Here is a 57,671-nt window from a genome sequence, read left to right on the forward strand (position 1 = left end):
CCGGTCTTGCTGGCCGAGGTGCCCGGTCTCGCTGGGCGAGGTGCCCGGTCTTGCGGCCGGCGCCTCACGATTCCCCGGCCGCCCGGTGGATCAGTGGGTGGTCAGGCGTTTCGATGCCTGACCACCCACTGATGTCCCTGACAGGTCCCGAGGTAGGACGCGAGCAGGCCGCGATTCGGGGCACCTCGGCGCGCAACTCGGGGCACCTCGGCCAGCAATTCGGGGCACGTCGGGCAGGCGTTTCGCACGGCTCGGGCCGTTATCTCGGACGGTTCGGCGTCAGGCGGGGAGGGGCTGGTCGTCGTCGCGAGGGCCGAACACCGGCACCCCGTCGAGCTGCTCGGCGGTGAGGGCGGGGCTGCCCCACGCCTGCATCTGGGCACGGGAACGGCGGGAGAACAGCGCCCGGAACAGCTCGTACGGCGTGACCACGGCCTCGGCGTCACCGCTCCCCCACACCTCGTCCCCGCAGCGGACCCGGGCGGGCGCCCCGGCGAGCCGGTAGGGGCCCACGGCCGCGAGCACCGGCTGCCACAGTGCCGCGTCGAGGACCGGCAGTCCGAGCGCCTCGTGCACGTCGGCCAGGTGGACGCTGATGTTCCAGACGATCGCGGGCCGCGGGTTGCCCTCGGTGGACGCGGCGACCGCGGCCTGCGTGGAGCGCAGTGAGGCGGCCAGCTCGCCCGGCGACCGGCCCTCGAGCTCGGCGACGTGCCGGGCGGTCCACTCCGACCCGGGCGCCCCGTCCATGCGGCCGGTGCTGGCGTCGGCAGCGCTTCCGGCCAGGTGGGCGATCACCTGGTGCACGGTCCACGCCGGTGTCGCCGGCACCACGCTCGCGAGCTGCTCGGGGGTGAGAGTCGCCGCCAGCCGGTCCACCTCGTCCAGGCACGCGTCGTACAGGTCGGCCATCTCGGTCATCGCGGCACCTCCCGCCAGGACGCTAGCTCTGTCCCCGTCCCCGCGGAACCGGGGAGGGCGGATCGGGGCACGCCGGCGCCCCTAGTACATTGCTGCGCATGCGCCGGAGCCTCGCGAGACGCCTTGCCCGTCTCACGGGTCGTGACATCCAGCCGATCGGGGCCGGCTGGTGGGTCCAGCCTTCCGCGAGGCGGCACATCCCTCGCGTCCAGGGCGCCCTGGCGCGCCACGGCGACGACGCGACTCCGGGGCAGGCACGTGCCCGGGGCTAGGCGGCGCGGGGACCGTCCCCTGGTGTGCACGGTCAGCACCGTCAAGGACTCGGCCGCGAACATCAAGGCGTTCGTGGAGGGCAACCTCGCTGCCGGCGCCGACCACCTGTTCGTGTTCCTGGAGGGGGCCGCGGAGGAGGTCGCCGAGGCGCACCAGTACCTCAAGGAGCACGAGTCCGTCACCGTCGTGCGCACGGGATCCCGGTACTGGAACCCGCGGCGGCCGGGTGACCTCAACAAGCGGCAGATGACCAACGCCACCCTGGTCAGCTGCGCCCTCGCGATCCTGCCGGCGGTGCACTGGGTCTTCCACATCGACGGTGACGAGCGGCTGGACATCGACAAGGAGCGCCTGCTCGCCCTTCCCCCGGACGTCCCGTGCGTGTCCCTCCGGACGCGCGAGGCGGTGAGCCGGCCGCACTGGGACGGTGAGGTCGACATCTTCAAGGAGCTCCTGGACGAGGACACCTTGTGCCTGCTCACGATGCTCGGGGTGATCGCCGAGCCCGCGAACACGGCGTACTTCAACGGCCACACGCACGGCAAGCCCGGGATGCGCCCGGCCCTCGACCGCTACCTGCGGATCCACCGGGTGCTCGACACCGACAAGCAGGAAGTGCCCGCCCACTCCTCCGACGACTTCCACGTCCTCCACTACGAGTCTTTCTCGGCGGAGGAGTTCATCCGGAAGTGGCAGAACCACACCACGAGCGGGACCCGGGCCAAGTTCTCGGGACGCCGGGACCAGCTCCGGGGAGCCATCAGCGCCGTCGTCACGAACCCGGCGCTGACCGACGCGGACAAGCGTGAGCTGCTCACCACGATCTACCGCCGCGAGGTCGAGGACGACCTGCCGACGCTGCAACGGCTGGGCCTGCTGGTCACACCCGACGCGTCCCACCATGCCTACGGACCTGCGGCCTTCGGCGCGGAGGATGCCGCGGCGCTGGCCCAGGTCATGGCCCGGCTCCGGACGGTCGACAAGCGCCACTTCGACCACAACGACCTGGGTCTGCACCCTCGCGACCTCTTCGCGCAGATGCGAAGCGAGCTCCGGCCCGACGAGGCCGCTCTCGCGGCCCGGCTGGACGCCTACTTCCGCACGGACCCCGGGCTCGGCAGCCGGTAGGACGCCCGCGTGGTCCGGGGCGTTGCGCAGGTCCGTGACCTCGATCGCCCCAGGGCGGGCAACCTACCGGGGTGCCTGCAGAGGCCAGGGATGCGCCGCTTCGAGCTGCGCGGCCAGCGAGAGCAGGGTGGTCTCGTCGTCGGTCCTCCCGACCAGCTGGACGGCGGTCGGCAGGCCGTCGGCGGCGATCCCACAGGGCACGGACGCGGCCGGGTTGCCGGTGACGTTCCAGAGCGCGGCGTAGCCGATCGCCGGCAGCGAGGCCAGCGACGAGCGCACGGTGCCCTTCCCCGTGATCACCCCGATCTTCGGGGGCCGGTGCGCGATCGTCGGAATGAGGAGCACGTCGCACTCGTCGAAGACCCGGTTCGCCTTCGCCGCCACCTTCTCCCCCTGCTTCAACGCCCACGACAGCACGCCGGGCCGCACCCAGGCGCCCATCCGGTAGCTCTGACGGGTCCGCCGCTCCAGCCGCTCGTAGTGCTCCATCGCGTCCGCCTCGGCCCGGATGCCAGCGAAGAACTGCGGCACGAACGCGAACGTGGTGTCCGGGTAGTGCGGGTCCACCTCGACGACCTCGTGGCCGAGGTCGGCGAGCCGGGTGGCCGCCTCCTGCAGGGTCGCGACGTGCACCGGGTCCGGCCGCACCCCGCGGGTCGGGCAGGTCGCGGACCAGCCGATCCGCAGCCGTCCGGGATCGCGCCCGGCGGCCTCGACGAACGACCCGGTCGGGCCGGCCCGGAACAGGTCGGTCTCCACGTTCCCGCGGATCACGTCGTAGACCATCGCGCTGTCCAGCACGCTGCGGGCCAGCGGCCCGGCGGTGCCCAGGGCCCACCAGAGGTGCTCGGTCGGTGCGGTGGTCACCCGGCCCCGCTGCGGCTTCAGCCCGAACAGGCCGCAGCACGCGGACGGGACCCGGATCGAGCCGCCGCCGTCACCTCCGAGCCCGACCGGGACCATGCCGGTGGCCACCGCGACCGCGGTGCCGCCGCTGGAGCCGCCGGGCGAGCGGCTCCGGTCCCAGGGGTTGTGGGTGAACCCGCGGGCCACCGACTCGGTGTACGGGAACGCGCCGAACTCCGGCATCGTGGTCTTGCCGACGACCACCGCGCCGGCCGCGCGGAGCCGGCGTACGACCTCGGCGTCGGCGGCCACCGGGGTGCTGTTCGCGACGCCGCCGTACGTCGTGACGCAGCCGGCGACGTCGATCTCCTCCTTGATCGCCACCGGTACGCCGTGCAAGGGCCCGGGCGTCTCGCCCGCGGCCAGCGCCCGGTCCCGGTCGGCGGCCTCGGCCAGCGCGGCGTCCCCGAGCACCACCGAGAACGCGTTGAGCTGCGCGTCGATCGCGGCGATCCGGGCCAGCGACGCCTCGACCGCGGCGACCGCGGTCAGCTCCCCGGTCGTGGTGAGCCGGACGGTGTCGGCGACCCCGAGCAGGGTGGGGTCGATCGTGTCAGCCATGACGGGAGGCTAGCGGTGAGCCGGCTGCGTCAGGAGAGCAGCCCGCGCACCACCCGCAGCCCGACCGACATCCGCGCCAGGTCGGCGTCGTCGTCCGCACAGATCTCCTCCAGGGTCTGAGCCGCACGGGTGACCACGACCTCGTCGCCGACCTCCCACGTGGCGATCCTGACCGGCGCCGGGTCCTCGGACGACGTGGCGGCCAGCACCTGCGAGGAGAGCGCGGTGTGCACGCCGTGCAGGTCGTCGCGCAACGCGGCCCGGGCCATGGTCTGCCAGCGGTCGTCGCGCGGCAGCGCCAGGATCCTGGACACCAGCAGCGGCAGCCCGAGCCGCTCGCCGAGCGCGAAGTGCACCCGGGCCACCTCGAGGGCGTCGAGGCCGTCGCGGGCCGCGGTCTCCACGATCCCGAGCACCATGTACGCCGGCGGCAGCACCGCCACCCGGGTCGCGAGGTCCTCCGGCACCGACTGCGCCACCAGCGCGTCGCGCCGCTCCTCGAACGCGAGCAGCTCCCGGCCGGTCATCAGCGACGGCAGCTCGTTCATCACCTTGCGGGCGGTCACGCCGAAGAAGTCGACGGTCGCCTCGCTGTCCAGCGGCGGGCGCCGGTTGGTGACCAGCCAGCGGGAGGCCCGCTCGACCAGCGTGCGCATCTCGATCCGCATCTTCGTCTGCACCGCGGCCGGCAGCTTGTTGTCGTACGACGCGAGCTCCTGGCGCAGCTCCAGCGAGCCGAAGATCTCCCGGGCCACGAAGTTCGCCCGGACCAGCTCCGCCGGCGAGGCCCCGGTCTCTCCGGCCAGCCGCGGCCAGAACGTCATGCCCGCGCCGTTGACGAGGTCGTTGACCACCTGGGTCACGATGATCTCGCGCCGCAGCTGGTGCCCCTCCATCTGGGAGCGGTAGCCCTGCCGCATCTGCGACGGGAAGTACGCGAACAGGTCGGTGCGCAGGAACGGGTCGTCCGGCAGGTCGGAGTCGAGCAGCTCGTCGGCGAGCACGATCTTGGTCCATGCCATCAGCACCGACAGCTCGGGGACCGTGAGGGACCCGCCCCGGTCGAGCCGACGGCGTACCTCCCGGGTCGTCGGCAGCGCCTCGAGCTCGCGGTTGATCACACCGTCGCGCTCGAGCTGCTTCATCCAGTCCTCGTGCACGTGCAGCAGCCCGGTGGCGTTGGCGGCGGCGTTGGCCAGGGCGAGGTTCTGCTCGTAGTTGTCGCGGAGCACCAGCTCGCCGACCTCGTCGGTCATCGACGCCAGCAGCTGGTTGCGCTGCTTGGCGGTGAGGTCGCCGTCGGTGACGACCCGGTCCAGCAGGATCTTGATGTTCACCTCGTGGTCGGAGGTGTCCACGCCGGCCGAGTTGTCGATGAAGTCGGTGTTGATCCGGCCGCCCTCGGCGGCGTACTCGATCCGGCCGCGCTGCGTGAACCCGAGGTTGCCGCCCTCGCCCACGCACTGCACCCGCAGGTCCTCGCCGTTGACCCGGATCGCGTCGTTGGCCTTGTCCCCGGCCTCCGCCTGGCTCTCCCCGCGCGACTTCACGTAGGTGCCGATGCCGCCGTTCCAGAGCAGGTCGACGGGCGCCAGCAGGATCGCCTTCATCAGCTCGGCCGGGGTCATCGAGGTGATCGACGCGTCGATGTCGAGCGCCTCGGCGACCTGCGGCGTGATCGGGATCGACTTCAGGCCGCGGGAGAAGATGCCGCCGCCCTCGGAGATCAGGCCCTTGTCGTAGTCCTGCCACGACGAGCGGGGCAGGTCGAAGAGCCGCCGGCGCTCGGCGTACGACGACGCGGCGTCGGGCGTCGGGTCGAGGAAGATGTCGCGGTGGTCGAACGCGGCCACCAGCCGGGTGTGCTCGGAGCACAGCAGCCCGTTGCCGAAGACGTCTCCGGACATGTCGCCGATGCCCACGCAGGTGTGGTCCTCGGCCTGGCAGTCGATGCCCATCTCTCGGAAGTGGCGCTGCACCGACACCCAGGCGCCGCGGGCGGTGATGCCCATCGCCTTGTGGTCGTAGCCGACCGACCCACCGGAGGCGAACGCGTCGCCGAGCCAGAAGCCGTAGTCCTGGGCCACGCCGTTGGCGATGTCGGAGAACGTCGCGGTGCCCTTGTCGGCGGCGACCACGAGGTAGGAGTCGTCGCCGTCGTGGCGGACCACGTCCTTCGGCGGCACCGTCCGGCCGTCGCGCAGGTTGTCGGTGATGTCGAGCAGGCCGGAGATGAAGGTCTTGTAGCACTCGATGCCCTCGGCCAGCCACGCGTCGCGGTTGGACGGGTCGGGCAGGTTCTTGGCGAAGAAGCCGCCCTTCGACCCGACCGGGACGATGACGGTGTTCTTGACCATCTGCGCCTTGACCAGGCCCAGCACCTCGGTGCGGAAGTCGTCACGGCGGTCGGACCAGCGCAGGCCGCCGCGGGCCACCGGGCCGAACCGCAGGTGCACGCCCTCGACCCGCGGGGAGTAGACGAAGATCTCGTACTTCGGCCGCGGTTCGGGGAGCTCCGGGATCGCGGACGGCTCCAGCTTGAACGAGATGTAGGGCTTGGTGCCGCCGTCGGCGGAGGTCTGGAAGTAGTTGGTGCGCAGCGTGGCCCGGATGTGGGTCAGGTAGGAACGCAGGATGCGGTCGTGGTCGAGGCTGGCCACGTCGTCGAGCGCCCGACCGAGCCGTTCCTCGATCTCGCGGACCTTGCCGAGCCTCGCGTCCGCGTCGGACGCGAGGTTGTCGCGGCCGGGTGCGTACCGCGCCTCGAACAGCTGCACCAGCAGCCGGGTGATGTCGACGTTGTTGCGGAGCGCGTGCTCGATGTAGTCCTGCGCGAACGGCGTGCCGCCCTGGCGCATGTACTTGGCGTACGCCCGCAGCACGGTCGCCTGGCGCCAGGTCAGCCCGGCCGCGAGCACCAGCGCGTTGAACCCGTCGATCTCGTTGTGGCCGTCCCAGACCGCCAGCAGCGCGTCCTGGAACAGCTCGCGTGCTCCGGACGGCAGGGCGCGGCCGTAGCGCAGCCCGAACTCGTAGATGTACGACGGTCGCGGCAGGTCCTCGAGCTGGTAGGGCCGCTCGTCGACGACCTCGACCCCCATCGAGCTGAGCATCGGCAGCACCTGGCTCAGCGACAGCGGCGAGCCGATCCGGAACACCTTGAGGCGGGCCTCGCCGCGGCCGGCGTCCATCTGCTCGTACATCGACAGGTCGATCCCGTCGCCCCCGCTGATCGACTCCAGCCGCCCGAGGTCGACCGAGCCGGTGCGTGCGGAGAAGTCCTCCTTGTAGGCCTCCGGGAAGGAGTTGACGTACATCCGGCCGAGCCGCGAGCCGGCCTCCTCGCCGTACTCCGAGGTGACCGCCGCGGTGAAGTCGTCCTGCCAGGAGCGGGCCGCGTCGACCAGCCGCCGCTCGAGGTCCGGGACGTCGACGTCGCCGAGCAGCTCGCCCTTGGGCGGGCGCACCACGAAGTGCAGGCGGGCCATGTTGGACTCGCTGACCCGCGCGGTGAACTCGACCGACTCGCCGCCCAGCCGCTCCTTGAGGATCGCGGCGATGCGCTCGCGGACCGTCGTGTTGTAGCGGTCGCGCGGGAGGTAGACCAGGCACGAGAGGTAGCGGCCGTAGGTGTCGCGGCGCACGAAAAGCCGGAGCTGGCGCCGCTCGCGGGTGTACATGACGGCCTCGGCGATCGGTGCCAGCTCCTCGACCGGAGTCTGGAACAGCTCGTCGCGCGGGTAGTTCTCGAGCGTGTCCATCAGCGCCTTGCCGGCGTGGCTGTGCGGGTCGAAGCCGACCCTGGCCATCACGTCGGCCGCCTTCTCCCGCAGCATCGGGATCCGGTTGACGGACTCGGTGTACGCCGCGCTGGAGAACAGGCCGAGGAACCGGCGCTCGCCGACCACCTCGCCGCTCTCGTCGAACTGCTTCACCCCGACGTAGTCGAGGTACGCGGGCCGGTGGACCGTGGCCCGGGAGTTCGCCTTGGCCAGCACCAGCAGCTTCTTCTCGCGGGCCTTCGCCTTGACCAGCTCGGGCAGCTTGCCGAACGACGCCGACATGTCCTGGTCGGCGCGGAGGATGCCGAGCCCGGTACCGGGGATCGCGCGCAGCACCTCGTCGTCGCCCTGCCTCTCGAGGCGGTACTCGCGGCAGCCGAGGAAGGTGAAGTGGTCGTCGGCCAGCCACTCGAGCAGGGCCCGCCCCTGCTCGATCTCCTCCACCGGCAGCGGCGGCGGGCTGGTGGCGAGCTCGTCGACGATGTGACGGATCGCCGCGTGCATGCGCTGCCAGTCCTCGACCGCCTCGCGCACGTCGCGCAGGACGTTCTGCAGGGACGCCTCGATCGCGGTGACGTCCTCGTGCTCGGGGATCCGGTCGATCTCGACGTGCATCCAGGACTCGCGGATCACCGCCTCGTCGGTCTCGGCGACGGTGTCGTCGGCGGCGCGGACGTCCTCCAGACCACCGGTGATGTCGCGGCGCACCTCGAACTGCGGGTGCACGATCACGTGGATGTTGCGCTGCTGCGCGGCCAGCTCCATCGTGATCGAGTCGACCAGGAACGGCATGTCGTCGGTGACCACCTCGACCACCGAGTGCGCGTTGGCGGACCAGCCGTGCTCGGCGACGGTGGGTGTGAACACCCGGACCTGGGCGGTGCCCTGCGGGCGGTTCGCGGCGAGCTTGTAGTGGTGCGCCAGCGCGCCGTAGAGGTCGACCTCGGAGCGGTCGCAGACGTCCTCGGGGGCGACGTGGCGGTAGTAGGCCTTGAGGAGGCCGGGCACCACCTCGGCGGGGGGCCCGCCGGTGCCCTTGCGATGCACGGCCAGCTCGATGGCCTTCGCGATCAGCTCGGACTTGCTGTCATCGAGGGTGTTCGACACAACCCGACACTATGACCGCCGATGTGACCCCGACAACTCGGGCCCGGGCGGGTCGCGCACGGGGTCCGGACCGGCCGCCCCGGGGACCTCAGAGCAGCGAGCGCAGCTCCCACAGCAAGGGGTAGTAGCGCAGCGGCAACCGACTGGCCAGGTAGGCCGCGCCGGAGGACCCCCCGGTGCCGGTCTTGGAGCCGATCATCCGCTCCACCATGACCACGTGACGGGCCCGCCAGGCGGCCGCCAGCTCGTCGTGCTGGAGCAGCGCCTCGGCCAGCGCCCACACCTCGGGGTACGACGACCGGTCGTGCGCCGCGGTGCGCAGGCTGGCGCGGATCTCGTCGTCGTCCGCGGCCGCGAGTCCCTGGTCGACGAGCACGCCACGGAAGGCGTCCCACAGCGTCGGCTCCTCCAGCCGCATGGCCAGCCGGGCCTTCTCGGCGTCGGTCAGCCCGCGGAACCGGTCGACGTACGACGGGTCCTTGGCGCCGGAGAGGAACTCCAGCTCGCGGAACTGGACCGACTGGAAGCCGGAGGCCGGGGCGAGCCGCTGCCGGAACTCGAGGAAGTCCTGCGGGGTCATCGTCTCCAGCACGTCGATCTGCTGGACCAGCACCCGCTCGATCACGTGCATCCGGTTCAGCAGGTGCTGTGCCCACCACAGCCTGCCGTCGTGCATCGCCTGTCGGGCGTTGGTGGCCTCGTGCAGGAGCTGCTGGAACCACAGCTCGTAGACCTGGTGGATGGTGATGAACAGCAGCTCGTCGTGGGCCGGCGGGTCCGACTCGAGGTGCTGCGCGTCGAGCAGCTGCCCGAGACGCAGGTATGACCCGTAGGTCAGCTGCGCGCCCTGCTCGCCGAAGTGCAGGTCCGGTGCCGCCGTGTCGCCGTGGCTGTTCGTCTCTCCCATGGCCCGGACATTAGCCACCCCTCCGGGCATCGGCCATGATGACCGCCATGAAGCGCATCTCCCACGACCTGACCTATCCCGGGGCGACCGCCGACCAGGTCTCCGCGATGCTGATGACGCCCGCGTTCCGGGAGGCGGTCTGCGATGCGCAGCGCGACATGGTGCGCCGTACCGTCACCGTCGACGGGACCGCGGTGACCGTCGACCAGACCCAGTCCGGCGACCGGATCCCGGGCTTCGCCAGGACGTTCGTCGGCGACGAGATCCGCATCGTGCAGCAGGAGTCGTGGGGCAGCCCCACCCGAGGCGACATCGACGTCAGCATCCCCGGCAAGCCCGGGCAGATCAGCGGCACCGCGACCGTCGAGGAGGACGGCTCCGGCGTCGTCGAGCGCGTCGTCCTCGAGATCACCGTCGGGATCCCCCTCGTGGGTGGCAAGATCGAGGGACTGGTGGGAGACAAGCTGCTGAAGTCCCTGAGGACCGAGAACGAGGTCGGTCGGCGCTGGCTGGAGGAGCACGCATGAGCCTGAAGTTCCACAAGGAGATCCGTTTCGAGGCACCGCTCGAGCAGGTCTACGCGATGCTGGGCGACGCGGCGTTCCGCGAGAAGGTCGCCGCCGAGGCGGGAGCCGACTCCTACGACGTCTCGGTCACCCCGAACGGCCCCGACGGCTTCGCCGCGGTGGTCGAGACCCAGCAGTCCTCCCGGGACCTGCCCGGGTTGGCCCGCAAGTTCCTCGGCGACGAGTACACCATCCGCCAGGAGGAGACCTGGGCCGAGCCGGACGAGGGCGCCCTCGACATCACGATCCCGGGCACCCCGGGCGTGATCGGCGGCATCGTCTCCCTGCGGTCCGAGGGCGACGCCACGGTCCAGACCGTCGACACCGACATCCACGTCGGCATCCCGCTGATCGGCGGCAAGGTCGAGAAGCTGATCGGTCAGGTGCTGGGCAACCTGCTCAAGCTGCAGGGCCGGGTCGGCAACGACTGGCTCGCCGGCGGCCGCTGACCCCTCCCGACGGATCTGGCCAACTGGTCCAGAACCCCGGCACGTGTGTCAACCTGAGACGCGGTCGAACGACTCTCGGGCATGACGAGCTCCGTGCCGGAGGAGATGCTGCCGATGGGTGGTGAGGGGCGTGCCGACGGCGGGTGCGGGACGGCGACGCCGGCGACCCGTGTCGAGCTCGTCGACGTGCTGTTCCGCCGTCACTACGCCGCGCTCCTCCGTCTCGGTGTCGTCATGCTGGGCAGTCGCGAGGCCGCCGAGGACGCCGTCCAGGACGCCTTCGTCTCCCTGCACCGCCAGTGGTCCTCACTGCGAGACCCGGAGGCCGCCGAGGCGTACCTCCGTTCCGCGGTGCTCAACCGCTGCCGGTCGTGGGTACGGCGACGATCAGCGAGGGGTCGGTCAAGGCCCACACCCATCGCGGATTGCAGGCCCTGCAGCAGCGGATCGAGGTGACCCGATGAGCAGCATCGAAGAGCGACTCGCGCGGGACATCGCGGCAGTGACACGAGGTGTCGTGGTGACCGAGCAAGACCTGAGGAATGCAAGCAACGCCGTGGACGAGCGGCTCGACACGCAGCGGAGGCTCGGCCGTCGCCGTACCCTCGCCGCCGTCGCGGCTGCCGCGGTGGTGCTCCCGATCGTGGGGGTCGGCGTCTACCGGACGCTGGGCGACGACAGGTCGGCCCCGCCGGCGGGTCCCGCGCCGGCGCCGTCGCCCTCCGTCGACGTGAACGCGGACTTCCTCGCAGGGGACGCGCCGACGCCCGACCTCCTCCAGGGGGTCTGGCGAGTGGACGACGGCGTCGTCCACCTGCGGTTCTCGGCCCCCGACTACGTTGCGTCCGACGACCGGGGTCGCCTGTTCGACGACCCGGCCGTCGAGGGCAGGTACGAGATCGAGGGCGACCTGGTCACGGTGCACGTCTCCGGGGGACGCGCCGGCTGTGCCGGACAGACCTTCGCCATGCGCGCCTCCCTCCCGGAGCCCGGCTTCGCGCACGTCGTGCACACCCAGCCGGGAACGGGCAGCTGCTCCCAGATGCGGGACGCGCGGTGGGTCCTGGAGCAGGTCGCGCCGTCGAAGGGCCTGGAGGACCTCGGTTTCTCCGCTGAGCCCGGCTGGGGGCCGGCGACGGGCCTGCCGGGGTCCCTGTACGGCGTCTGGGTGGCCGAACGTGGTGGGCACGTGCTGGAGATCGACCCCGACGGCTCCTACTCCGTGATCGACGAGTCCGGTGAGCCGGTCGACCGTGGCCAGTGGTCGCTGCGCGGCAGGGGCCTCACGCTGACCAGCTCCGCGGACTCCAGCGCCTGCAGCGCGGGAGACCGCCTCGTCTGGAGCGGGCTGGAGCAGGTCGACCCCGGCACCACCGGCATGCGCGGGACGGTGGCGGAGAACACCTGCGCGGCCGCCTGGGCGGACAAGACGTGGGTCCTGGTCCCCCACGAGGGCAGCTGACTCCAGCGGCCAGGTCGTGCGCGCCGAGTGGCCAGCGCTTGCGCAAGACCTGGCCACTGGTCCCGCAAGGGCTGGCCGCTCGGCGGTGCTGCGTCGTGGTCAGCGGCTTCCGGCGAAGAACGACCGGAGGTCGGCGACCACGTCCTCGGGCACCTCGAGCGACGCATAGTGGCCGCCGCGCGGGAGCTCCGACCAGTGCTCGATGTTCGCGTTGTCCCGCTCGGCGAAGGCCCGGATGGTCTGGAAGTCGTCCTTGAAGACAGCCACCCCGATCCGGCCCTGGCTGACCACGGGCTCGGCGCCGGCGTGCTGCTCCTCGTAGTGGTAGCGCGCCGCCGTCGCGTAGGTGTTCGTGAGCCAGTACAGGGTGGCCTGCGCCAGCACCTGGTCCGGCGACACCAGGCTGGTGCCGTTGCCGAAGCTCTCGAACAGCTCGCTGTAGGCGAGCACCGCCACCGGGGAGTCGGCGAGCCCGGCCGCCACCGTCTGCGGGCGGGTGCCGTTCATCGCGTTGTAGCCGCCGACGCTCTGGAACCACTGGAGGTGGGCGAGCGCGGCGTACTCCTTCTCCCCGAAGCCGTCCATCTCGCCGGGCGCGCCGGTGGGGAACGAGAACAGCTGCAGCACGTGGGCGCCGAGGAAGCCCTCGGGGTCCAGCACGGCGAGCTCCCGCGAGACCAGCGCGCCGCCGTCGCTCCCGTGCGTGCCGTAGCCGTCGTAGCCGAGCCGGCGCATCAGCGCGTCGTACGTCCGCGCCACCCGGGCCATCGTCCACGGACCGTCCGCGACCGGCGTCGAGAAGCCGAAGCCGGGCATCGACGGCACCACGACGTGGAACGCGTCCTCCTCGCGGCCGCCGTGGGCGACCGGGTTCGTCAGCGGCTCGATCATGTCGAGGAAGTCGAGGACCGATCCGGGATAGGTGTGCGCGAGCAGCAGCGGCCGGGCGCCCTCGACCTCGGAGCGGACGTGCAGGAAGTGGACGGTCTGGCCCTCGATCTCCGTCAGGTGGTTCGGGAAGGCGTCGAGCCGGGCCTCGACCTCGCGCCAGTCGAGCTGCTTCCAGCGCTCGACCATGTCGCGCAGGTAGGACTGCGGCGTCCCGTAGTCCCAGGAGTCGCCGGGCGCGGCCGGCGCGAAGCGGGTGCGCTCGAGCCGCTCGCGCAGGTCGTCGAGGTCGGCCTGGGGGAAGTGCGGGTGGAAGGGACGGATCTCGGTGGTGGTCGCGGTGGTCATCGTGTGCTCCTCGTTCGGTGTGACCTGGTACGTCGACGGTAGGAGGAGTGCCGGAAGGACAACTTCCGGTATTCTGAACGGTCAGACAGCTTCCTCGATCCGTGTTCGGAGGCGGCATGCGCGAGACCTCGGCCCGGATGCTGGCCCTCCTCGGCCTGCTGCAGTCCCGGCCCGACTGGTCCGCGGCCGAGCTCGCGGAACGTTTCGGCGTGACCGACCGGACCGTGCGCAACGACGTGACCCGCCTCCGCGAGCTCGGCTACCCGGTCGACGCCGGTCGCGGTCCCGGGGGCCGCTACCGTCTCGGCGTCGGCGCCAAGCTGCCACCGCTGCTCCTCGACGAGGACGAGGCGGTCGCGGTCGTGGTCGGCCTGCGCGCCGCGACCGGCATCGGCGGGTTCGAGGAGTCGGGCGGCCGGGCGCTCACCAAGCTCGAGCAGGTGCTGCCCGACCACCTGCGCCAGCGGCTGACCGCGCTGCGCCAGGCGACCAGCGCCGGACCGGTCAACACCGAGTCCAACGTCGAGGACCCGGTGGTCGACGCCGAGGTGCTCAACGAGATCGCGGCGGCCATCCGCGACCACCGGGGTCTGCGTGCGTTCTACGGGGAGGACCGCTGCGAGGTCGAGCCCTACCACCTGGTGGGCTGGCAGCGGCGGTGGTACCTCGTCGGCCGGGACCCGGCCTCCGGCGCCTGGGCGCCGTACCGCGTCGACTGGCTGCACCTCCGTGTCCCCGGCGGACGCCGGTTCACCCCACTGCCGTTCCCGGGCGACCTCACGGCGTTCGTGGTCCGCGAGGTCGCGCGCACCGGCTGGGCCGTCCACGCCCGGATCCGCGTCCACGCCCCGGCAGACGAGGTGCTGGACCGGATCAACCCCGCGGTCGGCACGGTCGAGGCGGTCTCCGACACCGAGTCGGTCCTGGTCACCGGCGGCGACAGCCTCGAGGTCGTCGCGGTCTGGATCGGGATGCTGGGACTGGACTTCTCGGTGGACGAGCCGGCCGCGCTCCGCGACCACCTGCGGACGCTGGCCCGGCGCTACGACCGCGCCTGACCCGCACCAGCGGCCAGTTCTTGCCTCTCGGCTACTCCTTGTCCAGCGGCGGGTCCGGGTCGACCGCGGCGGCGGCCCGCTCGTCGGCCAGGTCCTGTCGCCGGCGGAACCAGACGACCACGCACAGCACCACGAACGGACCGAACGCGATCGCCAGCACCAGCAGCTGCTCGAACGGGTGCAGCCCGCCGAGGTGCAGCGGGAGCGGAACAGGCACGGGCTACTCGGACGGTGTGAGGTCGCCGCTCCCCGAGCCGGTGTCCATGTACGGGTAGCGGTGGTCCTTCGGCGGGACGAAGGTCTCCTTGATCGACCGGGGCGAGGTCCAGCGCAGCAGGTTGACCGCGGCGCCGGCCTTGTCGTTGGTGCCGGACGCGCGGGCGCCGCCGAACGGCTGCTGCCCGACGACCGCGCCGGTCGGCTTGTCGTTGATGTAGAAGTTGCCGGCCGCGAACCGCAGCTCCTGGCGCGCCCAGGCGATCGCCTGCCGGTCCTGGGCGATGATCGCGCCGGTCAGGGCGTACGGCGCGAACGACTCCATCTGCCCCACGACTGATCCGAAGTCGGCGTCGTCGTAGACGTAGACCGCGAGGATCGGGCCGAAGTACTCGGTGGAGAACATCTGGTCGGTCGGGTCCGTCGACTCCACGACGGTCGGGCGGACGAAGTAGCCGACCGAGTCGTCGAGCTGGCCACCGGCCACGATCGAGAGGTTCTTGTTGCGCTTGGCGCGGGTGATCGCGGACTTGTGCTTTGCGAACGCCCGGTCGTCGATGACCGCGCCCATGAAGTTGGACAGGTCGGTGACGTCGCCCATGGCGAGGCCGTCGACGTCGGCGAGGAAGCGGTCCTTCATCTTCCGCCACACCGACTTCGCGACGTACGCCCGCGACGCGGCGGAGCACTTCTGGCCCTGGAACTCGAACGCACCGCGCAGCAGCGCCACCCGGGTCACGTCCGGGTCGGCCGAGGGGTGCGCGACCACGAAGTCCTTGCCGCCGGTCTCGCCGACGATGCGGGGGTAGGAGCGGTACTTCGCGATGTTCTGGCCGACGGTGCTCCACAGGTGCTGGAAGGTCGGGGTGGAGCCGGTGAAGTGGATGCCGGCCAGGTCGGGGTGCGCCAGCGCGACCTTGGACACGTCGAGGCCGTCACCGGGGAGCATGTTGATGACGCCGGGCGGCATGCCGGCCTCCTCCAGCAGCTCCATGGTCAGGTGCGCGGCGAGCTGCTGGGTCGGCGACGGCTTCCAGATCACCGTGTTGCCCATCAGCGCCGGCGCCGTCGGCAGGTTGCCCGCGATCGCGGTGAAGTTGAACGGCGTGATCGCGTAGACGAAGCCCTCGAGCGGCCGGTGGTCGGTGCGGTTCCAGATGCCCGGGCTGTTCGCGATCGGCTGGTCGGTGAGGATCTGCTTGGCGTAGTGGACGTTGAACCGCCAGAAGTCGATCAGCTCGCACGCGGAGTCGATCTCGGCCTGGAACGCGGTCTTCGACTGGCCCAGCATCGTGGCCGCGTTGATCCGCTGCCGCCACGGTCCGGCCAGCAGGTCCGCGGCCTTGAGCAGGACCGCGCAGCGCTCGTCGAAGGCCAGCGAACGCCAGGCCGGCGCCGCCTCGGTCGCGGCCGCGACCGCTTCCTTCGCGTCCGCCACCGTGCTGTTCTTGAGCACCCCGAGCACGTGCTGGTGGTCGTGCGGCTGGACCACCTGGATCTCGGCGCCGCCGCCCATCTTCTTCGCGCCACCGATGGTGCCGGTGAGGTCGTGCTGCGTGGCTTCGAGCTTCTCGATCTCCGTCACCAGCGCGGCCCGCTCGGGGCTGCCCGGGGCATAGGTCAGGTTCGGCTCGTTGACCGGAGCCGGAGGAAAGGTGATCGCGTCCATGCGGCCGAGACTAGCGACCGGACCGCCCGTCGAGCAGGTCGGGGATCTCCTGGGTCGCGAACCAGGCCAGGTCGGCCTCCGGGTCGGGGTCGTCCTCGGTGTCCGCGTGCACCGACACCCAGCGCTTGCGAGGCAGGTCACCGTCCGTGTCGGCGACCTCCGCGACCAGCACCACCCGGCGCCCCGGGCCGTCGAGGAGCAGCGCCGCATCGTCCGCGGCCGCCATCAGCGCGTCGTACTCCGCCTCCTCGTCGTCCCCCGGCGCGACCAGCCGCTCGTCGGCGGCGGGCACCCGCCCCGCCTCGACGTACGCCGCGAGCCGGTCGAGGGTGGTGGGGACGTAGACCCGGGTGCTCACTTCTTCACCGGCTTCCGGCGCCCACGAGGCGCCCGCGGCCGGGACTCGCTGGAGCTGTCGACGAGCTCCTCGAGCGCCTCGGTCACACACTGGCCGAGCAGCTGTACGTCGGGCAGCGCGTCGCGGTCGGCGGTCAGGCCGTAGTAGACCCCGCCGTCGTACGACGTGATGCCGATCGCCAGCGCCTGGCCCGGCAGCAGCGGCTGCACCGGATAGGTCTCGAGCATCCGCGCCCCGGCGGCGTACAGCGGGAACTGCGGGCCGGGCACGTTGGTCACCGCGACGTGGAAGCCGCGGCGCACCTCGTCGGCGGCGACCCGGGTGCCCAGCGCGTGGAACGTGGTCGGCGCGAAGCCCGCGATGCCGGCCAGCCGGTTGGCAGCCACCGCACGGCCGGTCTCGCTGTGCGCCTGGAACGCGTAGGAGACCTGGTGCAGCCGGACCACCGGGCTGGCCTCGCCGATCGGGAGCGCCACCAGGTGGCCGGTGATCTGGGTTCCCAGCGAGGTCGCCTCGAGGTCGTCGTCGATCACCGACATCGGCACCATCGCCTTGAGCTGCCTCATCCCCGACGACGGCGTGCCGCGCGCCATCAGCCAGGCCCGGAGCGCGCCGGTGACCGTGGCCAGGACGACGTCGTTGACCGAGCCGCCGTGCACGGCCCGGACCCGGCGGTAGTCCTCGAGGTCGGTGCGCACGGTCACGAACCGGCGCTGCTCGGACAGGTGGGCCGACAGCGGCGACTCGGGGTGGGGGCGGCGGTTGGCCAGCGCGTTGACCACCTGGCCTACCCGGTCCCGGGTCGCGGACGCACCGCGAAGCAGCGACTCGGCGCGGCTGCGCGTGGTCGCGGCCAGGGTGTGCGGGTCGCGGACGCTCTCGACCACCGCGTCGACGGCCAGCCCGGTTGCCGTCGGCGGGCGGCGCGGCATCCAGTCGTCGGCGTCGAGGTCCTTGGCCTGGGGCGTGGTGTCGAGGAGCACCTGCCCGAGGTCGACGGTCTCGACCCCGTCGACGAGGACCTGGTGCGACTTCGACAGGATCGCGACCCGGCCCTCGGAGAGGCCCTCGATGAAGTAGACCTCCCACAGCGGGCGGCTCAGGTCGAGCGGCCGCGACATGATCCGGCCCACCAGCTCGCGCAGCTGCTCGATGGTGCCGGGCCGGGGCAGCCCGGACCGGCGTACGTGGAAGCTCAGGTCGAAGCGCGCGTCGTCCACCCACACGGGGTTGGCGATCCGGCCCGGGACCTGCTGGATCCGCTGCCGGTAGCGCGGGACGAACGCGATCCGGTCCGCGATCAGCTCGGTCAGGCGCGCGTAGTCGAACCCGGAGTCGCCCGGGTCGAAGACCTCCAGGGTCGCGTTGTGCATCGGGGCCGAGGAGGACTCGCTGGCCAGGAACGCCAGGTCCCGCGGCCGCAGCCGCTCACTCATGCTCACTCCTGTGTCCGCGACCGGTCGTCGAGCGCTCCCACGACCACCGTCCGGCCCCGGTGGTCATCTCCTTGCCCTGCATGGGATTCTGGCAGAGACCCGGCCCGGGTGCGGGTGGGTCCCCGTCTCGATCGAACCGTGTCCGAGGAGTACGTCGTGCCGCGTCGCCGCAGGTGGGTCGCCCCCGCCGCTGCCCTGATCGTCCTGACCGGAGCGCTGCTCGCCGGTTGTGCGAGCGCGGAGGACGACTCCTCCCCCGCCGACCCGGCGACCTCGCAGGAGTCGACGCCGACCGACGGTGGCACCGGCTCGCCGAGCGCCGAGCCCCAGGGCACCGTGGTGGACATCACGTTCTCCGGCGACTCGGTGACGCCCAACGGCGAGCGGATCGACGCCGAGGTGGGCGAGCCGCTGACGCTGGACATCACCGCGGACAAGCCCGGCGAGCTGCACGTGCACTCCACCCCGGAGCAGGAGGTCGCCTACGACGCCGGCACCTCCACCCACCAGGTGACCTTCGACCAGCCGGGGATCGTGGACATCGAGTCGCACCACCTCGACAAGGTCGTGGTCCAGGTCGAGGTCCGCTGACTTGAGGTTGTTCGCGCACGGGATCGGCGGGGCCAAGGACCTCCCTATCCCCGCCGAGTACGCCATCGCCGGCGCCTGCGCCGCCCTGGCCGTCTCCTTCACCGTCCTCGCCCTCGCCTGGCGCACCCCGCGCTTCAACACCGGCGACCGACGGCCGCGCCCGGCGCCCGGCTGGGTGGCCGACATGGTCGACGGGCCCTGGTTCGCGCCGCTGCTGCGGGTGCTCGGCTTCGCGTTCTTCCTGTACGTCGCGGCCGCGGCCGTGTTCGGCAAGGACCTGCTGATCAACCCGTTCTTCGGGGTGTTCTTCGTCCTGCTCTGGGTCGGCATCGTCCCGATGTCGCTGTTCTTCGGCCCGTTCTACAAGGCGATCAGCCCGGTCCGCACGATCAACCTGCTGCTCGCGAAGCTCTCCGGGTCCGATCCGGAGGTCGGGCTGCGCGACTACCCCCGGTGGCTCGGCCACTGGCCGGCGGCCGTCGGCCTGTTCGCGTTCGTCTGGTTCGAGCTCGTGTACCCCTTCAGCACCGAGCTCGGGCCCGCCCGCCTGTGGTGCGCGGCGTACGTCGGGGTGATGTTGATCGGTGGTGCCGTGTTCGGCAACCGGTTCTTCGAGAACGCCGACCCGTTCGAGGTGTACTCCACGCTGGTCTCGCGGCTCTCGGTCTGGGGCCGCGACGGCGACGGGAACCTCGTCGTGCGCTCTCCGCTCGCCAACCTCGACCTCACCCCGGTCCGACCCGGCCTGCTGGCGGTCTGCTCGGTGCTGCTGGGCAGCACGGCGTTCGACTCGTTCAAGGACTCCTCGACCTGGCTGACGACCATCCAGTCGACCGACATCGACACCGACTGGCTGAACCTCGCCGCCCTCCTGGGCTTCGTGCTCGCGGTCGGGATCCTGTTCGGCGCGGCCACGATGATGACCGGCATCCACGACGACCACCACCGGCTCAGCCTGCCCGGGCAGTTCGCGCACTCGCTGGTGCCGATCATCGTGGGCTACGTCGTGGCCCACTACCTCAGCTACCTCGTCGAGGTGGGCCAGCAGACCGTGATCTACCTCAGCGACCCGTTCAGCACCGGCGCCAACTTGCTCGGCACCGGCAACCGGGCGGTGAACTACTGGCTGTCCAACCACCCGACCTTCCTGGCGCTGACCAAGGTCGGCGGCGTGATCACCGGTCACGTGGTCGCGGTGATCGCGGCGCACGACCGGGCGGTCAAGCTGCTGCCGAAGCGGCACCAGCTGACCGGTCAGCTCTCGCTGCTGGTGGTGATGGTGGGCTTCACGATCGGCGGGCTCTACCTGCTGTTCGGCGCCTGAGCAGCCCCCGCTTCGTCGGGGTCGCGGAGCGCGGCACGAGGTCGTCGACCAGCCGACCGAACGCCCGGGTCAGGGCCGACTCGCCGCCCTCGGCCAGGGTGCGGCCGGCCACCATCGCCCGGTCCACCGCGGCCCGGTCCTCGGGCAGGAAGTGCAGGGCGGCGACGGAGCCGAAGTCGCGGACCATGCTGGCCACCTCCGCCTCGGCCCAGCCGAGCGAGGCGCGCATCCGGTTGACCACGACGACCGCCGGCCGACCACCGGCGTGCTCGGCCAGCTCGACCAGGGCCCGGGCCAGCCGGGAGAGGCCGACCGGGTCCGCGCTGCCGACGACGACGACGGTGTCCGCGGCCGCCAGCGCCTCGAGGGTCATCGCATTGCGGCCGGCCCGTCCGGCGTACGCGTCGGTGGGGTCGTGCTCGAGGGTGAAGCCGGTGTCGACGAGCACGTCGCCCTGACGGCGGCCGAGCCCGAGGACCGCGTCGACGGTGCCTTCACGGACCTCGACCCAGCGGTCGGGACGCGGCAGCCCGGTGACCACGCGGAGGCCCGCGACCCGGCGCTGCAGCCCGAGGAACCGGCCTGGCAGCTCGGTCTCCGGTGCCAGCCGGGCGCAGGCGAGCAGCCCGGCCACCTCGTCGAGGACGCCGAGGTGCTGGCCGACCGCGCCGCCCCACGGGTCGGCGTCCACGACCAGCGGGTCGACGCCGCGGCGGGCGAGCTCGCCCGCGATGCCCAGCGTGACCGTCGTACGGCCGGGTGCGCCGCCGGGTCCCCAGACGGCGACGACCTGGCCGGTGCCCCGGGCGGCCAGCGGGCCGGTGCGGGTCGGCTCGTCGTCCCCGCCGGGCCCGGCGGCGACGAGCACCGCGTCCGGGAGGCGGTCGAGGCTGCCGACGTCGACGGTCGTGACCGGTCCGAGCCGGGCCACCCGGGCTGCCGCATCGTCGGTGCCGGCGACGACGGTCACCGACGCCACCGCGTGCCTGCGCAGGTGGTCGACCGCCGCCGGGTCGAGCCCGGGTGCGTCGAGCGACAGCACCGCCACCTGGGCCTGGCCGGTCGCCGCGGTCGCCATCAGGTCGGTGACGTCGACGCACCGCTTGAGCACCACGATGCCCGGATGGCTGCCCAGCGCGGCCAGGGCCGCCGACTCCCAGCCCGCGCCGGCCGCGACGACCAGGACCCCCGTCCTCTCCACGCCTCAGCCCTGCCGGGTGATGACGACGCGGTCGTCCTTGGCGGCGGCGAGCGCCTGTCCCACCTCGGGAGCCGCCCCGTCGGCGACCCCGACGAGGACCTGGCGGCTGCCGCCGGGACCGAAGGAGTCCTCGCCACGGGGTACGGCGATCACCAGGACGTCGTCGAGGACCAGCACCGAGCCCTTCGCGCTCGCGCCACCACCGGGCGTCGGCGTCACCCAGACGTCGACCAGCGACCCGGGTTCGACGCTGGCCGGGATCACCTCGGCGGGCGCCCAGATCGGCACCTCGGTGAGCCCCTCCTCGGCCGAGCCCAGGGCTCCCGAGGGCAGCAGCTCGCCGTCACCGACCGCCCGGGTCAGGGTGGCGTCGTCCGGGAGCGGGTCGCCGACGCGCAGGTAGCGGTCGACGTCGACGGCCTCGGCAAACCGGACCCGACGCGCGACCAGGTCGCCCTCGGTGACCGGCTGACCGGCGGCGAGGTCGCCGCCGGCCGACCAGACCTCGACCGTGTCGTCGGCGCCGCCGACCAGACGGGCGCCCACCAGCACCGAGGCAGCGACCAGGGCGACGCCCAGCCACAGCCGGGGGTCGCGCCAGCCGGGCGTGCGGGCCCGCTGCGCGGGCGGAGCGTCGAGTGTCCCGAGATCACTGCTCACGGGGGTCATCATGGACACAACGGGCGGGATCCGTCACCCGCTCCCTCCACAGGGGTTCGTTCCACGGGCGTCTCTCCACAGTCCCGGGTGGCGGGGCGCGCGAGGCGCCGCGGGAGTGGCAGAGTTGCCCCCATGCCCGGCGCCCAGCGGTTCCTCACGCTCGCGGAGGTGGCGGAGGTGCTCAACACCTCCGTCGCGCAGGTCTACGCACTCGTCCGCCGCGAGGAGCTCGAGGCGATCAAGATCGGCGGTCGCGGCCAGTGGCGGGTCGAGGTCGACAAGCTCGAGGAGTACATCCAGGGCGCCTACCGCGCGGCCAAGGAGCACATCCGCGACCACCCCTTCGACGACGCCGAGACCCCCGTCGACTGACCCGCCCAACCGTCCGAAATGGCGCCGGGCCTGCTCGGACCCATCCCCATTGCGCACGGTTCGCGGCACCATTTCGCACCGTTCGGCGGCGACTGGTCAGGGAAATCACTGCCCGGTCAGGGAAAGCATTCCCCGACAGGGCATGGATTCCCCGGCCGTCCGGGGAATTGCTGCCGCTACTCGTCGGGAAGGGCGGGCGCGACCTTGGGCAGGATCCGGTCGTAGGTGAGCGTCCGGAGCGGGAGGAACGACGAGCCGTCGCCGGAGCGGGTGCGCACGCCTCCGACGTACGGCGCGGGTCCGTCCGCCAGGACCGCGATGGTCCCGTCGGGCACCTCGACGACCGTGGTGGTGCCGGGCTTGAGCCGACCCCGCCAGTCGCCGCCCTTCGTCGCACCCACGAACGTCACCTCGAAGGCACCGCCCTTCTCGGCCCCGGTGGTCAGCATCAGCGTCCGCTCACCCTTCTCCGGCGCCGTGGTCGCGGTACGGCCGGAGGCCGGTGCCACGGCCGGCAGCTGCACCAGGTCGGAGTCCACGACGTCGCGCAGCGTCCCGGTGACCGGCACGGTCGAGGTCAGCTCGAGCGCAGTGTCCTCCCCGTTGAGGGCGCCGGCCAGCTGGTCGGTCAGGTCGGTGACCACGACCTGACCGGCGGGGACCTCGATCGGCTCGAGCCCGGCCGGGGCGAACGTGCTCTGCTTGCCGGTGACCCGCAGCTTGACGCGCCCGCCGGTGTCGCCCGGGTTGGCCAGCACCAGGGTGCGCTCGTCGGCTTCCTTCGAGAGGCCGGGCACGGCGAGCTTCGTGGCCGGCTCGGCCGACGCGGTCAGCCAGTCCTCGGTGGGCTTCTGTCCGGGGATCGCGTAACCGTCCAGCACCGACGCGGCCACCCGCCCGCGCGAGACCGTCACCTGCATCGCCAGCTCCCGCGGGTGCGGGGCCAGGTCGCTCAGGTCGATCGTGGTGGTGTCACCGCCGGGGACGGTCAGGCCGCGGGAGCGGACCTCCTCCATCGGGCCGTCGGTGCTCCAGAGGCTCAGGTCGGCGACCGCCGGGCCCGCGTCGGGGTTGGTGAGCTGCAGCCTGGAGTCGTGCACGCCCGAGGAGCCCACGCCGACGAACCAGGTCGACCCGGTCGGAGCGGGGCACTCGCCCGCGGCCCGGCCGGCGCCGGCGTACCGCGACGCGAACAGGCCGGGGGCCAGCGCCCCCTCGCCGCGTACGACGACCGGGTCGCCGGAGGCACGGGCTCGCGTCGCCTCGCCGGCGGACAGCTCGACGGGCTCGGGGTCGGAGCCGCCGGTGCTCACGCCCACGGAGCCCTCGCCGTCCTGCTGGCTGTCGCTGCCGATGGTCACCGAGCTGCTGTCGGCGGACGGGCACGCGAGGTCGGCCACGGTCAGCGGGGTGCGCGCCGGGGCCTCCGGCGGCGGGGGGATCTGCTCGGCGGCCGGCGCCTGGAGCGCCAGCGCGCCCATGGTCACCAGGATGGCGACGAGGCCGGCCACGACCAGTGGTCCGAACCGTCGGCCGCCGGTGTCGGACTCGGCGATCCGGCGACCGGATCCGGTCGGCGTGGCGCTCATCGCAGCTCCCTCCTGGTCGGGCCGCACAGGACGATGATGACGAGGATCGCGAGCACCTGCAGGGTCAGCAGCGGCCCGTGCCACCACGGACCGTCGCCGTCGATCGCGTCGGCCGGGGCCGCCTCGTCGAACTGCCACGCGCGGGTGTCGCGGTCGGCCGCACTGGCCTGGGTGATGCCGCTGGCGGCGTCGAGCGTGGCCGCCACCTGCGGGTCGACCGGTGCCGGCATCACGATGTAGTCGATGCCGTGCCCGGACATGCGGCCGACCACGTCGGGCTCGGGCTGCGAGACCAGCGCAGCCACGTCGCGGTCGAGGGCCGTGTCGGGCTCGGTCAGGGCCAGGATCTCGTCGTCGCCGAGCGTGGTGCCGTCACCGCGCTGGACGAACCAGGTGAGTCCGGACTCGACGTCGCCGTCCAGGACGAGGACGCCGCGACCCGGCGCGGACCGCGTCACCTGGTCCATGTACGCCGGCACGTCGCCCGCCGCGGGACGGTCCAGCTGGTCGTCGGGGCCGGCCAGCCACCAGGCCCAGCCGGCGATCGGAGCGACCAGGATCGTGGCGGTCAGCACCAGCGCGAGCGGCTGCCGCCAGGACAGCCGCTGCCCCCTCAGCTCGGCGCGGACGCCGTGCGCGGCCACCAGCACCGCGGTGACCAGCGCGCCCTGGATGACCAGCAGCAGGAAGCCGAGGCCGGGCCGGGCGTCGCCGGCGGGCAGGTTGATCGTGATCCGGCTGAGCAGCATCGCGAGCACCGCCGCCAGCGCGATGAGGACCCAGCAGATCACCACCGCGATCCGGCTGCGGCGCCGGGCCAGGGCGAGGACCGCCGGCACCACCAGGGTGAGGCCGATCCAGGCCGGGGCGGCGTAGTCGTCGAACCGTCCGGTGAGCAGGCCCAGCGGGCCGGGGGTCGAGGCCAGGCGGCCGGCCTCGAGGAAGATCGCGCTGATGTCGTGGCCGAGCACCCCGAGGGTGCCCGGGAGCAGCAGCACGGGTGGGGCGGCGAGGGCGACCGCGAGGGGGCCCCAGGCGGAGCGCTCGCGCATCGGCGCGCCGACCAGGCGAATGCCGACCGCGACCACACCGAGCACCGCCAGCAGGAAGTACAGCCAGGCGACCGGGGTGAACGCCGTGATCAACGACAGCAGCAGGCCACACCGCCAGCCCGCGCGCCAGCGGCGGTCGGACGACGGCTCGACGAAGCCCAGCGCGGCGTGCGCCAGCCACGGGAGCAGGGCGGCCGAGGCAACCACGCCGAACCTGCCCTGGCCCCAGGCGCCGCTGACCGCGGGCACCAGGGCGTAGGTCGCGGCGGCCCAGCCGACCAGCATCGGCGAGGCCTCGCGGCCCGAGCCGAGCTCGGCGACCACCTTGCCCACGCGCCAGGCACCCCATCCGGCGACCGGCACGGCCAGCAGGAAGAGGACGCCGACGACCACGTTCGGCGAGAAGAAGGGGAGGCTCGACAGGATCGAGAACGGCAGCAGGTAGCCGGGGTCCGGGGCATCGGTCCCCTGACCGAGGTGGTGCCAGCCGTGCAGCACCAGGTCCCACCAGTTCGAGGTGCTGTCGGGGGCCGGCGAGAGCGCCCCACCGGCCAGCGGGTGCAGGGCCTGGCGGGCGGCGTAGAGCGCGAGCAGCACCAGCACGACCGAGACCACCGCCAGCGGGCTGGTGACGAACCGGACCAGCCAGCCGGAGTCGGCGGCCAGCTCCTCGGCGTCGTCCGGCCCGGCCGGGTGGTGCTCCGCGAGCCCGGTGTGCGAGCCGGCGGAGGCGGCCGCGGCCGCCGCGAGGCGCTGGGCGCGGCGCCGCTCGGCCGCGTCGCGGCCCTCCATCGCGGCCGCGGTGCCGAGGTCGACGACGAAGTCGAGCCCGTGCCGGTAGGGCACCCACCACGGCGCCAGCAGCGGTCGTACGTCGACCGGCTCGGCGCCGTGGACGTCGCGCCGCGCGCGCCGGGCCCGGCGGACCCGGAGCGGGTGCGTGTAGACGTGGCCGAGCGCCACCAGCTCGTCGGCGGCGTGGCCGGGCTGGCGCGCGAGCAGGAAGCCGAGGACCCGGACCAGGCTGCCGAAGAAGAGCCGGACCAGCATCCACGGGAGCCGTCGCCCGTTGGCGAGCAGCACGAACAGCGCGGCCTCCCGCTCGGCCCGGTGGGTGCGGGTACGGCGGCCCATGAGGCGGGTGCGGCGCAGGCCGCGGTGGCCGGCCTCGGCGTGGAACACGACGGCCTGCGGGACCACGATCGTCTTGTGGCCGGCCCGGGCGGCGCGCCAGCCGAAGTCGATGTCGGTGGCGAACAGCGGGAGCTCGGGCTCGAAGCCGTCGAGCCGCTCGAGCACCTCGCGGCGGACCAGCATGCCGGCGGTGTTGACCGCCAGCACCTCACGGATGTCGTCGTGCTGGCCCTGGTCGTACTCGCCGCGCTCGAGGCCGGTCTCGCGGCGGCCGGTGGCGGAGATGGTCACGCCGAGCTCGAGGAGTCGGCGCAACGAGGGCCACTCCCTGAGCTTGGGGCCGAGGATGTCGGCGTCGTGGGACGCGGCGGCTGCCACCAGCTCCCGCAACGCACCCGGGTCGGGGTTCGCGTCGTCGTGGAGGATCCAGACCCATTCCGTGTCGATCGTCGCGAGCGCTTGGCGCACGGCGTCGGGGAAGTGGCCGTCGCAGGTGGCGACGGCGTCGGGGCCGAGGGCGTCGGTGAGCAGACCGAGGGTGTCGGGGCCGCTGCCGGTGTCGACGGCGAGGATGCGGTCCGGCGGGAGCTGCTGGTCCCGAAGACCAGCCAGCACCGCCGGCAACCACCGCGCACCCTCGTGGCTGACCAGGAGGGCGGTGACTGTCACGCCGAGACACCCTAGCCGCCGCCTGGTTCGGTCCCGGCATCGCGGGTGCCCGGTTCAGACGAGGACGTTCAGACGAGGACGTTCAGACGAGGACCCCGATGACGGCCCGTGTCACGCCATCGGGCGGTCCCGTCCTGCACTCCTTCCGCACCGGGAGCCCCGGCCGGTCGTCCTGCTCGGTCGGCGCGCGGTCAGACCGCGCGCTTCTTCAGCTTCCGACGCTCCCGCTCGGACAGGCCGCCCCAGATCCCGAAGCGCTCGTCGTTCATGAGCGCGTACTCGAGGCAGTCGTTGCGCACCTCACACGTCAGGCAGACCTTCTTGGCCTCCCTGGTGGAACCACCCTTTTCAGGGAAGAACGCTTCGGGATCGGTCTGAGCGCACAGGGCGCGCTCCTGCCATCCCATTTCCTCGGCTTCCCCGTCGAGGAGAAACAGCTCTCGCACGGCACTCCCCTTTCGACCCGAACTGTCGGTCCGTGTCCCCCGGACCGGATGCTCTTCCACCCCGCGGTGGCGATGTGAAGAACACTATGGGAATTACATGCCTGTCGTCCGGGGAAGTCAAGCCGAAGTCTGATATATGCCCCCGCTGGTCCATCCGGGCTGACCGATCGGGCAGGATCGGCCCATGCGATCCCTCACTGTGCTCTCCGGAGGCATGGGCGGCGCACGGTTCCTGCAGGGTCTCCTGCACGCTATCCGCACGGACAAGCTCGCGGGTGCGGATCGACCGGATGTGACCGTCGTCGCCAACACCGCCGACGACATCTGGGTGCACGGGCTCAAGGTCTGCCCCGACCTCGACACCGTCATGTACACCCTCGGCGACGGCATCGACCTCGAGCGCGGCTGGGGCCGGCGCGACGAGACGTGGAGCGCCAGGGACGAGCTCGCGGCGTACGGCGTGGAGCCGACCTGGTTCGGCCTCGGCGACCGCGACATCGCCACCCACCTGGTCCGCACCCAGATGCTCGACGCCGGCTACCCGTTGAGCGCGGTGACCGAGGCGCTCTGCCGGCGCTGGCAACCCGGCGTCCGTCTGCTGCCGATGTCCGACGACCGGGTCGAGACGCACGTCGCGGTCACCGACCCGACGGCGCCATCGGGCCTGCGGGTGGTGCACTTCCAGGAGTACTGGGTCCGCCTGCGCGCCGACGTGCCCGCCGAGCGGCTGGTCTTCGTGGGCATGGACGAGGCCTCCCCCGCCCCGGGCGTGGTCGAGGCGATCATGGAGGCCGACGTGGTGCTGCTGCCGCCGTCGAACCCCGTGGTCTCGGTCGGCACCATCCTCGGCGTGCCCGGCATCCGCGACGCCCTGCGCGCGACGACGGCGCCGGTGGTCGGGCTGTCCCCGATCGTCGGCGGCCACCACGTCCGGGGCATGGCCGAGCAGATGCTGACCGCGATCGACGTCGAGGTGAGCGCCGCCGGGGTGGCCGGTCACTACGGCGCCCGCAGCGGCGACGGTGTGGTCGACGGCTGGCTCGTGGACTCCTCCGACGCGGCGCTGGTGCCGCAGGTCGAGGCGCTCGGCATCGCGTGCCGCGCCGTGCCCCTGATGATGACCGACCCCGACGCCACCGCGGCGATGGCGGTCGCCGCGCTCGAGCTGGTCGGGTGACCGGGCCGGCGAGCCGGTCCGGCGGGCGGCTCGAGGTGGTCGCGCCCGACGGCGTCGGCGAGGTGCGCCAGGGGGACGACCTGGCCGCCCTGGTGCGCGAGCACTGCGACCTCGCCGACGGGGACGTCGTCGCCGTCACCAGCAAGGTCGTGAGCAAGGCCGAGGGCCGGGCCCGCACCGGCGAGCGCGAGGACGCCCTGGCCGGCGAGACCGCGCGCGTGGTCGCCCGGCGCGGCCCGACCACGATCGTGCGCACCCGCCACGGCCTCACCCTGGCCGCCGCCGGCATCGACTCCTCCAACGTGGAGCCGGGGACCCACCTGCTGCTCCCCGCCGACCCCGACGGTTCCGCCCGCGCCGTCCGCGAGGCGCTGGCCGCCGACGGCGGTCCCAACGTCGCCGTGCTGGTCACCGACACCGCCGGCCGGGCCTGGCGGACCGGTCAGACCGACATCGCGGTCGGGGCGGCCGGCCTCGTCGTCGCCGAGTCGTACGCCGGCCGGTCCGACGCGCACGGCAACCCGCTGGTGGTGACCGAGCCGGCCGTGGCCGACGAGCTGGCCGGGGCCGCCGAGCTCGTCACCGGCAAGCTCGGCCGGCGCCCGTTCGCGGTGCTCCGCGGACGACCCGACCTGGTCCTCCCCCGCGGCGAGCACGGCCCCGGTGCCGCGGCACTGCTGCGGCCCGAGGGGGCCGACCTGTTCGGGTACGGCGCCCGCGAGGCGGTGCTGCGCGCGTTGCTGGGGCAGGGGCAGCACGTGTTCGGCGCGCCCGCCTCGACGGAGGAGCTCGCCGCGGCGCTTCGCGAGGTCATCCCGACCACCGACGTCGACGTCGACGGCGACGAGGTCCGCATGGGCGTCAACGCGCCGTTCGACGAGGACGTCTGGACGGCCGACGTCCTCGCCTTCGCCTTCGGCTGGGAGCTCGACGTGGAGCTGCTCGACAACGATTCGGTTGCCGATCTCCGGTTTCGGCGCACCACTCCGTAGACTCTGCCCCCGTATGCCGAGCGGGACCCCTGCCGGACCGCCGAACCCCCCGCCGAGACCGTGAGAGAAGCCTGAGGATCGTGGCCAAGCAGCAGAAGACCAGCCGGCGCGACGTCGTCGACCAGATCCGGAACCAGCAGAAGCGCGCCGACAAGCGTCAGGGCGCGGTCATCGTCGGTGTGTGCGTGCTGGTGGCGCTGCTCATTGTCGGCGTCGCGGCGTACCGCCCGATCAAGGACTGGTGGGACCTCCGCGAGTACAACGACCTCGGGCTGCAGAACATCGGCGCCCCCGCGAGCGTCTGCCAGGACATCACCACGAAGAAGGCGTCCGGCACCCAGGAGCACGTCCAGCCCGGCACCGACGTCGACTACAAGGAGGCCCCGCCGGCCTTCGGCAAGCACGAGGTCTACCCCGACGAGATGACGCGCAAGCTCTACACCGACGGCGACCGTCCGCGCGTGGAGATGCTCGTGCACAACCTCGAGCACGGCTACACGATCCTCTGGTACGACGACACGATTGCGGGCGACAACGACCAGATGACCGAGCTGCGCGCGATCGCCACCAAGCTCCAGGGCACCGACAACTTCCGCAAGAAGTTCAAGGCCGTGCCGTGGACCGAGAGCGACGGCAAGCCGTTCCCCGACGGTCAGCACATCGCACTGACCCACTGGTCGAAGGGCGGCAAGGACGCCTCCGCGGACGACACCTCGAAGCAGGTCGGCGTGTGGCAGTACTGCTCGGCGGTCTCGGGCGAGGCCCTGTTCGACTTCATGAAGAAGTACCCCTACCTCGACTCCCCGGAGCCCCTGGCCCAGTGACCTGCGGGTGACCCCGGGGCTCAGCGGCGCTCGCCGCAGGGTACCCGCTCCCCCGCGGGCACCGTGACGCCGTCGGCGACCACCGCGTCGTCGCCGAGCGCCACCCCCTCCAGCACGGCTCCGGCACCGGCCACGGCGCCCGGGCCGAGCACCGAGTCGACCACGCGGGCCCCGGCCCCGACGCGGGCGCCGGCCATCAGCACCGACCCGCTGACCACGGCCCCGTCCGCCACCGCGACTCCGGCCAGCAGCAGGCTGCCGCCGTCCACGGTGGCGTCGCCGACGCTCGCCTCCTCGTCGACCCGCGCCGGCGGTGCGGCTGCGACGGCCGGGGTCGGCGCGAGGCCCAGCACCACCTCGCGGGACGCGGCGACCAGTGCCTCGGGCGTCCCGACGTCGCGCCAGTACGCCGACTCGACGTACCCCACGACCAGCCGGCCCTCCGCGACCAGGCCGGGGAACGTCTCGCGCTCCACCGACACCACCCGACCACTCGGGATCAGGTCGACCACGTCACGTCGGAAGACGTAGCAGCCGGCGTTGATCTGGTTGGTGACCGGGTTGTCGGACTTCTCCACGAAGTCGAGGACCCGGCCGCTCGCGTCGGTCGGCACGCACCCGAACGGGCGGGCGTCCTCGACGCCGACCAGGTGCAGCGACACGTCCACCCGCTGCCCGTCGCGCGGGGTCTCGAAGTCCCGCAGCTGTCCGGGCAGGTCGTGGCCGGAGAGGATGTCGCCGTTGAGGATCACGACCGCGCCCTCCGGGTCGTCGCCGAGCACGTCCGCCACGTTGCGGATCGCCCCCCCGGTGCCGAGCGGCTCCTCCTCGCGGACGTAGTCGAGGCGCACGCCCCAGCGGCTGCCATCGCCGAGCACCGGCTTGAACAGGTCGGCGTGGTACGACGTCGCGAGGACGACGTGGTCGACCCCCGCCTGGGCCAGCCGGGCGATCTGGTGCTCGAGGAACGGGACGCCGCCCACCTCCAGCAGGTGCTTCGGCCGCCGCTCGGTGAGTGGCAGCAGCCGGGTGCCGAAGCCCCCGGCGACGATCACGGCCTCGGGGCGGGAGGTCTGCGTCATGGCCCATAGGTTAGGGGCATGGCAGCGACCTTCCCGGCACTTCTCCAGGACCTGCTCCGGGCCGACCCCGGCCGCCCGCTGGTCACGTTCTACGACGACGCGACCGGGGAACGGGTCGAGCTGTCCGTCGCGACGTACGCCAACTGGGTCGCGAAGACCTCCTCGTTCTTCGTCGACGAGCTCGACCTCGAGCGCGGCGGCACGCTACGGGTCGACCTGCCCACGCACTGGCTGGGTCCGGTGTTCCTCGGGGCCGCCTGGAACGTCGGTCTGCAGGTGGTCCCCGACGGCGGCGCCGACGCGGTGGTGTGCGGTCCCGACGGGCTCACGACGTACGGTGAGCTGGCCGGCTCGCTCCCGGTGGTGGCCTGCGCGCTCCAGCCGCTCGGCGTACGCTTCCGCGACCCGCTTCCGGACGGCGTCCACGACTTCGGGGTCGAGGTGTGGTCGCAGCCGGACTCGTTCCTGCCCTACGACCCGCCCGGACCCGAGGACGCGGCGGTGCCCGGCACGTCGCAGCGCGACCTGCTCGGCGGCCCACCCGACGGACCGCCCGATGGACCGGCCGGCGGACCGGACCTCACCGGCGGCGACCGCCTGGTCACCACCGCCAATCCCGTCACCCCGGCCGGCCTGCCGTCGTTCGTCGGCCCGCTCGTGCGTGGCGGCTCCACGGTCTGGGTGCGGCACCCCGACCCAGCCGCCTGGGAGCGGCGCCGCGACGACGAGCGCGCGACCGTGGAGTGGCGCCCGGAGGCCTGACGCAGCGGGCTCAGCCCATCAGGTCGTAGCCGGTGAACCCCTCGGCGAGGAACCGGCGCGTCCCGTAGCCGCCGCCGGACCTGCCGGGGAGCAGCCACAGGTATCCGGTCGCCTTCTCGCGCACGACCAGGTCCGCGCGCCCGTCGCGGTCGACGTCACCGGGGCTGAGCACCCGGTCGTAGCCGGTCAGGTCGAGCGAGACCGCTGCGCTCGCGCCGGTCAGGCCGCCCGGGCCGTTGCCGCGGAGCATCCGGAGCCTGCTGCCGGACCGGAACAGGTTGTCCGGCGCGCCGTCCCCGTCGTAACGACCGACGCCGAACTGGCCGCCCGCGCTCACCGCGCTGTGCGCGACGTAGCTCGCCTTGAGCCCGTGCAGCCCGTAGCCCGGGTAGATCCTCATGGAGCCGCCCTTGGGCTGCCCCATCAGGTCGGGGTAGCCGTCGCCGGTGGTGTCGCCGACGGCGGCGATCAGCGTGACGTTCTGGAAGCCGGAGGCGATGCTCACCGGAGGCGCCAGCTTGCTGCCGGCCAGCCCGCGGCGCAGCTCCAGGGTGCCCGAGGAGGTCCGGGTGACGACGTCGTCGCGGCCGTCCCTGTCCCAGTCGCCCACGTTGAGCAGGAGGGAGGCGTTCTGGAAGGCGGACCCGACCGAGACCATCGGACGCACGTTCTGCGCCCCGTAGTGGGAGTACGACACCAGCAGGTTGCCGCGGACCCCGACCACGTCCGGCGCCTTGTTGCCGAGCACGTCCCCGCCGGCGACGATGCCGAGGCCCTTGGCCTGGGTGAACGGGCCGACCGAGTGGCCGAAGCTGCCGTTGCCCCGCCCCGGAAGGACGTAGGAGCTCCCGTTGGAGGCGGTCCGCACGACGAGGTCGACCTTGCCGTCACCGGTGTAGTCACCGAACCCGGTGATCGCGTCGAACTGACCGAACGAGCCGGGCACCTTGACCCGGGCCGCGAGGGTCGACCGTCCGGTGCCGCGGTGGAGCCACAGGGCGCCGGCCTTGTCGCGGGCCAGGACGTCGGCCTTGCCGTCGCCGTTCACGTCGCCGGTCCCGACGGTCATCGTGTACGACGCCCACGCGGTGCTCAGCCCGGCTCGGGTGAAGCCGCCGGAGCCGTTCCCGCGGTAGAGGAACAGTCGACCGGTGCTCGGCTGCCGGGCGACCAGGTCGTTGCGGCCGTCACCGTTCAGGTCGCCGACGGCCGTGACCTGGTCCATGCCCTGGAAGAGCTGGGTCGGCTTGATCCCGTTGCCGAAGTCCCCGGTGCCGGTCCCGGGGCGCACGCGGGCCCCGGTGCCGTCACGGACCAGCAGGTCCGACTTCGCGTCGCCGGTGAGGTCGGGGCTGACCACCACGGTGTCGTAGCGTGACCACCGGGTGAACGTGGCCTGCCGAGCAGCGCGGAAGCGGAGCATCCCGCCGGTGGGCAGCACGAACCCCGTCCCGTCACTGCGCCGCAGCAGGATGTCCGGGTGCGCGGTGCCGAGGACGTCGGTGCTGCGCTCGCGGCCGGTCCAGTCGGCCTGGTACTGCGCGGCCAGCCGGCGGATCTGCGGGATCTTGGCGTAGAGGTAGCGGCCCGGGCAGGCGGTGGAGCCGGCGTCGCGGTGGCCGTTGATCGCCTGGAAGTACTTCGGGCCGACCTTCTGGCGGGTGCTCGACGCGGAGACCCCGTGCAGGGACAGCTTCCAGGCGAAGAGCTTGCCGTAGGCGTTGAGCATCGCGGAGGTCGGCTGCGCGGTCTCGTAGTTGCCGATCGCGGACATCGCGAACGAGTAGTCGTTGTAGCCGAGCGTGTGGGCGCCGACGACGGGGCGGTCGACGCCGCCGTACCGGCCCTCCCAGATGCGGCCGAACTTGTCGACGAGGAAGTTGTAGCCGATGTCGCTCCAACCCTTGGACTGCGTGTGGTACGCGTAGATCGACCGGATGATCCCCGGCACCTGGGCCTTGGTGTAGTTGTTCGCGTTCACCGTGTGGTGCACGAAGCCGGCGTGCACCTCGTAGTAGTGCAGCGACCCCTTGTCGCGCATGCGCTCGTTCGCGCCCCACTGCGCGCGGGAGAAGATCTGCGGCTTGGGGGTGAAGCTGCCGGCCTGGAGCGCGATCTCGCCGTCGCTGGACTCGAGCGTCTGGTCGGCGGCCTGCTCGCTCGTCTGGTCACGCTTGGCGGTGTCGAGGCGGCTGGTGTCGATCGCCGGCTCCTCGACCTCGGTGTCCTTGCTCGCGCCGGGCTGGATCACCGACAGCGTGACGTCGTCGGGGATCGAGCCGTACGTCGTCACCGCCTTCGCCTGCACCTCGTCGACCTCGCCGACCAGCAGCGGGTCGGTGCCGGGACGTGCGTGCCGACCCTCGTCGCTGTCGGGGTCGGGGCCGTGCTCCTCGTGGTACTGCACGGCGGTCCACGACGACCAGGTGCCGTCGGTGCGCGTGCGCACCAGCACCGTGATCTGGTCGTCCTTCAGCTCCTCGCCGTGCTGCCAGGTGACTCCCACGGCGCCGTACCCGGTGACCTTCTCGGGGTCGCTGACCAGCTCGTGCTTCGCGGGGTCGTCCGGCTGGTCGGGGACGGCCTCCATGGGCACCTCGTGCACCACCGGCTGCACCGGCTCGGTCTCCACCCGCGCGGGCTCGCGGTCGGCCGCCGAGACGCCCGGGTCGGCGGCAGGCGCCCGGTCGACGGTGCCGCCCGGGGTGCTGTCCGACGAGCGGTCCGCGGCACCGTCGGAGCCCGTCGTCACCGGTGAGTCGGAGGATCCGGGGAGGGTTCCGACCACGTCGAGGGAGACGACGTTGGCCGCGGGGGCGAGCACGGCCAGCACCGCGCCGAGCGCCAGGCTCTGCTGGCAGGCGGTGACGAAACGGGCCTTGTTCCGGCGCATGTGGGGCTACTCCTGTGCGGGGGAAGATTCACACGAGTAGCAAGTTTCACACCCGTCACACGGGTCCCGGAAGCGAATCCGAGTAACTACAATCTTGTAATTTCCAGTCGACACGCCGGGTGATCCCGGATTTGTCAAGTCGGACTGTCCAGTCGCCGGCCCGGCCCGCGGGATCAGATGTCGGCGCCGATCGCGTCGTCGGCGAGCTCCTCGTCCGTTTCGTTGGCCTCGTCGTAGTGAAGGTAGCGGATGCCTTCGTCGACGGGTCCGTCGTAGCCCACGCGACCGCTCTCGAGCACGATCACGCGGTCGCACATCTTCCGCACCGAGCCGGCCGAGTGGGAGACGTAGAACAGCGTGCGACCGCTGTCCCGGATCTCCTGCATCTTCTCCATGCACTTCTTCTTGAAGGGCTTGTCACCGACGGCGAGCACCTCGTCGGCGAGGAAGATGTCGGAGTCGACGTGGATGGCGATCGCGAAGCCCAGGCGTGCGGTCATGCCGGAGCTGTAGTGCCCGACCTGGCTGTCGAGGTGCTGGCCGATGTCGGCGAACTCGGTGATCGAGTCGAACTTCCGCTTCGTCTCCGCCTCGGACATCCCGAGCACCGCGGCGTTGAGGTAGATGTTGTCCCGGCCGCTGAGCTGGCTGTGGAAGCCGGTGCCTGTGGCGATCAGGCCCGCGATCCGTCCGCGGGTGAGCACCTCGCCGCGGTCCGGCCGCATGATCCCGTTGATCAGCTTGAGCAGCGTCGACTTGCCGGAGCCGTTGAGGCCCATGATGCCGACCGACTCGCCCTGGCGGACCGTGAAGCTGACGTCGTCGAGGGCCCGGAAGCTGGTGGACAGCACCTGCCGGCGCATCATCGCGACGGTCATCTGCTTCATGGTCCGGTGGTGGCGCAGCTTGAACTCCTTCGACGCGTGGTCGACGACGATGGAGGCGTTGTGCGGGTAGGGCGGCGGCATCAGAGGCGCTCCGGGATCTTGCTCTCGAATCGGGCGAACACCAGCTGGGCGAGCACCAGCACCACCAGTCCGACGCCGAGGTGCGCGAACCCGATCGCGAACAGGTGGCGCGGCATGTTGGTGAGGATGGTGAGCTCGGGGTCGGAGGTGGTGCCCACCCAGAAACAGCGCTGGAAGAGCAGCACCGCCTCGGCCAGCGGGTTGTAGAGGTAGTAGGGCGCGAACTCTCCGAAGCGCACCTTCACCAGGCTGTAGGGGTACATCATCGGCACGCTGAACTGGGTGAACATGGTCAGCAGCGAGACCACGTTGCTGAAGTCCCGGAAGAACACGTTGGCCACGCTGAAGAGCAGCGCGCACGCGGTGCCCAGGACCGCGATCAGCAGGAAGCCGAGCAGCCCGGCGGCCATGCCGACAGGGTCGGGGGTCCAGCCCAGCAGCACGCACAGGCCCGTGAGCAGGACCAGGCCCGGGATCACGTGGTACGCCGACACCAGCATCGACGCGACCGGGAACATCTCGCGGGGCACCGCCATCTTCTGCACGACGCCCTTGTTCCGGACGATCGAGCGGGTGCCCGAGCTGAAGGTCTCGGTGAAGTAGTGGACGATCACCAGGCCCGCGAAGAGGTGGATGGCGAAGTTCTCGATGTTCTTGCCCAGGATCACGCCGAAGACGAAGTAGTACATCGCCAGCCGGAAGGCGGGCTGGATGTAGGACCAGAACAAGCCGAGGAACGAGCCCTGGTAGCGCGCCTGGACCTCGCGCCGGACCAGGAGCCCGAGCAGGTAGCGACGACGGAAGACCTCGAACAGCCCGCTCGAGGCCGCAGGCGAGGACAGCTGGTCGATCGGCGCCGCGCGATGCTTGCTCACTCACCCACCTCCGGCGCGATGCCGAAGGTCTCCGACCATGCCTCCTCGGAGGTGATCTCGGCGAGCTGGCTGCGGTACTGCTCGGCCAGGAGCGGCCACTCGCGGTGCAGTCGCTGGTGGATCTCGACGGTCTTGCGGAGCATCTCGCGGAACCGCTCCGGGTCGCGCTGGTAGAGCGCGGCGGAGGTGCCGTCGGGCATGCTGACCACGGCTGCGTCCATCGACGCCAGGCGGTACCACTTGGCGTCCATCGCCGGCACCACGGCCTCGGGGAACTCCCGCGACAGCGGGCGCACCTTGCGGAGCTGACGCAGCGAGCCGAGCCCGGCCGAGACCAGCTGGGCGGCGCGGCTCGGGATCTCGGACTGGTCGTCCCTCTTGCGCGGCCGCTCGCGGCGCGGCGGCGGGAACGCGTCGGGGTCGCTCTTCAGCTGCGAGTCGGTGAACGAGGCACGGACCTCGCGGATCTCGCCGAGCTTCACCGGCAGGTCCCGGTGCAGGTGCTCCGGGCCCGACAGCACGTCCTCGAGCGCCTGGTGGCGGAGCTCGACCGTGGAGTACTGCATGGAGACCAGGTGCTTGACCTGGTGGTTGAACGACTCCCGGACCAGCCGCCCGCCGTGCTTGTACGGCGAGTGGAGGAGCGCCGCGACGAAGCGGTTGCGCTGGTGGTAGTAGGCCTGCCAGTCGAGCGCGTCGTTCTTGTCGGTCCACGGCACGTGCCAGACGGCGGCACCGGGCAGGGTGACGGTCGGGTAGCCCGCGGCCTGGGCGCGGACGCCGTACTCGCTGTCGTCCCACTTGATGAACAGCGGCAGGCCGAGGCCGATCTCGCGGACCACGCTGGTCGGGATCAGGCACAGGAACCACGGGTTGAAGTCGACGTCGACCCGACGGTGCAGCCAGCGGGTGCTGCGCAGGTTGCGGGCACCGAAGTCCCAGTCGGGCTCGACCGACGGCGGGGACATCCACCAGAAGCGGTAGCGGTTCACGATCTCGCCGTAGCTGTGCAGCCGCGACTTGGAGAAGATGCTGAACATGTGGCCGCCGACGATGGTCGGGCGGCGGGCCAGGTCGCCGAAGGTGACCGTGCGCAGGATCGACTCGGGCTCGGCGACGATGTCGTCGTCCAGGAACAGGACGTACGTCGAGCGGTCGGCGCGCAGGGTCTCGAGCTGGGCACGGGCGAAGCCGCCGGAGCCGCCGAGGTTGGCCTGCTCGATGACGCGCAGCCGGCCCTCGAGGGAGGCCTCGGCCTTGGCGAAGTGCGGGTCGTCGACGACCTTCTTCGTGCCCTGCTCCATGACCAGGACCTCGTCGAGCAGCGACCGCACCTCGTCGTCTGCGCCGAGCTGGCCGATCAGCTTGGCGCAGAAGTCGGGCCGGTTCATGGTGGTGATGCCGACGGTGACGGTGCCGGGCTCGGCACGGTCGGCCGGGACCTCGGCGTCCCAGACCGCCTCCTCGAGGATCGCGTCCTCGTCGTCGGCGATGACGTCGAACCAGTACCACCCACCGTCCTGGAACGGGATCAGCGACAGGTCGAACTCGAAGGTCGTGCGCTCGTGGGAGGTCGAGGTCTGCGAGTCGACCCGCTGCGAGCGGCCGTTTGCCATCGACCGGTAGACGACGACGTGGGCGCCGGCGCCGGAGACGGTGACCGTGAGGCGGATGTCGGTGACCACGGTCCAGCGGCGCCAGTAGCCGGCCGCGAAGCCGTTGAAGTAGGTGCCGAGCGACAGGTGGGTGCCGGCGTCCACGCGCAGCCGGTGGCGGCCGAGGATCGCGTCGCCGCGCATCGAGGTGCCGGCGCCGGTGGACTGGCGCAGGGCGGCCTTGTTGAGCGCCTTGGCGGACCTGTTGCCGCCGATGGAGTCCCGGTCGGCGTCGAGCACGGCGGCCTCGCTGTCGACGTACAGCGGGATGACGTCGAGGTCGCGGTCGACCGGCAGGACGAAACGCTGGAGGACCCGGCGCACGGTCTGGGGGGCGGTCGGCTCGGTCGTCGGCTGGGTGCGTGCGGTGTCGGTCATTCGTCCACTCCCCCGCTGGTCAGCGGCGCACCCTCGGCGAAGTGCGGCCTGAGCTTGTTCTCGAACATCGTGAGCGCGGACCCGATGGCCATGTGCATGTCGAGGTACTTGTAGGTGCCGAGGCGGCCGCCGAAGAGCACCATCGGCTCCTTCTTGGCGAGCTCGCGGTAGCGCAGCAGCTTCTCGCGGTCGTCGGCGGTGTTGATCGGGTAGTAGGGCTCGTCGTGGTCCTCGGCGAAGCGGGAGTACTCGTGGACGATGACGGTCTTGCCCGAGATGTAGGTGCGCTCGGGGTGGAAGTGCCTGAACTCGTGGATCCGGGTCCACGGCACGTCCTGGTCGTTGTAGTTCATCACCGCGCAGCCCTGGAAGTCGTCGACCTCCTTCACCTCGGCCTCGAGGTCGACGGTGCGCCAGGACAGGCGGCCCTCGGAGTGCCCGAAGTACTCGTCGACGGGGCCGGTGTAGACGATCGGGACCCGGCCCTTCCACTCCTCGGCGACGTCGAAGAAGTCGGTCTCGAGGCGCACCTCGATGTTGGGGTGGTCGGCCATCTTCTCGAGCCAGGCGGTGTAGCCGTCGACCGGGAGACCTTCGTACTTGTCGTTGAACCAGCGGTTGTCGAAGTTGTAGCGCACCGGGAGCCGCGTGATGATGTCCGCGCTCAGCTTGGTGGGGTCGGTCTGCCACTGCTTGGCGGTGTAGCCCTTGATGAACGCCTCGTAGAGCGGGCGGCCGATCAGGGAGATCGCCTTCTCCTCGAGGTTCTCCGCGTCCGCGGTGTCGATCTCGCTGGCCTGCTCGGAGATCAGCGCCTTCGCCTCGTCGGGGGTGTGGCTCTTGCCGAAGAACTGGTTGATCAGCCCGAGGTTCATCGGCAGCGAGTAGACCTGGCCGGCGTACTGGCCGAAGACCCGGTGCTGGTAGTTCGTGAAGCTGGTGAACCGGTTGACGTACTCCCAGACCTTCTCGTTGGAGGTGTGGAAGAGGTGCGCGCCGTAGACGTGCACCTCGATCCCGGTCTCGGGGTCGGCCTCGCTGTAGGCGTTGCCCCCGAGGTGGTGGCGACGCTCGAGCACGAGCACGTTGAGGCCGAGCTCGTTGGCACAGCGTTCGGCGATGGTCAGTCCGAAGAACCCGGATCCGACGACGACGAGGTCAGGGGTGGACAAGGGCGTTTTCTCCTAGGGATCGGCGCAGTGCGCCAGTCTACGGTCCGAAGTGGCGCTCCCCCGATTCGCCGGCGCGGCCCGGCCGGCTCTCCGGTGAGAGCTCCCGCATGCCGCGGGCGGCTTTCATGGCACGGATCACGTTCGAGGCCTCCGCCTTCCCGCCGCGCAGCGGGCTCAGCAGCACCACGGCGAGCGTGATCAGCAGGGGCTTGAGACGCACCGCTGCGTTCTCGCCGTACCGCAGGTGCACGACGAACAGGTTGCGGTACATGTAGAAGCCCTTCCACGTGTCCAGCGCGTGCTGCTGGTCGAAGTCGAGCTGCCGCACGAGCACCGCGTCGCGGACCGCCGCGATCGGGAAGCCGGCCCGGCGGGCGCGGATCGCGAAGTCGACGTCGTCGTAGAAGATGAAGTACGCCGGATCCGGCAGGCCGATCGCGTCGACCACGCGGCGGTGCACCAGGAACCCCTCGAACGCGACGACCTGCACGGGCACCTCGGCCGGCATCGCCGCGCGGGTGCGGTAGCGGGTCTCGACGGAGTCGGTCTTGGGCCGGATCGCGAGCGGGTTGCGCAGGTCGAAGACCACCGCGGACTTCTCGACGAGGTGGCCCCGCCGGTCCTCGCGGACCGCCATCAGGCACGGGCCGTCGTGCTCGAGCATCCGCTCGAGGCAGTCCGGGGCCGGGACCACGTCGTCGTCCATGAGCCAGATCCGGTCGAACCCGGCCTCGTGCGCGAGCCGCAGGCCGAGGTGGAACCCGCCGGCGCCGCCGAGGTTCTCCTCGCTGTGGGTGACCCGCAGCGGCAGGTCGGTGCGGGCGTCGAGCACCTCGCGGGTGTGGTCGGTGCTGGCGTTGTCGACCACGAGCACGGCGTCGGGGCGCCGGGTCTGGGTGGCCAGCCCGTCGAGCATGCCCACCAGCAGGTCCGCCCGGTTGTAGGTGACGACGACCACCGCGACGGTCTCGTGCGGTGGTTTCGAGACGCTCGTTCCTCGCTCCTCAACCACCGAGGAACCTCCGGTGCCCGGTGAAGTCGCCGCGCAGGCCGGCCCGGACTGCCTCGGCGCTGAGCCGCAGCCGGCCCGCGTCCGGCCGGGTGAAGGTGTAGAACCACACCGTCTTGACCAGGAACGCCAGCACCGCCGGCCAGCCGCGGTAGTCGCGCAGGTTGACGGTGTTGTTGCGGGCCATGCAGTAGTGCTTGAGGTCGCTCGGGCTGTGGTTGTACGTCGTGCGGCCGAACATCAGCGGCGTGCCGAGGTCGTCGGTGGCCGGGTGCAGGAAGTGGCTGTCGACCACGGTGCCGGTGCGGGCGCCGGCCCGACGTGACCGCCAGAGGTACTCCACGTCGTCACCCCAGATGAAGAACTCCTCGCGGGGCAGCCCGATCCGGCCGGCGAGGTCGGCGGTCACCAGGACCCCGTTGAAGGGGATCACGACGTCCGGGATGACGCCGTCGACCGCGGCCGCCTCGACCTCGGCCATCCGGTGCACGACGGCGGCCCGCCCGGGGAGCCGGATCGGGAAGCAGAGCCGCGAGGGCTCCTGCTCGGCGAGCACGGCCGGCCCCCAGAAGTCGAACTCGCCCTGGTGCTCGAGGAGCAGGTCGAGGCAGCCGGTGGCCGGCACCCCGTCGTCGTCCATCAGCCAGAGCAGGTCGGCGCCGCGCTGCAGCGCGATCCGCATGCCCGCGTGGAACCCGCCGGCGCCGCCGAGGTTCTCCTCCAGCGTCACCCCGTGCAGGTCCGCCTGGTCCGCCAGCCACGCACCCGTGCCGTCCGTGGAGGCGTTGTCGACGACCACGATCTCGGCCAGCCGCGGCGTCCGCCGGAGCTCGTCGACGAGCCTCTCGAGCAGGGCGCGCCGGTTGAACGTCACGACGACCGCGACGATCCGGGGCGGGGTGGGGGCGGGAGGCACGGCGACCACCCTAGAGGCCCCTCCTCGGGCTCCGTACCCGGAGGTTCGGCACCGGGTGGCGCGGCACCCGGTGGCTCGGCCCGCAGTGGCCGGGCAGGCGGTGGCTGGGCACCCAGGGCGTCAGCACGCAGCGGACAGGTCGTCGGAGGCGTTCGCGGCGTACCCGCCGTCCCGCGTGCCGAGCGAGCCGCCGGTCTGCACCTGCTGCTTCTTCTTGCCGGCCTTCGTCGCGGGGCGTCCCTCGGACTTCGCGATCGCCTTCTCGACCATCGACCGGATCTTGGGGAGGTCCGGGTCGGCGGTGTTGATGACGGGCGGCACGATCGAGACGGTCGACATCTTCTGGCTCTTGGCCTTCAGCGCGAGCTCCGCGAAGGGGGCGAGCTCGCTGCGCGGCAGGTTGGTCTCGATCATGCCGCTGGTGGCCTTGGCGATGTCACCGAAGTTGCGGACCGCCCGCTGGGGGCTGACCTGGGTGAGCAGGGCGTTCATCACGCACTTCTGCCGGGCCATCCGCGAGTAGTCGTCGGAACCCTCGCGGGCCCGCGCGAACCAGAGGGCGTCGTGGCCGTTCAGCTTGCGGGTGCCCGGCTTGATGTAGCCGGTCACGTCGGACCCGAGCCCGCCGACCGGGATCGGCGCCCGAACGGTCAGGGTGACCCCACCCACCGCGTCGACCAGGTCCTTGAAGCCCTGGAGGTTGACCATCGCCCAGTAGTTGATCTCGAGGCCGGTGATGCCCTCGATGGCCATGATCGTCGCGTCCACGCCGGGGGTCTTCGAGCTCCCGAACAGCTCCTTGTTGTCGCCGGCCCACGTGCTCACGCCGTTGAGGTAGCAGCCCTCGCAGTCGAAGCCGTCGGGGAACTGCTCGTCCATGACCGAGCCGGGGGCGAACCGGAAGTTCTCCAGGTTGCGCGGCAGGCCGACGAGGACCGTCTTGCCGGTCTCCTCGTCGATGCTGGCCACCGTCATCGAGTCCGGGCGCAGGCCCCAGCGGCCGGCGCCGGAGTCGCCGCCGAGCAGCAGCACGTTGTAGCGGCCGTGGTGGGCGTCGGAGGCTGCGCCGTTGCCGAACACGGTGACCACGAAGTCGCGGTAGACCCCGACCTGGTGGGCGCCGAAGAGCAGCGTGCCCGCGACCGTGAAGCAGAGCATGCCGTTGATGCCGACCACCGCGAGCCGCTGGTCCTTGAGCAGGGTGAGCGGCTCACCGAGCCGCCAGGCGTCGATGAAGAGCAGTGCCCAGCCGATGGCGACCAGCATCATCATGGTCTTGAGCACCTCGAGCAGGAACGGGCTGGCGCCGACCCGGAACGCGAACCCGTGCCAGACCAGGCTGAGCAGCAGCAGGCCGAGGCCGACCGCGAGCAGCGCGAACCAGATGCGCAGTGCGATCCGGCCGACCTTCCGGTTGCCGGCGACCAGCTGCGCGGAGCCGGGCAGCACCAGCGTCATCACCATCAGCGTGATCGCCCGTCGGAACCGCACCTTGGCCGCACGGTCCGGCGTGCGGCGGGTGCGCGCGTCGGCGCCGCTGGGGCTGGTGCTGCTGGACTGCTCGGTGGGCTGACCGTGCGACCCGGGGGAAGGAACGGGCGGCATCGACGAACCTCTCTGCTGGGGAAGCGTGCTCGACGACCGGTGGTACGCCAGTATCACCAGTCACAGCCGCCACAGCCGCCACGGCGCGCCGGTGGTCAGCCGCGACCCGAGGCGATCTCCGCCTTCTTGGCCAGCCGGTGCGCCCGGCGGATCTCCGCCTCGCGCATGCGACGTACCTCGTCGGGGGTCTCGGGGACCAGACCGGGGATCGTCCGCGGACGGCCCTCGGCGTCGATCGCCACGAACACGAAGTACGCCGAGGCGACGTGCAGCGCGGGTGCCGAGGCGTCCGTCCACGGCTGCGCCTCGACCCGGACCCCGATCTCCATCGAGGAGTGCCCGGCCCAGTTCACCTGGGCCGAGCAACGCACGATGTCGCCGACGTGGACCGGCTCGAGGAACGCCATCTCGTCGATCGCGGCGGTCACCGCGGGACCGCCGCTGTGCCGCTGCGCGACCGCGCCCGCGGTGGAGTCCGCGAGCTTCATGATCTCGCCGCCGTGCACGTTGCCGAGCAGGTTGGCCTCGCGGTTCTGCGTGAGGATCGCCAGGGAGACCCGCGCGTGTGACGGGGACAACAGGGGTCGTCGCGGATCAGGGTCGGGCACGGATCGCACGGTATCGTCTCCCCTCATGTCTGAACGCCCCCAGGGACCGAAGCCGGGCACGCCGGAGTACGACTGGCTGTACGGCGGCTCGTCGTCCCGTGACGACGACGCGACCGAGGCCATCCGGGCCCCGGGCGCCGGCGCCTCGGGTCGCCCGGCCCCGCAGGACGGCCCCTCGCCGGACCAGACCCGCGTGATCCCGCCCACGCAGCCGACCGCCCCACCGCACCGGCAGCCCCCGCCGCCGGTGCCCCCGCGGCAGACCGGCAGCGACTCCGGTGGCTCCGGTGGCGGCCGCGGCTTCCGGCCCCGGTTCCCCCGCCGTCGGTTCCGCATCGTGATGCTGCTGCTCGTGGCGTGGCTGGTGTTCCTGGTCGCGGTCCCGCTCTACGCCTTCTCCAAGGTCTCCACCGTCGACGCGTTCCCGAAGGGTGCCCGGCCCGACGACCAGGACGGCACGACGTACCTCGTTGTGGGCAGCGACTCCCGCGAGGACCTGTCCAAGGAGGAGCGGAAGAGGCTCGGCACCGGCGGCGGCAGCGGCCGTCGCACCGACACGATCATGCTCATGCACATCGGCAAGGGCCCGAACCTGCTGATGTCGATCCCGCGCGACTCGCTGGTCGACATCCCCGGCCACGGCGTCTCCAAGATCAACGCCGCGTTCGCGTTCGGCGGCCCGAAGCTGCTGGTCAAGACCGTCGAGAAGAACACCGGGATCAAGGTCGACAACTACGTCGAGATCGGGTTCGGCGGCTTCGTGGACGTCGTCGACGCGGTCGGCGGCATCGAGATCTGCCCCGAGCGAAAGATGAAGGACAAGCTCGCCAACCTCGACATCCCCAAGGGCTGCCAGGAGGCCGACGGCGTCACCGCCCTCGGCTACGCGCGGTCCCGGCACACCGACCCGAGGTACGGCGACGTCACCCGCGCCCGGCACCAGCGCGAGGTGGTCTCCTCGATCGGCGACGAGGCGACCTCTCCGTGGACGGTCGTCAACCCGGTCCGCTACTGGCGCGTGAACATGGCCGGCGCGAAGACGTTCTCGGTCAGCGACGGCACCGGCCCGATCGACCTGGCCCGGTTCGCCTGGGCGATGACCCGGGTCAACGGCAAGGACGGCCTGACCTGCGGCGTGCCGATCCGCGACCTCGCGGTGCACTGGGACGAGCAGCGCTCGAAGCAGATGTTCGAGCACATCCGCAACGACGACACCGAGGGCATCGGCAAGGGGCTGTGCACGCCCACCGGCCTGCCGAAGTCGATCACCGGCTGAGTGCTGGTGTCGCGACAGTGATTCCCCGGTCGTCCGGGGAATCAGTGCCCGGTCAGGGAATGCTTTCCGTGACCGGGCATCGATTTCCCTGACCGGCCAGGGGTCGGCAGCAGCATCGGAGCGGACGCCCGCGTCCGAAATGACCGGAAACTGCTGCGTCGGCCAACCGTTTTCCGGTAGACCGTGTATCAGGAGCACGCCTTCCCTCACCTTGTGGGCGTGATGAGCATGCACGAAACGGCGGAGAACCCCTCGTCCTCCTCCGTCTGGGACGCTGCGGGGAGCGCGTTCCGGCGTTGGCGTGACGGGGACCAGCGCGCCCTCGACGACCTGGTCCGGCTGATGAGCCCGGTGCTGTGGCACGTCGTGCGCGCAACCGGTCTCGAGCGGGAGCCGTCCGAGGACGTCGTCCAGAGCACCTGGCTGGCGATGGTCCGCTCGGCCGACCGCATCTCCGACCCGCAGGCCGTCTCGGGCTGGCTGTGCACCACCGCGCGCCGCGAGGCGTGGCGGACCCGCAAGCAGTCCACGCGCAGCACCCCGGTCGAGGACGACGCGCTGGAGTTCCGGCTGCCGTCCCCGGACTCGCCCGAGTCGACCGTGGTGCTCGACGACGAGCACCGGACCCTGTGGTCCGCGCTCTCCCGGCTCAACGAGCGGTGCCAGCGGCTGCTGCGCATCGTCGCCACGGAGCAACGCCCGGACTACACGCGGATCGCGGCGGACCTCCAGATGCCGGTCGGCAGCATCGGCCCCACCCGCGGTCGCTGCCTGGACAAGCTGCGGGCCGAACTGAACCGCACGGGGGGTGCGCGATGACCAGCACCGGAGGTGCCCGATGAACGCTGTGCCCACCGACGACGAGCTCCTCGCCTCGATCCGCGACCTGTTCGAGGTGGTCGACCCGCCGCCGGCCGACCTCGCGGACGGCGTGCTGGCCGCGCTGGCCGCGGCGGACCTCGAGCTCGAGTACGAGCTGCTCACGCTGGTCGAGTCGACCGGCGTGCCGAACGGCGTCCGCTCGGCCGACACCGGAAGCGACACCGACAGCGGCCCGTGGACGCTGGAGTACTCCAGCGACACCTGCCACCTGCTGGTCCGGGTCAGCACGGTCGACGGCACGCGCCGCATCGACGGCTGGGTGGTGCCGGCGGTCCCCATGGCCGTGTCGCTCTCCCCGGTCGGCAGCTCCGGGGTGACCGCCCAGGAGACGCAGGTCGACGACCACGGCCGCTTCGAGTTCACCGCGCCCGGCTCCGGCCAGGCCCGGCTCTCGTTCGTCCCGGCGGCCGGCGACGACCCCACCGCTCCGCGGCCGTTCGCGACCCCGCCGTTCCTCGTCTGACGCACCGCCCGAGTCCGACACCCGACCCCCTCTCCCTACGCATCGGAGTCCTCCCCCATGGCAACACCGCCTTCCGACGGCACGCGCAACGGCGCCGGGCGACAGTCCGCGCGTCTCGCCAACCGCGAGCCCCTCGTGCCGTCCAAGCACGTGCTCGACACCGTTCAGGGGCGGATCCTCAACCCCGCCACCGCGATGCCGGTCGACGGTGCGCCACCACGCTCGACGGTGTACGTCGGGCCCCGGGTCACCATTGCGTGGTCGGGCCGGACCGACCTGCAGATCGAGCGGCTCACCGCCATCGCCGACCGGCTCGGCTGGGTTGCCACCGTCACCCGGGACGGCCGTCAGGGCGAGGGCAAGCGTGCCTACCGGGACCGCGTGCCGGAGCTCGGGCTGGTGCGCCTCGACCTGACGGTCAACGAGAAGAAGGCCACGGCCACCGCGCCGGACGGCTGGGTGCTCATCCAGAACGCCCGCCAGGAGCACGGACCTGCGGCGATGCGGGGTGTCGGTCTCGACCACGTCGTCATGGTCCGCAGCGACCTCGAGGCCAACCCCTTCCACTCGCCGACCCCGTTCCACTCCCCCACACCGTTCCACTCGCCCACGCCGTTCCACTCGCCGACCGGCTACTCCGCACCGGTCTCGTCGTACGGCGCGCCCGGGAGCGGCGGCCGCCAGCCGGTCGCGTACGTCGGTCCGCCGCCCGTACGTCGCTCCGACACGGACGTGACGGGCCGCCGTCCGGTGGTGGCCGTCCTCGACACCGGCTGCGGCGACCACCCGTGGCTGCGGGGGATCGTCAAGCAGGGCGTCAGGCTCGGCAGCCAGGACATCGGCTACGTCGACGACGAGTCGGACCCCGAGAAGTGGTTCGACCAGGTGGGCGCCCTCGACGGCGGCATCGACGCGCAGGCCGGCCACGGCACCTTCATCTGCGGACTGGTCCACCAGGCCTGCCCCGACGCCGACATCCTGGCCTGGCGCATCGTCGGCTCCGAGGGACCCATCGTCGAGACCGATCTCGTCGACACGCTTCGCCAGATCGCCGAGGTCGCCCGCCGGCACCGCGACGACGAGCCCGGCGGCCACCCGATCGACGTCCTCAACCTGTCGATGGGGTACTACCACGAGACCGCCGAGGACGGGGAGTTCGACTCCACCCTGTACGAGATCCTCGAGCTGCTCGGCCAGTGCGGTGTGGCCGTGATCTGCTCGGCCGGCAACGACGCCACCTCGCGGCCGATGTTCCCCGCGGCGTTCGCGCCGTGGAAGGACAGGAAGGGGCCGGTCAAGAACAAGCGGGGGCTGGTGCCGATCACGTCCGTGGGCGCGCTCAACCCCAACCTCGTGGACGACTCGCTGTTCAGCAACGCCGGGCCGTGGGTCTCGACGTACGCCGAGGGCGCGATGCTCCTCAGCACCATCCCTCCCTTCGAGGGCGGGCTCCAGCCGATGGCCCGGACGAAGGCCTTCCAGCGGGACCGGGCGTCGATCGACCCGGACGACTACCGCGGGCGGTTCGCCCTCTGGAGCGGCACGTCCTTCGCCGCCCCGCTGTTCGCGGGTCGGGTGGCCGCGCACCTCGTCGACGGCATCGATCCCGGCCAGGACGGCCGCGAGGACGCGGTGAAGCGGGCACGCGCGGCCGTGTCGGCGGCGATCAGGGACGCAGCCGCACGTGCGAAGAAGGCACTGGAGGACGGCATCCCGGTCACGCCATGATGTGCCCATGGCCGAGTCGGGGGAGGTGTACGCCCGGGCCCTGAGCGCGGCCAGCGCGGGGCGCTTCCCCCAGGCACGCCGCCTGCTCGACCGCGCGCGCGTCCTCACCACCGACGTCGACCTGCTCGCCCGCATCGAGCTGACCTCCGCCTACGTCGTCGCCGAGACCGGCGACCCCGCCGCCGCGACGGCGACCTGTCGCGCCCTGCTGGACCGCTCGGACCTCCGCGACGACACCGTCGGCCGGACCTGGCTCCAGCTCGGCCTGCTGCAGATGCGTGCCGGTGAGGCCGGCGAGGCCATGGTCTCGTTCGGCGAGGCGGCGACCCGGCTCGGCACCGACCCCGAGGCGTTCGGCCGGGTGCTGAACAACCGGGGCAACGTGCACCTCCAGCGCGGCGACGCGGCCTCGGCGGCCGCCGACTTCGCCGAGGCGGACGTCCAGTTCGGCCGGGCCGGGCTCGACGTCGAGCGCGCGAAGGCACGGTTCAACCGCGGCTACGCCGAGCTCCTGCGCGGGGACCTGGTTGCCGCCCTGCGGGGCATGGACGACGCGCGCGACGTTCTCGCGCCGCTCTCGCCGGCGTACCGCGCGACCGTCGAGCAGGACCGCGCCGAGGTGCTGGTCGCGGCCGGCATGTCCCGCGAGGCGGCCCGGGCGCTGGAGGCCGCCGCGTCGGCTTACGGCGCCCGGCGGCTGCGGCGCTTCCAGGCCGACTGCGAGCTCACCCTCGCCCAGACCCTCCTGCGCGGCGACCCGGCCAGGGCCCGGGTGGTGGCGCGCCGGGCGGCCCGACGGTTCCGCGCCCAGGACAGCGAGCTGCCGGCACTGCGGGCCGAGGGCGTGGCGGCCGCGGCCGAGGTGGCCGCCGGAGGTCGGGCACCGGCGCTGCTGCGCCGGCTGGACGAGCTCGCGCGGTGCCTCGACGAGCGCGACGACAGACGGGACGCGACCCCGCTGCGGCTCCAGGGCGTCCGGCTGGCGACACAGCGCGGCGACCTCGACGACGCGGCGGCCCGGCTGGGCGGGGTCCGGGTGCGCCCGGCCGACCCGCTCGCCGTACGCCTGCACTGGCGGGAGGTCCGCGCCGAGCTGGCCGAGGCCCGCGGCCGCCGGGCCGAGGCACGCACGCAGGTGCGCGCGGGGCTGGCCGACCTGCACGACTGGCAGTCGTCGTTCGGCAGCCTGGACCTGCAGAGCACGCTGGTCGGGCACGGCCGCGACCTCGCCCAGATGGGGTTGCGCTCGGCGCTCTCGGACGGCCGCCCCGAGCTGGTGCTGGAGTGGTCCGAGCGGGCCCGTGCCCTGGTCGGCCGGGTGGCCCCGGTCCGGCCACCGCGCGACCCCGCCCTGGCGGCCGACCTCACCGAGCTCCGCGTCCTCCACGGCGCCCAGCCCGCACCCCGCTCGCCCGAGGCCCGGCGCCGCGACGAGCTGGCAGCGGCGATCCGGCAGCGCAGCTGGTACGGCGAGGGCGGCGGCGAGGTGGGCGAGCCGACGTCGCCCGACGCGCTGCGCGCGGAGCTCGCCGCGACCGACTCGGCGCTGGTGGCGCACGTCGTCGTCGACGGCCGGCTCGCCGCCCTCGTGCTCACGCCCGACCACGCCGCGGTGCACGACCTCGGCCCGGCGGACGACGTACGCCGGCTCCTCGACGCGGTCGCCGCCGACCTCGACATGGCGGGCTCGGACCTGGCCGGACCCTTCGCCGCCGCGATCCGCGGGTCGCTCACCCAGCGGCTGGCCACGGTGGGCGACCGGCTGCTCGGCCCGTTGCTGCCGGCGCTCGGCGACCGCCGGGCGGTGCTGACCCCGTCGGGGCACCTCGCGGGCACGCCGTGGTCACTGCTGCCGGGCCTGGCCGCCCGCCCGCTCACGATCCCGACCTCAGCGACCCGCTGGGTCGAGCAGCGCGCTGCGGCCGCACCGGGAGACGCACCGGGAGACGGGCCTGGAGACGGGCCTGGAGACGGGCCGGTCGGCGGTCGGGTCGGCCTGGTGGCCGGGCCGCACGTGCCCCGTGGTGAGGAGGAGGTCACCAAGGCCGGGTCGCGCTGGCCCGGTGCCGAGGTCCTGGTCGGCGCGGACGCGACCGCAGCCCGGGTCAGCGACCTGGCCGCCCGGGTCGACGTCCTGCACCTGGCCGGCCACGGGCGGCACCCCGGTGACAACCCGTTGTTCTCGGCGATCGAACTGGTCGACGGACCGTGGTTCGGCTACGACATCGACCAGCTCGCAGCCACCCCCGACGTGGTGGTGCTCTCGGCCTGCGAGCTCGGCCGGGTCGCGGTCCGCTCCGGCGAGGAGGCGGTCGGGATGAGTGCCGCCTGGCTGCACGCCGGTGCCCGCGCCGTGGTCTCCTCCCCCGCCCTCGTCGCCGACGACGTCGCCTGCGAGGTGCTGGCCGCGTGGCACGGCCGGGTCAGCCACGGCGAGGCGCCGGCCGACGCGCTGGCCGCGGCTTCGGCGGACCTGCCCGCCGGCGGCGCGCCCTCGCCGTTCCTCTGCTTCGGCGCGGGTTGGTGACCTCCGGAAGGAATCCGGAGACGGGATGTATCTATCGCGTTGCCCGCTGCTCCTCTCCCGTAGATCGCCGCGGGGAAACGGGCCGGGTCGCGCGGGGGGCGACCCGGTCCGTACGGGGTCTGGTGGGCCCCGGGTCTGGTCGGCTCGGGGTCTGGTCAACGGGGGCGCTGACCGGTACGCATGGCCCATGGCCGACGAGACCCAGCGCGAGCGCCTCAACCGGAACTGGGAGGAGCTCCTCCAGGAGCTGCGGGTCAGCCAGACCGGCGTGCAGATCCTGACCGGCTTCCTGCTGACCGTCCCGTTCAGCCAGCGGTTCTCCGACCTCAGCGACCTGCAGGTCGCGGCGTACCTCACGGCCCTGTGCGGCGGCGTCCTCTCCACCGGGTTCCTGATCGCGCCGGTCGCCTTCCACCGCGTCCTGTTCCGCAAGCGGGAGAAGGCCTGGCTGGTGACCGCCGCGAACCTCTGCGCGCGCGCCGGCCTGGTGCTGCTCGCGCTCACCGTGTCGTCGGTGGTGTTCCTTGTCTTCGACCTCGTCATCGGGCTCTCGGCCGCGGTCGCGTCCACCGCGATCGCCCTGGCGTTCTTCACCACCCTGTGGGCCGTGGTGCCGATGTCGGCGCCGAAGGTCGAGGAGGAGTGAGCATCAGAGGGTGCGCGCGAGCAGCGCCTCGAGCTCGGTGAAGTGCCGCTCGGTGGCGGCCTCGTCGTAGACCGCGGTGTCCGACATCGTGTAGCCGTGGGCCGCCCCGGCGTACACCCCGTTCGTGGCGGTCAGCCCGGCGGCGTCCAGCGCGCGACCCAGCTCCGCGATCGCCTCGGGCCCCATCGACCGGTCGTGGTCGGCGTGCCCGAACACGAACTCGGCCTGCGCGTCCGCGAGCAGCCGGTGCGGGCTGTCCGGCGCGTCGGTGGCGAGGCTGCCGCCGTGGAAGCAGCCCACCGCGGCCACGGTGCCGGGCAGCAGCGCGGCGGTGCGTACGGCGAGCCGGGCACCCATGCAGTACCCCGTGACGCCGACCGGTCCCGAGGCATGAGCAAGCAGGGTGTCCACCCACAGCCGGGCGTCCGGGTTCGACAGGTCCGGGGTCAGCCCCCGCACCCGGACCATCGCGCCTGCGAAGAACCGCTCCCGTGCACCGGGCTCCCGGAGGTCCTCGGCCGGTGCCAGGTCGGCGGCCCGGCCGTCGCGGTGGAAGACGTTGGGGGCCAGCACGACGTACCCCCACGACGCGATCCGGTCCGCCATCTCCTCGATCCGCGGTCGGAGCCCGATCGCGTCGATGTAGAACAGGACGCCGGGATGCCCCTCCTCCCCGGTGAGGTAGGCCTCCGCCGGCCCGTCGGGGTCGGGATCTCGATCGTGGTGCCCATGCCGGCGACCGTAGCCCTCGTCGGCAACCGGGTGCCGTCAACGACGGACCCGGCGTCGTCAAGGAACCGTCAGGATCGCCGCTCCCGGGCCTTGCGGCCCTGCCGGACCCGCGCGCGGCGACCGACAATGGGAACGAGCCGACGGGAGGAGCAGTCATGGTGGTCGAACGGCGTACCGGCCCGGTACCCGCCGGCTGGCTGCCCGCGATCCGGGTGGCCGCGGCGCTGGTCCCGCTCGCGGTCAGCGCACTCCTCGCGACGGTCCGCGACAGCGTCACCCCGGCCACCACGGTGCTGGTGCTGGTGCTCGTGGTGGTCGGCGCCGCGGCGACCGGGGACCGGGTCTCGGGCCTGCTCGCGGCGGTGTCCGCCGCCGTCTGGTTCGACTTCTTCCTGACCCAGCCCTACCTGCGGTTCACGATCTCCGACGCCGACGACGTCGAGGCCACGGTGCTGCTGCTCCTGATCAGCGGCGCGGTCACGGAGACCGCGCTGTGGGGGTCGCGGCAGCACACCCGGGCCGCGCGGCGCGCCGGCTACCTCGAGGGGGTGCTCGGCGCCGCCCGCGCCGTGGCCGAGGGCGAGGCTCCCACGAGCACGGTCGTCGACGTGGTCGCCCGACACATCACGGAGGTGCTCGGCGCCGACACCTGCCGCTTCGTGGACGGCCCTCCGCGAGACGCGCGGATCGCCGTGCTGGACCACGACGGTGTGGTGACCCGCAACGGCGCTGCCGTCGACGTGGAGCGGGTCGGGCTGCCCACGGACGAGTACGTAGCGGTCCTGGTGCAGCGGGGCCCGGCCGTCGCGGGTCACTTCCTGGTCTCCGCCACCGATCGGCACTCGTACCCGTCCCGCGAGGACCGCCGCATCGCCGTCCTGCTCGCCGACCAGGTCGCGGTCGCACTCGGTCCCACCTGACGGGTCGGCCGCGGGCGTCCGGCCCGGTCACGGCAGCTCGGCGTCACGGAGCGGGGCTGGCTGGGGTACTCGCACGCCGGGGCAGCCGGTCGCCCTGGATCGCACACCGCCAGAGTCGCACCTCGTCGCGGAGGGCGTACGGCACGGGCCGGTCGCGTTCGACGAGACAGGCGATGTACGCCTCCAGCGCCGCCAGCAGCAGGACGTGGGACTGGCTCAGTGCCTGCCGTCCCGGGCTACGACGACGCCGTCTCACCTCGGCGCGCGCGGCGAGCAGGTCCTTCCAGAGCGCGACCTGGACGGGATCGAAGTCGGTTTCCTGCGCATGGCGAACGGGCGAGGTCGGCACGACCCGCACCTCCTCCGGGTGGTGTGCCCGGGAGCAACGCCTCCAGCCCTGGGAGGCCCCAGACTACATCCCGCGGCGCTCCTGCGACACGGTCGCACGGGGTCCGTCAAGGCACGGCCGGGGGCCGTCAGGGATCCGTCAACGCCGCCCCGGTACGGCCTCCGCCCGAGGGAGCCTCGAAGAGGCGCGGAACCTCCGCACCGGCGCCTGTCCGGGCGTCCCCTGTGTCGAAAGTGCAATGACCATGGCCGACCTGGCCTTCGTCCTCGCCACCGTGGCGGCCTTCGCGGCGCTGGCCTGGCTGGCGGGCTTCATCGACCGGCGGTCGGAGCGGTGAGCGCCACCACCGCGGCGGTCCTCCAGATCGTCACGCTCGTCGCCGCGCTGGCGCTGACCGTCGGGCCGCTGGGCCGCTGGCTCGCCCACACCTACACCTCGCCGCGGCACTGGGCCGTGGAGCGGGGTGCCTACCGGCTGCTCCGGCTGGACCCGGACGCCGACCAGCACTGGCGCACCTACCTGATCTCGGTGCTCGGCTTCTCGATGGCGAGCGTCCTGCTCCTCTTCGCCTTCGGCCGGCTCCAGCAGCACCTGCCTCTCTCGCTCGGCTTCCCGGCGCTCCCCAGCGACGGCGCGTGGAACACCGCGGTCTCGTTCACGACGAACACGAACTGGCAGTGGTACTCCGGCGAGGCCGCGACCGGCCACCTGTTCCAGATGAGTGGCCTCGCGGTCCAGAACTTCGTCTCCGCGGCCGTCGGCATGGCGGTCGCCGCTGCCTTCGCCCGGGCACTCGCCCGCTCCGGCGCCGGCGGCCGGGTCGGCAACTTCTGGGCCGACCTCGTGCGCGGCGTCGTCCGCGTGCTGCTGCCGATCTCGTTCGTCGCCGCCCTCCTGCTGGTGCTGATGGGTGCCGTGCAGAACCTCGACGCCCCGCACGCGATCACCACGCTCACCGGCCAGGTGCAGCACGTCACCGGCGGGCCGGTGGCCAGCCAGGAGGCCATCAAGGAGCTCGGCACGAACGGTGGCGGGTTCTACAATGCCAACTCGTCGCACCCGTTCGAGAACCCCACCCCCCTGAGCAACCTGCTCGAGATCTACCTGCTGCTGCTGATCTCGTTCGCGATGGCCTGGGCCTTCGGCATCATCGTCCGCAGCAGGCGCCAGGGCGCGGCGATCATGTCGGTGATGGGCGTCCTGTGGCTCACCGGGGTGGCCCTGCTGACCTGGTCCGAGCTGGCCGGCCCCGGGCTCGCCCCGGCCGCCGCGGGCGGTGCGATGGAGGGCAAGGAGACCCGCTTCGGCGAGGCCGCCAGCGCCCTGTTCGCGGCGTCCACCACCGCGACGTCGACCGGCGCGGTCAACTCCATGCACGACTCGCTGACCGCCCCCGGTGGCGGGGTGGCGATGTTCAACATGATGCTCGGCGAGATCGCTCCGGGCGGTGTCGGATCGGGCCTCTACGGGATGCTCATGCTCGCGATCGTCACCGTGTTCCTGTGCGGGCTCATGGTGGGCCGGACGCCGGAGTACCTCGGCAAGAAGATCGGGCAGCCGGAGATCGTCCTGGTCGCGTTCTACGTGCTGACCACGCCCGCGCTGGTGCTGGCGGGCATCGCCATCGGCATCAGCTTCGAGGACGGCCTCGCAGGGTTGCAGGAATCCGGACCGCACGGCCTGTCGGAAGCGCTGTACGCCGTGACCTCCGCATCCAACAACAACGGCAGCGCGTTCGCCGGCCTGACCGCGGGCACGCCGTTCTGGAACGTCCTGCTCGGCGTGTGCATGCTGTTCGGCCGGTTCCTGCCGATGGTCTTCGTGCTCGCCTTGGCCGGCCGGTTCGCGGCCCAGCAGAAGCTCCCCGAGAGCGCGGGCACCCTGCCCACGCACCGCCCCCTGTTCGTCACCCTCCTGAGTGGTGTCGCCCTGGTCGTGGTCGGACTGACCTTCGTGCCGGTGCTCACCCTCGGACCGATCGTGGAGTCCCTGGCATGACCTACCTCGCCACCCCCCAACAAGCACCGCACCACCACGCGCCGGCGCCCCAGCCGGGCGGGCTCGGTCGGCACCTCCTGGAGGCGCTCCCGTCGGCCGTGCTCAAGATGCGGCCGCTGGACCTGCTGGAGCACCCCGTGCTCCTCGTGGTCGAGATCGGTGCCGTGGTGACCACGATCGCCGCCGGCGTGAACGGTTCTTGGTTCGCACTGGTGATCTCGCTCTGGCTGTGGCTCACCGTGCTGTTCGGCACCCTCGCCGAGGCCGTCGCCGAGGGGCGCGGCAAGGCGCAGGCGGCCAGCCTGCGCGCCCTGCAGCAGACCACCACGGCGCGGCGGATCCGCGGCTCGGCGTCGCAGCTGGAGCGCACGTCCGACCTGGCCGCGCTCCCCACCGACGAGGTCCCGAGCAGCTCGCTGCGCCAGGGGGACGTGGTCGTGGTGACGGCCGGCGAGCGGATCCCCGGCGACGGCGACGTCATCGAGGGCGTCGCCTCCGTGGACGAGTCGGCGGTCACCGGCGAGAGCGCCCCCGTCATCCGGGAGTCCGGCGGCGACCGCTGTGCGGTCACCGGCGGCACCACGGTGCTCTCCGACCGGATCGTCGTGCGGATCACCTCCGAGCCGGGGCACTCGTTCGTGGACCAGATGATCGCCCTGGTCGAGGGCTCGGAGCGCCAGAAGACGCCGAACGAGAAGGCGCTGAACGTCCTGCTGGCGGCGCTCACCGTGCTGTTCGTCCTGGTCGTGGTGACGCTGGCGCCGGTCGCCGACTACAGCAACGCCTCGCAGAGCGTGGTGATCCTCACCGCCCTCCTGGTCTGCCTGATCCCGACCACGATCGGCGGCCTGCTCTCCGCCATCGGCATCGCCGGCATGGACCGGCTGGTGCAGCGCAACGTGCTCGCGATGTCGGGCCGCGCGGTCGAGGCGGCCGGGGACGTCGACGTACTGCTGCTCGACAAGACAGGCACCATCACCTACGGCAACCGCCAGGCAGCGGAGCTGCTGCCGCTCCCGGGCGTCTCGCCGGAGGACCTGGCGCAGGCGGCGCTGCTGGCCTCGCTCGCCGACGAGACGCCGGAGGGCCGGAGCATCGTGACCCTCGTGCACCGCGCGTGGGCGGACCTGCGGACTCCGTCGACGGAGGGCTCCGAGCTGATCGAGTTCTCCGCCACCACCCGGATGAGCGGGATCGACCTCCCCCGGGAGGACGGGACGCAGCACCGGATCCGCAAGGGTGCGGGCTCGGCGATGTCGACGTGGGTGCATGCCACCGGTGGCCGGCGGGTGCCGGAGCTGGACCCGATCGTCGAGCGGGTCAGCAGTGACGGAGGTACGCCGCTCGTGGTGGCCGAGCAGGTCGGCACGGCGCCGGCCCGGCTGCTCGGGGTCGTGCACCTCAAGGACATCGTGAAGGACGGCATCCGCGAGCGGTTCGACGAGATGCGCCGCATGGGCATCCGCACGGTGATGATCACCGGCGACAACGAGCTCACGGCGCGGGCGATCGCCGCCGAGGCCGGGGTCGACGACTTCCTGGCCGAGGCGACGCCCGAGGACAAGATGGCGCTGATCCGCCGCGAGCAGGAGGGCGGCCGGCTGGTCGCGATGTGCGGCGACGGCACCAACGACGCGCCCGCGCTCGCCCAGGCCGACGTCGGCGTGGCCATGAGCTCCGGCACGACGGCCGCCAAGGAGGCCGGCAACATGGTCGACCTCGACTCCGACCCGACCAAGCTCATCGAGGTGGTCGAGATCGGCAAGCAACTGCTGATCACCCGCGGCGCGCTCACGACCTTCTCGATCGCCAACGACGTCGCGAAGTACTTCGCGATCCTGCCGGCGATGTTCGTGGTCGCCTTCCCGGACCTCGACGTCCTCAACATCATGCGGCTGTCCAGCCCCGAGTCCGCGGTGATGTCCGCGGTGGTCTTCAACGCGCTGGTCATCGTGGTGCTGATCCCGCTGGCCCTGCGCGGAGTCCGCTACACACCGTCATCGGCGACGGCACTGCTGCGTCGCAACCTGCTGATCTACGGCGTCGGCGGGCTGGTCGCCCCGTTCCTCGGCATCAAGCTCATCGACCTCGTCATCTCGATCCTCCCCGGAGTCTGACCATGAAGGACCTCTTCCAGCTCGCCCGGCACTCGGTCGCCGGC

Annotated in this window: 49 protein-coding genes (1 of these 49 running past the window's edge); 23 read left to right on the top strand and 26 right to left on the bottom strand. The window is 72.2% G+C overall.

Annotated features, from left to right (window positions below; translation table 11 throughout):
- Positions 1-279: 279 nt before the first annotated feature.
- Positions 280-921 (bottom strand): maleylpyruvate isomerase N-terminal domain-containing protein, encoded by a 642-nt coding sequence (locus EKO23_RS18130; RefSeq protein ID WP_134719539.1) that lies wholly within the window; start codon positions 919-921, stop codon positions 280-282.
- Between the two features lie 294 nt (positions 922-1,215).
- Here EKO23_RS18130 and EKO23_RS18135 point away from each other — a divergent pair, with 294 nt between their 5' ends.
- A complete protein-coding gene (locus EKO23_RS18135) occupies positions 1,216-2,322 on the top strand; it encodes a glycosyltransferase family 2 protein (RefSeq protein WP_134719540.1) in 1,107 nt (368 codons plus the stop codon).
- 63 nt (positions 2,323-2,385) lie between these two features.
- Here the strand turns inward: EKO23_RS18135 and EKO23_RS18140 are convergent, their stop codons facing one another.
- From EKO23_RS18140 to EKO23_RS18150, 3 genes are all read right to left on the bottom strand, one after another.
- On the bottom strand, positions 2,386-3,789 hold the full coding sequence (locus tag EKO23_RS18140) for an amidase (protein WP_134719541.1): 1,404 nt from the start codon (positions 3,787-3,789) through the stop codon (positions 2,386-2,388).
- A gap of 29 nt (positions 3,790-3,818) precedes the next feature.
- The gene (locus tag EKO23_RS18145; protein ID WP_134719542.1) at positions 3,819-8,678 is read right to left on the bottom strand and encodes an NAD-glutamate dehydrogenase; all 4,860 of its coding nucleotides are present in this window, start codon (positions 8,676-8,678) and stop codon (positions 3,819-3,821) included.
- Positions 8,679-8,766: 88 nt separating this feature from the next.
- Entirely contained in the window at positions 8,767-9,585 is an 819-nt protein-coding gene (locus EKO23_RS18150) for a tryptophan 2,3-dioxygenase (protein WP_134719543.1), read from the bottom strand.
- Between the two features lie 47 nt (positions 9,586-9,632).
- On the opposite strand from EKO23_RS18150, the gene EKO23_RS18155 reads away from it, so the two are divergent.
- From EKO23_RS18155 to EKO23_RS18170, 4 genes are all read left to right on the top strand, one after another.
- Positions 9,633-10,112, top strand: a complete 480-nt coding sequence (locus EKO23_RS18155; protein WP_167880547.1) for a DUF2505 domain-containing protein — start codon at positions 9,633-9,635, stop codon at positions 10,110-10,112.
- The gene (locus EKO23_RS18160) at positions 10,109-10,600 is read left to right on the top strand and encodes a DUF2505 domain-containing protein (protein WP_134719545.1); all 492 of its coding nucleotides are present in this window, start codon (positions 10,109-10,111) and stop codon (positions 10,598-10,600) included. The genes EKO23_RS18155 and EKO23_RS18160 overlap by 4 nt, the downstream gene beginning before the upstream one ends.
- A gap of 81 nt (positions 10,601-10,681) precedes the next feature.
- A complete protein-coding gene (locus EKO23_RS18165; RefSeq protein WP_217702691.1) occupies positions 10,682-11,056 on the top strand; it encodes an RNA polymerase sigma factor in 375 nt (124 codons plus the stop codon).
- 4 nt (positions 11,057-11,060) lie between these two features.
- On the top strand, positions 11,061-12,062 hold the full coding sequence (locus EKO23_RS18170) for a hypothetical protein (protein ID WP_134719546.1): 1,002 nt from the start codon (positions 11,061-11,063) through the stop codon (positions 12,060-12,062).
- 99 nt (positions 12,063-12,161) lie between these two features.
- Here the strand turns inward: EKO23_RS18170 and EKO23_RS18175 are convergent, their stop codons facing one another.
- Positions 12,162-13,298 carry an epoxide hydrolase family protein gene (locus EKO23_RS18175; RefSeq protein ID WP_134719547.1) on the bottom strand — a complete coding sequence of 379 codons (1,137 nt, stop codon included), beginning with the start codon at positions 13,296-13,298 and terminating at the stop codon, positions 12,162-12,164.
- A gap of 116 nt (positions 13,299-13,414) precedes the next feature.
- Between EKO23_RS18175 and EKO23_RS18180 the strand changes: the two genes are divergently transcribed.
- Positions 13,415-14,356 (top strand): helix-turn-helix transcriptional regulator, encoded by a 942-nt coding sequence (locus EKO23_RS18180; protein WP_134719548.1) that lies wholly within the window; start codon positions 13,415-13,417, stop codon positions 14,354-14,356.
- 31 nt (positions 14,357-14,387) lie between these two features.
- Here the strand turns inward: EKO23_RS18180 and EKO23_RS18185 are convergent, their stop codons facing one another.
- Genes EKO23_RS18185 through EKO23_RS18200 form a run of 4 tightly spaced genes read right to left on the bottom strand, consistent with a single transcriptional unit; the run spans position 14,388 to position 18,035 of the window.
- Positions 14,388-14,573 (bottom strand): hypothetical protein, encoded by a 186-nt coding sequence (locus EKO23_RS18185; RefSeq protein ID WP_134719549.1) that lies wholly within the window; start codon positions 14,571-14,573, stop codon positions 14,388-14,390.
- 3 nt (positions 14,574-14,576) lie between these two features.
- Positions 14,577-16,241 (bottom strand): L-glutamate gamma-semialdehyde dehydrogenase, encoded by a 1,665-nt coding sequence (pruA, locus tag EKO23_RS18190; RefSeq protein WP_134719550.1) that lies wholly within the window; start codon positions 16,239-16,241, stop codon positions 14,577-14,579.
- Between the two features lie 10 nt (positions 16,242-16,251).
- The gene (locus EKO23_RS18195; RefSeq protein ID WP_134719551.1) at positions 16,252-16,599 is read right to left on the bottom strand and encodes a DUF6912 family protein; all 348 of its coding nucleotides are present in this window, start codon (positions 16,597-16,599) and stop codon (positions 16,252-16,254) included.
- Positions 16,596-18,035: a WS/DGAT/MGAT family O-acyltransferase gene (locus EKO23_RS18200; RefSeq protein ID WP_134719552.1), complete on the bottom strand. Its 1,440-nt coding sequence runs from the start codon at positions 18,033-18,035 to the stop codon at positions 16,596-16,598. The genes EKO23_RS18195 and EKO23_RS18200 overlap by 4 nt, the downstream gene beginning before the upstream one ends.
- A 138-nt stretch (positions 18,036-18,173) precedes the next feature.
- Between EKO23_RS18200 and EKO23_RS18205 the strand changes: the two genes are divergently transcribed.
- Positions 18,174-18,626, top strand: a complete 453-nt coding sequence (locus EKO23_RS18205) for a hypothetical protein (RefSeq protein WP_134719553.1) — start codon at positions 18,174-18,176, stop codon at positions 18,624-18,626.
- Between the two features lies 1 nt (position 18,627).
- Positions 18,628-19,950 (top strand): hypothetical protein, encoded by a 1,323-nt coding sequence (locus tag EKO23_RS18210; RefSeq protein ID WP_134719554.1) that lies wholly within the window; start codon positions 18,628-18,630, stop codon positions 19,948-19,950.
- Here the strand turns inward: EKO23_RS18210 and EKO23_RS18215 are convergent.
- Together EKO23_RS18215 and EKO23_RS18220 are read right to left on the bottom strand one after the other, a co-directional pair.
- Positions 19,913-21,151 (bottom strand): CpaE/TadZ family protein, encoded by a 1,239-nt coding sequence (locus EKO23_RS18215; protein WP_134719555.1) that lies wholly within the window; start codon positions 21,149-21,151, stop codon positions 19,913-19,915. The genes EKO23_RS18210 and EKO23_RS18215 overlap by 38 nt on opposite strands.
- 3 nt (positions 21,152-21,154) lie before the next feature.
- Positions 21,155-21,811, bottom strand: a complete 657-nt coding sequence (locus EKO23_RS18220; RefSeq protein ID WP_134719556.1) for a CpaB family protein — start codon at positions 21,809-21,811, stop codon at positions 21,155-21,157.
- Between the two features lie 132 nt (positions 21,812-21,943).
- Between EKO23_RS18220 and EKO23_RS18225 the strand changes: the two genes are divergently transcribed.
- Positions 21,944-22,183, top strand: a complete 240-nt coding sequence (locus EKO23_RS18225) for a helix-turn-helix domain-containing protein (protein ID WP_134719557.1) — start codon at positions 21,944-21,946, stop codon at positions 22,181-22,183.
- 176 nt (positions 22,184-22,359) lie between these two features.
- Here the strand turns inward: EKO23_RS18225 and EKO23_RS18230 are convergent, their stop codons facing one another.
- The 3 genes from EKO23_RS18230 to EKO23_RS18240 form a co-directional block, all read right to left on the bottom strand.
- Complete coding sequence (locus tag EKO23_RS18230; RefSeq protein WP_134719558.1) at positions 22,360-23,772, bottom strand: DUF5719 family protein; 1,413 nt, start codon at positions 23,770-23,772, stop codon at positions 22,360-22,362.
- Positions 23,769-26,627 (bottom strand): glycosyltransferase family 2 protein, encoded by a 2,859-nt coding sequence (locus EKO23_RS18235; RefSeq protein ID WP_134719559.1) that lies wholly within the window; start codon positions 26,625-26,627, stop codon positions 23,769-23,771. The genes EKO23_RS18230 and EKO23_RS18235 overlap by 4 nt, the downstream gene beginning before the upstream one ends.
- Before the next feature lie 191 nt (positions 26,628-26,818).
- Positions 26,819-27,034, bottom strand: a complete 216-nt coding sequence (locus tag EKO23_RS18240) for a WhiB family transcriptional regulator (protein ID WP_246051175.1) — start codon at positions 27,032-27,034, stop codon at positions 26,819-26,821.
- Between the two features lie 223 nt (positions 27,035-27,257).
- Between EKO23_RS18240 and cofD the strand changes: the two genes are divergently transcribed.
- The 3 genes from cofD to EKO23_RS18255 all read left to right on the top strand — a co-directional run bounded on the left by cofD (position 27,258) and on the right by EKO23_RS18255 (position 30,066).
- Complete coding sequence (gene cofD / locus EKO23_RS18245) at positions 27,258-28,250, top strand: 2-phospho-L-lactate transferase (protein ID WP_134719561.1); 993 nt, start codon at positions 27,258-27,260, stop codon at positions 28,248-28,250.
- Positions 28,247-29,242, top strand: a complete 996-nt coding sequence (cofE, locus tag EKO23_RS18250; protein ID WP_134719562.1) for a coenzyme F420-0:L-glutamate ligase — start codon at positions 28,247-28,249, stop codon at positions 29,240-29,242. The genes cofD and cofE overlap by 4 nt, the downstream gene beginning before the upstream one ends.
- 80 nt (positions 29,243-29,322) lie before the next feature.
- Positions 29,323-30,066, top strand: coding sequence for a DUF3105 domain-containing protein (locus tag EKO23_RS18255; protein WP_134719563.1), 744 nt, complete (start codon positions 29,323-29,325; stop codon positions 30,064-30,066).
- 20 nt (positions 30,067-30,086) lie between these two features.
- Here EKO23_RS18255 and EKO23_RS18260 read toward each other — a convergent pair whose 3' ends face one another.
- Positions 30,087-31,148 (bottom strand): nucleotidyltransferase family protein, encoded by a 1,062-nt coding sequence (locus EKO23_RS18260; protein WP_134719564.1) that lies wholly within the window; start codon positions 31,146-31,148, stop codon positions 30,087-30,089.
- 18 nt (positions 31,149-31,166) lie between these two features.
- On the opposite strand from EKO23_RS18260, the gene EKO23_RS18265 reads away from it, so the two are divergent.
- Positions 31,167-31,910: a TIGR03089 family protein gene (locus EKO23_RS18265; RefSeq protein WP_134719565.1), complete on the top strand. Its 744-nt coding sequence runs from the start codon at positions 31,167-31,169 to the stop codon at positions 31,908-31,910.
- Between the two features lie 10 nt (positions 31,911-31,920).
- On the opposite strand, the gene EKO23_RS18270 is transcribed toward EKO23_RS18265, so the two are convergent.
- From EKO23_RS18270 to EKO23_RS18310, 9 genes are all read right to left on the bottom strand, one after another.
- Positions 31,921-34,803, bottom strand: a complete 2,883-nt coding sequence (locus EKO23_RS18270) for an FG-GAP-like repeat-containing protein (protein WP_134719566.1) — start codon at positions 34,801-34,803, stop codon at positions 31,921-31,923.
- 173 nt (positions 34,804-34,976) lie between these two features.
- Positions 34,977-35,771 carry an ABC transporter ATP-binding protein gene (locus EKO23_RS18275; RefSeq protein ID WP_134719567.1) on the bottom strand — a complete coding sequence of 265 codons (795 nt, stop codon included), beginning with the start codon at positions 35,769-35,771 and terminating at the stop codon, positions 34,977-34,979.
- Positions 35,771-36,646 carry an ABC transporter permease gene (locus EKO23_RS18280; protein ID WP_134719568.1) on the bottom strand — a complete coding sequence of 292 codons (876 nt, stop codon included), beginning with the start codon at positions 36,644-36,646 and terminating at the stop codon, positions 35,771-35,773. Before EKO23_RS18280 ends, EKO23_RS18275 begins: the two co-directional genes overlap by 1 nt.
- Positions 36,643-38,679, bottom strand: coding sequence for a glycosyltransferase (locus tag EKO23_RS18285; RefSeq protein WP_134719569.1), 2,037 nt, complete (start codon positions 38,677-38,679; stop codon positions 36,643-36,645). The genes EKO23_RS18280 and EKO23_RS18285 overlap by 4 nt, the downstream gene beginning before the upstream one ends.
- The gene (gene glf / locus EKO23_RS18290) at positions 38,676-39,851 is read right to left on the bottom strand and encodes a UDP-galactopyranose mutase (protein ID WP_134719570.1); all 1,176 of its coding nucleotides are present in this window, start codon (positions 39,849-39,851) and stop codon (positions 38,676-38,678) included. Before glf ends, EKO23_RS18285 begins: the two co-directional genes overlap by 4 nt.
- A 37-nt stretch (positions 39,852-39,888) precedes the next feature.
- The gene (locus tag EKO23_RS18295; RefSeq protein WP_134719571.1) at positions 39,889-40,863 is read right to left on the bottom strand and encodes a glycosyltransferase family 2 protein; all 975 of its coding nucleotides are present in this window, start codon (positions 40,861-40,863) and stop codon (positions 39,889-39,891) included.
- On the bottom strand, positions 40,856-41,776 hold the full coding sequence (locus EKO23_RS18300; RefSeq protein ID WP_134719572.1) for a glycosyltransferase family 2 protein: 921 nt from the start codon (positions 41,774-41,776) through the stop codon (positions 40,856-40,858). Before EKO23_RS18300 ends, EKO23_RS18295 begins: the two co-directional genes overlap by 8 nt.
- A gap of 120 nt (positions 41,777-41,896) precedes the next feature.
- Complete coding sequence (locus EKO23_RS18305) at positions 41,897-43,381, bottom strand: LCP family protein (RefSeq protein ID WP_134719573.1); 1,485 nt, start codon at positions 43,379-43,381, stop codon at positions 41,897-41,899.
- A gap of 95 nt (positions 43,382-43,476) precedes the next feature.
- A complete protein-coding gene (locus EKO23_RS18310) occupies positions 43,477-43,959 on the bottom strand; it encodes an acyl-CoA thioesterase (protein ID WP_246051173.1) in 483 nt (160 codons plus the stop codon).
- Between the two features lie 55 nt (positions 43,960-44,014).
- Between EKO23_RS18310 and EKO23_RS18315 the strand changes: the two genes are divergently transcribed.
- The 6 genes from EKO23_RS18315 to EKO23_RS18340 all read left to right on the top strand — a co-directional run bounded on the left by EKO23_RS18315 (position 44,015) and on the right by EKO23_RS18340 (position 51,511).
- On the top strand, positions 44,015-45,265 hold the full coding sequence (locus EKO23_RS18315; RefSeq protein WP_134719575.1) for an LCP family protein: 1,251 nt from the start codon (positions 44,015-44,017) through the stop codon (positions 45,263-45,265).
- Positions 45,266-45,487: 222 nt separating this feature from the next.
- Positions 45,488-46,084: an RNA polymerase sigma factor gene (locus EKO23_RS18320; protein ID WP_134719576.1), complete on the top strand. Its 597-nt coding sequence runs from the start codon at positions 45,488-45,490 to the stop codon at positions 46,082-46,084.
- Positions 46,085-46,103: 19 nt separating this feature from the next.
- Entirely contained in the window at positions 46,104-46,610 is a 507-nt protein-coding gene (locus tag EKO23_RS18325; protein ID WP_134719577.1) for a hypothetical protein, read from the top strand.
- A 57-nt stretch (positions 46,611-46,667) separates the two neighbouring features.
- Positions 46,668-48,338, top strand: a complete 1,671-nt coding sequence (locus EKO23_RS18330) for a S8 family peptidase (protein WP_134719578.1) — start codon at positions 46,668-46,670, stop codon at positions 48,336-48,338.
- A gap of 7 nt (positions 48,339-48,345) precedes the next feature.
- Positions 48,346-50,865, top strand: a complete 2,520-nt coding sequence (locus EKO23_RS18335) for a CHAT domain-containing protein (protein ID WP_134719579.1) — start codon at positions 48,346-48,348, stop codon at positions 50,863-50,865.
- A gap of 187 nt (positions 50,866-51,052) precedes the next feature.
- Positions 51,053-51,511 carry a DUF6328 family protein gene (locus tag EKO23_RS18340; protein ID WP_134719580.1) on the top strand — a complete coding sequence of 153 codons (459 nt, stop codon included), beginning with the start codon at positions 51,053-51,055 and terminating at the stop codon, positions 51,509-51,511.
- Between the two features lie 3 nt (positions 51,512-51,514).
- Here EKO23_RS18340 and EKO23_RS18345 read toward each other — a convergent pair whose 3' ends face one another.
- Positions 51,515-52,162: a dienelactone hydrolase family protein gene (locus EKO23_RS18345; RefSeq protein WP_134719581.1), complete on the bottom strand. Its 648-nt coding sequence runs from the start codon at positions 52,160-52,162 to the stop codon at positions 51,515-51,517.
- Positions 52,163-52,398: 236 nt separating this feature from the next.
- Here EKO23_RS18345 and EKO23_RS18350 point away from each other — a divergent pair, with 236 nt between their 5' ends.
- Positions 52,399-53,163 (top strand): DUF4118 domain-containing protein, encoded by a 765-nt coding sequence (locus EKO23_RS18350; protein WP_134719582.1) that lies wholly within the window; start codon positions 52,399-52,401, stop codon positions 53,161-53,163.
- A gap of 43 nt (positions 53,164-53,206) precedes the next feature.
- On the opposite strand, the gene EKO23_RS18355 is transcribed toward EKO23_RS18350, so the two are convergent.
- Positions 53,207-53,512, bottom strand: coding sequence for a hypothetical protein (locus tag EKO23_RS18355; RefSeq protein WP_134719583.1), 306 nt, complete (start codon positions 53,510-53,512; stop codon positions 53,207-53,209).
- Between the two features lie 333 nt (positions 53,513-53,845).
- Here EKO23_RS18355 and kdpA point away from each other — a divergent pair, with 333 nt between their 5' ends.
- The 3 genes in view from kdpA to kdpC are tightly spaced (at most 2 nt apart) and all read left to right on the top strand, a layout consistent with a single transcriptional unit that may run on beyond the window.
- Positions 53,846-55,510 carry a potassium-transporting ATPase subunit KdpA gene (gene kdpA, locus EKO23_RS18360; protein ID WP_246051174.1) on the top strand — a complete coding sequence of 555 codons (1,665 nt, stop codon included), beginning with the start codon at positions 53,846-53,848 and terminating at the stop codon, positions 55,508-55,510.
- Entirely contained in the window at positions 55,507-57,627 is a 2,121-nt protein-coding gene (gene kdpB, locus EKO23_RS18365) for a potassium-transporting ATPase subunit KdpB (RefSeq protein ID WP_134719585.1), read from the top strand. Before kdpA ends, kdpB begins: the two co-directional genes overlap by 4 nt.
- Positions 57,628-57,629: 2 nt before the next feature.
- Positions 57,630-57,671 carry the 5' end (the start) of a K(+)-transporting ATPase subunit C gene (gene kdpC, locus EKO23_RS18370; RefSeq protein ID WP_134719586.1) on the top strand. Its footprint extends 573 nt past the window's final position, so only the first 42 of its 615 coding nucleotides appear in the window; it begins with the start codon at positions 57,630-57,632; the stop codon falls past the right edge of the window.

Source organism: Nocardioides guangzhouensis, assembly GCF_004519545.1.
Classification (GTDB): domain Bacteria; phylum Actinomycetota; class Actinomycetes; order Propionibacteriales; family Nocardioidaceae; genus Nocardioides; species Nocardioides guangzhouensis.

Coding starts and splice junctions, on each gene's coding strand:
- EKO23_RS18130 (WP_134719539.1), bottom strand. CDS start 921: ATGACCGAGATGGCCGACCTGTACGACGCGTGCCTGGACGAGGTGGAC.
- EKO23_RS18140 (WP_134719541.1), bottom strand. CDS start 3,789: ATGGCTGACACGATCGACCCCACCCTGCTCGGGGTCGCCGACACCGTC.
- EKO23_RS18150 (WP_134719543.1), bottom strand. CDS start 9,585: ATGGGAGAGACGAACAGCCACGGCGACACGGCGGCACCGGACCTGCAC.
- EKO23_RS18155 (WP_167880547.1), top strand. CDS start 9,633: ATGAAGCGCATCTCCCACGACCTGACCTATCCCGGGGCGACCGCCGAC.
- EKO23_RS18160 (WP_134719545.1), top strand. CDS start 10,109: ATGAGCCTGAAGTTCCACAAGGAGATCCGTTTCGAGGCACCGCTCGAG.
- EKO23_RS18165 (WP_217702691.1), top strand. CDS start 10,682: ATGACGAGCTCCGTGCCGGAGGAGATGCTGCCGATGGGTGGTGAGGGG.
- EKO23_RS18170 (WP_134719546.1), top strand. CDS start 11,061: ATGAGCAGCATCGAAGAGCGACTCGCGCGGGACATCGCGGCAGTGACA.
- EKO23_RS18175 (WP_134719547.1), bottom strand. CDS start 13,298: ATGACCACCGCGACCACCACCGAGATCCGTCCCTTCCACCCGCACTTC.
- EKO23_RS18180 (WP_134719548.1), top strand. CDS start 13,415: ATGCGCGAGACCTCGGCCCGGATGCTGGCCCTCCTCGGCCTGCTGCAG.
- pruA (WP_134719550.1), bottom strand. CDS start 16,241: ATGGACGCGATCACCTTTCCTCCGGCTCCGGTCAACGAGCCGAACCTG.
- EKO23_RS18200 (WP_134719552.1), bottom strand. CDS start 18,035: ATGAGTGAGCGGCTGCGGCCGCGGGACCTGGCGTTCCTGGCCAGCGAG.
- EKO23_RS18225 (WP_134719557.1), top strand. CDS start 21,944: ATGCCCGGCGCCCAGCGGTTCCTCACGCTCGCGGAGGTGGCGGAGGTG.
- EKO23_RS18230 (WP_134719558.1), bottom strand. CDS start 23,772: ATGAGCGCCACGCCGACCGGATCCGGTCGCCGGATCGCCGAGTCCGAC.
- EKO23_RS18240 (WP_246051175.1), bottom strand. CDS start 27,034: ATGGGATGGCAGGAGCGCGCCCTGTGCGCTCAGACCGATCCCGAAGCG.
- cofD (WP_134719561.1), top strand. CDS start 27,258: ATGCGATCCCTCACTGTGCTCTCCGGAGGCATGGGCGGCGCACGGTTC.
- EKO23_RS18260 (WP_134719564.1), bottom strand. CDS start 31,148: ATGACGCAGACCTCCCGCCCCGAGGCCGTGATCGTCGCCGGGGGCTTC.
- EKO23_RS18265 (WP_134719565.1), top strand. CDS start 31,167: ATGGCAGCGACCTTCCCGGCACTTCTCCAGGACCTGCTCCGGGCCGAC.
- EKO23_RS18270 (WP_134719566.1), bottom strand. CDS start 34,803: ATGCGCCGGAACAAGGCCCGTTTCGTCACCGCCTGCCAGCAGAGCCTG.
- EKO23_RS18275 (WP_134719567.1), bottom strand. CDS start 35,771: ATGCCGCCGCCCTACCCGCACAACGCCTCCATCGTCGTCGACCACGCG.
- EKO23_RS18285 (WP_134719569.1), bottom strand. CDS start 38,679: ATGACCGACACCGCACGCACCCAGCCGACGACCGAGCCGACCGCCCCC.
- EKO23_RS18305 (WP_134719573.1), bottom strand. CDS start 43,381: ATGCCGCCCGTTCCTTCCCCCGGGTCGCACGGTCAGCCCACCGAGCAG.
- EKO23_RS18315 (WP_134719575.1), top strand. CDS start 44,015: ATGTCTGAACGCCCCCAGGGACCGAAGCCGGGCACGCCGGAGTACGAC.
- EKO23_RS18320 (WP_134719576.1), top strand. CDS start 45,488: ATGAGCATGCACGAAACGGCGGAGAACCCCTCGTCCTCCTCCGTCTGG.
- EKO23_RS18325 (WP_134719577.1), top strand. CDS start 46,104: ATGAACGCTGTGCCCACCGACGACGAGCTCCTCGCCTCGATCCGCGAC.
- EKO23_RS18330 (WP_134719578.1), top strand. CDS start 46,668: ATGGCAACACCGCCTTCCGACGGCACGCGCAACGGCGCCGGGCGACAG.
- EKO23_RS18335 (WP_134719579.1), top strand. CDS start 48,346: ATGGCCGAGTCGGGGGAGGTGTACGCCCGGGCCCTGAGCGCGGCCAGC.
- EKO23_RS18340 (WP_134719580.1), top strand. CDS start 51,053: ATGGCCGACGAGACCCAGCGCGAGCGCCTCAACCGGAACTGGGAGGAG.
- EKO23_RS18350 (WP_134719582.1), top strand. CDS start 52,399: ATGGTGGTCGAACGGCGTACCGGCCCGGTACCCGCCGGCTGGCTGCCC.
- kdpB (WP_134719585.1), top strand. CDS start 55,507: ATGACCTACCTCGCCACCCCCCAACAAGCACCGCACCACCACGCGCCG.